Here is a 57,671-nt window from a genome sequence, read left to right as displayed (position 1 = left end):
TGACGTGCCGGCCTACCAGACCTTTTTCTTCGCGGTCTCGGCGGCCATCGCGGGCTTCGCCGGCATGCTCTATGTCATCGTTTCGGAATTCGCATCACCGACCTTCATGGATCTGAGCTTTTCGATCACCATGGTGGTGTGGGCAGCGGTCGGCGGCCGCGCCTCGATCCTCGGCGCCTGCATCGGCGCAATTGCGATCAACATGATTTCGGCAACCGTCAGCGAGACCGAGGGGTTTGCAGAGGCCTGGAAAGCCATCATCGGACTGATCTTCGTGCTGGTCGTGCTCTATCTGCCGCGCGGCATTGCAGGGCTTGCTCACGACCTGATCGATCGCGTGGTCGCGCGCAAGACGCCGCGTGCGTCGCCCGTGCTGCGTGTCCACGATGCCACCTCACAGCTCGCGGAGTAGCCCATGGCGCAGGCAGCATTGACCATCGACGGGCTTGGCGTCGACTTCGAGGGCTTCAAGGCCGTCAACGGCGTGTCGTTGATCATCGAGGAGGGCGAGTTGCGGGTTCTGCTCGGTGCAAACGGCGCCGGCAAGACCACGCTGATGGATCTGATCTCGGGCAAGACCAAGTCGACCGAAGGCCGCGTCTTTCTGCATGATACCAACATCACCAATTGGGAAGAGCATCGGATCGCTCGCGCCGGCATCGGCCGCAAGTTCCAGATTCCGAGCGTGTTCAAGGAGCTCACGGTCCGCCGCAATCTCGAAGTGGCGAGCTGCAAGAATCCCGGCGTATTCGCCAATCTCGGCTTCGGCTTTCCGGCCAAGGCGAAGGTCGACGAGGTGCTGGAACTGATCGGGCTGGCCGACGAAGCCAACCGCGTTGCCGCCTATCTGAGCCACGGCCAGACCCAATGGCTGGAGCTCGGCCTTTTGATCACGCAAGATCCGAAGATCATCCTGCTGGACGAGCCGACCGCCGGCATGACCCAGGCGGAGACGCACAAGACCTCCCTGATCGTCAACAACCTCCGGGGCCGCCACACCATCATCGTGGTCGAGCACGACATGGCCTTTGTGCGCGAGATCGCGGAGCGCATCACCGTGCTGCATCTGGGCCAGGTTCTCGCCGAGGGCAGCGTTACGGACATCGAGACGAATCCGAAAGTGAAGGAAGCCTACCTCGGCTCGAAGGGGATTTCCTGATGCTGGCGTTCTCGCATGTCGATAGTTTCTACGATCGCAGCCACATCCTCCACGACGTCTGCCTGGAGGTGCGTGACGGCGAGGTTACGGCGGTGCTCGGACGTAACGGCACCGGCAAGACCACGCTGCTGAAGACGCTGATGGGCTTGACCGACCGGATAGACGGGCAGATCAGGCTGAACGAGCGCGAGATCGGCAAGGAGCCGACGTTCCAACGGGCGCGGGCCGGCATCGCCTATGTGCCGCAGGGTCGCGAGATCATTCCGGATTTCACGATCCGCGAGAACATCCTGATGGGCTCGTTCGCCCGGCATGACGGCAAGCGCGAGATCCCGGAACTGGTCGCCGAGCTGTTTCCCTATTTGATGAACAATCTGACCCGCAATGGCGGCGTGCTTTCGGGCGGGCAGCAGCAGCAACTCGCGATCGCTCGTGCGCTTGCCGCCGATCCCAAGGTGATCCTGCTCGATGAACCGAACGAAGGCATCCAGCCGTCGATCGTCGAGGAGATCGAGAAGATCATCATCCGCCTCAATCGGGAGGTGGGCCTCACCGTGATCCTGGTCGAGCAGAACGTCTCGTTCGCGCGTCGCGCTGCGCATCGCTTCGCCATGATGGAGAAGGGACGCGTGGTCGTGTCCGGGGCGATTTCCGAGCTGACCGACGAGATGGTTCATCGTCATATGGCGGTGTGAGCTGAGCTGCGAGAACTTCTTAAAGGAGAGCAAGATGCTGCACGGTGATATTACGTCAAGCAACGACACGGTCGGCGTCGCCGTCGTGAACTACAAGATGCCGCGCCTTCATACCAAGGCGGAAGTGCTCGACAACGCCCGCAAGATCGCCGCCATGGTCGTCGGCATGAAGACCGGTCTGCCCGGCATGGATCTTGTGATCTTCCCGGAATACTCCACCCACGGCATCATGTACGATTCCAAGGAGATGTACGAAACCGCCTCGGTGATCCCAGGCGATGAAACCGAGATTTTCGCCGAGGCCTGCCGCAAGGCCAAGGTGTGGGGCGTATTCTCGCTCACCGGCGAACGCCACGAGGAGCATCCGAACAAAGCGCCCTACAACACCCTGATCCTGATGAACGACAAGGGTGAGATCGTGCAAAAATATCGCAAGATCATGCCCTGGGTGCCGATCGAGGGCTGGTATCCCGGCAACTGCACCTATGTCTCCGAGGGCCCCAAGGGGCTGAAGATCTCGTTGATCATTTGCGACGACGGCAACTATCCCGAGATCTGGCGCGATTGCGCGATGAAGGGCGCCGAGCTGATCGTGCGGTGCCAGGGCTATATGTATCCGGCCAAGGACCAGCAGGTCATCATGGCCAAGGCGATGGCCTGGGCGAACAATGTCTATGTCGCGGTCGCCAACGCCACGGGCTTTGACGGCGTCTATTCGTATTTCGGCCATTCCGCGATCATCGGCTTCGATGGCCGGACCCTTGGCGAATGCGGCGAGGAAGAGTACGGCATCAACTACGCCCAGCTGTCGAAGTCGCTGATCCGCGATGCCCGCAAGAACGGCCAGTCGCAGAACCATCTCTTCAAGCTGGTGCATCGCGGTTACACGGGCATGATCAATTCGGGCGAGGGTGATCGCGGCGTTGCGGCCTGCCCATATGATTTCTACGCCAAGTGGATCGCCGATCCGGAAGGCACGCGGGAGATGGTCGAGTCCTTCACGCGCACCACAGTGGGAACCGAGGAATGTCCGATCGAGGGAATCCCGAACAAGAAGGTGGCGCACCGCTAGAACGCATATCGTCGGTGGCGGCGGATTGATATCCGCCGCCCATCCTGCTTGATCATCAAATTCGCGAGGTACCTGCGATGCTGCGCATCGAACGCGTGCTGGGGAGCCGGGTCGAGCCCGCTTTGTCCGAGGCGCTTCACCGTCTAGAGCATGAGGGAGCGGTCGATGTCGCCAATGTGCCGGCGACCGATCTGGCGCGGCGGCGTCTCTTGATCACCACGCGCGGCGGTGAGGAGTTGGCGATCGCCTTGCCTCGTCATGAAAAGCTTTTCGACGGCGCCGTGCTGCTGCTGGAGCCCGACCGTGCGATCGTCGTCCGCGCCGCAACCGAACGCTGGTTGCGATTGGAGCCGCGCTCGATCGCCGACGCGGTGGAGCTCGGCTACCACGTCGGCAATCTACACTGGCGGGTGCGGTTTGGCGGCGAGGTGCTGCTGGTTGCGTTGGAAGGCCGGCCGGAAGACTACACTGCGCGCCTGGAAAACCTGATCAGCGCCCGCAGGGTCGGTGTCACGATACTCGATGAAGATACTGCGGACGCGGTCGAAGCCGTCGAGCCGCCCCGGCCTGGTGGTGCCCGCGGCGGCCATCACCATCATCACGATCATTGAGTCATGCTCCGGGTTTTGCAGGCGATCTGGCAGGCGGACGGCGCGTTTCCGAGCGGGGCCTTCGCGTTTTCCTATGGGATCGAGGGTGCTCTCGCGCTTCGCCGTGACATGACTTTGGGCGACTTCGAGGCATTGGTCGCTGCGATGTTGAAGCGGCGCTGGGCCAGCTACGACAGGGTCGCATTGCTGTGGTCGTATCGTGCGGGGGGCGATCTGGAAGCCATCGCAGCGGTCGATCGCGAGGTCGAGGCCTCCACGCTGATTGAGACGTTGCGCACGGGCTCGCGCCGCAATGGGGGGGCCTATCTTGCTTCGCACGCACGGCTGGGCCAGCCATTGGCAATCGCGCTACGCGATGACGTGCAGGCGGGGAATTGTCTGGGACATATCGCCGTCATGCAGGGCGCCGTGTGGTCCGAACTCGGGCTGGACGAGGCGCTGGCGCAACTCTGTTCCGGCTATACGGCTGCGTCCGGCGTGATCACTGCCGCGATCAGGCTGGGTGCCATGGGCGCGCTGCAAGGGCAGGGCGTGCTGCAGCGATGCCTGCCGCTGATCGAGCAACTCGCTGCTCAGGAGGTACCGGATGACGTCGAACTGTCCAGTTTCGTGCCTTTCCTCGATATTGCCGCGGCACGGCACGCCCAGGCCGATCTGCGGCTGTTCGCCAATTGAGGGTGATTTCGAATGCTGCTGACGCCAACCGAACTGGAGCGCCTGACCATCTTCAATGCTGCCGAGCTGGCGCGCCGCCGCCGCGCCCGCGGACTGAAGCTGAACTATCCGGAAGCCGTCGCGTTCATCACCGACGAGATACTGGAGGGCGCGCGTGACGGCCGCTCCGTCGCCGACTTGATCGGCTATGGCTCGACCGTCCTGTCGTCTGCGGACGTGCTGCCCGGCATCGCCGCGATGATGGACATCATCCAGGTGGAATGTGTCTTCCCCGACGGTACCAAGCTCGTCACGGTGCACGAGCCGATCCGGCCCGCTCCGGGCACGGAAGCCGACAACGAACGTCCGGGTCTGTTGTTGGCGCAGGAGGGCCAGATCGCACTCAATGCCGGGCGACGCGCGCTGACCTTGACGGCAGTCAACACCGGCGATCGCCCGATCCAGATCGGCTCGCATTTTCATTTCTTCGAGGTCAACAAAGCGCTCGAGTTCGATCGCGCCAGCGCCATCAACATGCGGCTCGACATTCCGGCCGGGACGGCGGTGCGGTTCGAGCCGGGGGCCTCGAAGGAGATCAATCTGGTCGAGTTCGGCGGCGACCAGCATTTGACCGGACTTAACAATCTCACCGACGGCGCGGCGTCCGATCCCGCTGTTCAAGCGGCAGCGCTGGCGCGAGCCCGCGCGCGCGGCTTCAAGGGCGCCTGAAACCTGGAAGGAGACTGCTGCGTGGCGATGATCGACCGGCGTGACTACGCCGCCCTTTACGGCCCGACCACGGGCGATGCCGTCAGGCTCGGTGATACCTCGCTGTATGCCGTGGTCGAACACGACCATGCGGTCTACGGCGACGAATGCCTGCATGGCGGCGGCAAGACCCTGCGCGACGGCATAGGCATGGCCGGGATCACCAGCGCCGAGGGCGCGCTCGATTTCCTGCTCTGCAACGTGCTGATGATCGATCCGGTGCTGGGGATCGTCAAGGGCGACCTCGGCATCCGCCATGGCCGCATCGTGGGCTTCGGCAAAGCCGGAAATCCCGCCATCATGGATGGCGTCGATCCGAACCTGATCGTCTCCACCGGCACCACGGTGCGGGATTGCGAGGGGCTGATCGCGACCCCCGGCGCCATCGACGTGCACGTGCATTTCGACAGCGCGGGCCTCGTCGAGCATGCGATCGCGAGCGGCATCACTACCATGATCGGCGGCTCGCTTGGACCGATCACGGTCGGCATCGATTCCGGCGGACCGTTCAACACCGGCAAGATGCTGCAGGCCGCCGAGGCCTGGCCGATGAATTTCGGTTTTCTCGGCCGTGGCAATGCCCATCGCGCGGCGCCGATGATCGAGCAGCTCGAGACCGGGGTGATGGGGCTGAAGCTGCACGAGGATTGGGGTTCGATGCCGGCGGCGATCGACACCTGCCTCGAGGTTGCCGATGACTACGATTTCCAGGTTCAGATCCATACCGATACGCTGAATGAATCCGGCTTCGTCGAAAATACTCTGGAAGCGATCGGTGGCCGCACCATTCACATGTACCACACCGAGGGCGCCGGCGGCGGTCATGCGCCCGACATCATCCGCGTCGCCGGCGAAATGCACTGCCTGCCGTCCTCGACCAATCCGACCAATCCCTACACCGTCAACACCTTCGACGAACATCTCGACATGACGATGGTGTGCCACCACCTCAATCCGGCGATTCCCGAGGATGTCGCCTTTGCGGAAAGCCGCATTCGCGCCCAGACCATCGCGGCCGAGGACGTGCTACACGACATTGGCGCGATCTCGATGCTGGGCTCCGATAGCCAGGGCATGGGCCGTATCCACGAAGTGATCTGCCGGACCTGGCAGCTTGCCTCCAAGATGAAGGACCAGCGCGGTGCGTTGCCGGAGGACCAGCCGGGCTTTGGCGACAATGCGCGTATCAAGCGCTACATCGCCAAATACACCATCAATGCCGCCAGGACGTTCGGCATCGCCGACCAAGTCGGATCGCTGGAGCCGGGCAAGATCGCCGACATCGTGGTGTGGCGGCCGGCCTTCTTCGGCATCAAGCCGGAGCTCGTCATCAAGGGCGGCTTTATCGCCTGGGGCGCGATGGGCGACAGCGCGGCATCGCTGATGACGTGCGAGCCGATACTGATGCGGCCGCAATGGGGCGCGTTCGGCAGGGCCGCGTCGGCGCTGTCGGCCTGCTTCGTCCATCCGCTGGCGCTGGCGCGCGACCTGGGCGCCGAGCTGGGGTTGGCGAAGAAGCTGCTGCCGGTGCAAGGCACCCGCAAGCTGAGCAAGCGAGACATGCTGTGGAACGACACATGTCCGCACATCACCGTCGATCCGGAGACCTTCGATGTGTTTGTCGATGGTGTGCTGGCAACTTGCGAGCCGGCCCGTGAACTGCCGCTGGCCCGCCGCTACATGTTGAGGTGAGCCGTGTTTCATGCCTTGCGCGTATCTGACAACGAGGCCCGCGACGGCGCCAGTGCGGCACGGGTCGGAATTGGCGGCCCGGTCGGCTCGGGCAAGACGGCGCTGATCGAGGCGCTGATCCCGGTGCTTCAGAGGCGCAACATCGACTTTGCCGTCGTCACCAACGATCTCGTCACCAAAGAAGATGCCGAGCGGTTGCGGCGCTCCGGACTGATCGATCCTGCCCGCGTTTCGGCGGTCGAGGCTGGCGCCTGCCCGCACACCGTGATCCGGGAAGATCCCACACTGAACATTGCGGCGGGGGACGAACTCGAGGCCCGCTTCCCGGGATTGGAGTTGATCCTGTTCGAATCCGGCGGCGACAATCTCGCCTCGACCTTCTCGCTCGATCTGGTCGACTGGTGGATCTTCGTGATCGACGTCGCCGGCGGCGACGACATTCCGCGCAAGAGAGGGCCCGGCCTGCTGCGTTGTGACCTGCTTGTCGTCAACAAGGTCGATCTCGCGCCGCATGTCGGCGTCGATCTCGATCGCATGCTGGCGGATGCGCGGCAGGTGCGGGGCACGAAGCCGGTGATACCGACCAATTTGAAGAGCGGCGTCGGCGTGGAGGCGGTCGTCGATGCGATCTCTGCTGCAGTCCTGTTCCGGGTCTGAGACCGGGCGTTCGCTCGATGGCGCGTTGGTCGTCGATCGCGCCGGCGGTCGCAGCGTCTTGCGCCGTCAGCAGATCGGCTATCCCCTGCATATCACCCGCGGGTTCTATCTCGATACAGTCAGGCCCGATCTGCTCACGCTCTATCTGCAATCCGCCTCGGGCGGTTTGTATGCCGGCGACCGCATCAAGCTTGACGTGCGCGTTGGTGACCAAGCGGCGTTCCACATGACGACCCAGGCCGCGACCGTCGTGCATGACGGCCGCGCGAGCGGCGCGATCCAGCGACAAGCCGTGAGGGTGGAAGAGGGCGCGTTCTGCGCCTTGACCAGCGATCCCTACGTGCTGTTTCCTGGTGCCGATCTCACCTTGGAAACGGAAGCCGTGGTTGCCGACGATGCCGTGCTGTGTCTCGCCGATGGCTTCGCGGTCCACGATCCCAAAGCGAAGGCGAGGCCGTTCGCGCGCTTCGAGAGCCGGTTGAACGTATCACGCCCGGGCGGCAGGTTGCTGATGAAGGACATCGGCGCGATCGATGGCGACGAGACGCGCAACGGGGTGCTGGGTTCGATGGCCGCCGTGGCAAACTTCGTGCTGATTGCGCCGCCGGACCGATTGCCGGCGTTGGCCGACATGGAGCAGGCCGCCGGCCGCTGTGGCGCGCTGGCCGGATGTTCGTTGGCGCCGAACGGTGCAGGCCTCGTATCGCGTATTCTTGCCCCGGATGGCGGTGTCTTGGCACGCGCACTCGACGCGTCGTTCCATGTCGCAGCCCATGCGGCACTCGATGCCCCCCTGGCGCGTCGAAGGAAGTGATGCCTGTTCCCACTAGCGGACGGGAGCCATTCTCAACGCCGTGCCAGACGGAAATAGAGCTCCGACAGCCGTGCCGGCAGATTCTCAACCCGGGGCACCAGCATGGTGTTGCTGCGTCCGAAGATACGCGGGGCGGAGGCGATGCCGGCTGTGCCGAGCACGACGCCATAGGCGTCGATGCCGCGACTACGGAGATCGACCGCTGCGCGTCTGGCATCCTCGACGAGATCGAGCGGGTCGGAGACATCGATGTCGGACGGCTCCCCGTCGGTGAGCACGATCAGAAGCTTTCGGCTGGTCGAGGTGGTCGTCGCCATCACGTTGCCGGCATGGCGCAATGCCGTGCCGAGCCGGGTCGACAGGCCGGAGCTGAGCCCCGCCAGCCGCGCCCGGCAAGGCCGGTCGTAAGCCTCATCGAAGCCCTTGATACTGGTCATTCTGATATCCTCGCGGCCGTCGGAGGCGAAGGCGAGCAGGCCGAAGGGGTCGCCGAGCTGATCCATGGCCTCGGAGAGAACCGCAACGGCAAGGCGTTCGATATCGAGAACGGTTGCGCCCGATGGTAGTCGGTCGCATGTCGACTGCGAAATATCGATCAGGAGCAGCGCGGAGAGATCGCGATGCACCGATTTCGATGAGCGGAACACGCGGGGGTCGGGCTCCTGGCCGCTGCGCAACGCGATGCCGGCGTCCAGCATCGCATCGACATCGAGGTCGTGCCCGTCATGCTGCCGCTTCAAGCGTACGATGCGGCCGATACGGAGGCCACGCACCAGGCGCGCGACGCGGTTGCGTACGGCTCCCGCGCCGTCGAGCGCGTCTTCGATCGCATGCGGATCGCCAGACTTGGCTGCGACCTCGCGTACGACGGTCCAGTCGGGCCGTTCGATGCCATGGACTCGGTCCCATTCCGGATAGCGCGCGATGACCGTGCCGCGGTCATCGGGCGCGACGGGGCGACCGCGGCCGATCCCGGCCTCGGCGTTGCCAAGCTCGGCCTGCTGGTTACTGCCGTCAGCACTCTCCTGTGCGTCCACGCGCATGGCATCGATGAACAGGTCCAGCACGTCGTCCGGGGGCTGTGCGCCTTCGTCGAAATCCCACAGTCCCAGTCCATCGTCGCGATACACCGGTTCGACCACATAGGTCCTGGCATTGAACTGCACCCGCATCTGGCCGAGATCGTTGCCGAGCAACGTGCCGATCTCGCGGCTGATCGCGGAATCCTCGATGCGCGGCAGCGCGGCTGCGAACAGGGCGCGGCCCTTGGCGACGAAGCCGTCATCGTCGACATGGGCCGGATCGAACAGCGCACGCGCCAGCCGCGCCAGCAGCACCGGGGCGGTCGCGATGCCGCGGGGCTCGGCGACATGGTAGGGCGCCCACAGCCGGCGCAATCCAGGCAGGGCGCGCATTGCCAGTGTCTCGACACGCGCATCCTCGATCAGGTTGACCAGGGCGACCTGTAGCGGCTTCAGCGTGCCGATCGGAAACCGGGCCCGTCCGAGGACCAGATGCGCCTGCGCATGTGCGGTGGCGGCGCGAAACAGCCCGCGGGCGGCATCGCCCCGCACACCGCGATAGGTTTCCGGCAGCCGGATGATCGGACCGGAAATCGTGCTGCGGCGTTGCGGCTTGTCCATGCTGTCGCCAGCCATGCCGCGCAGCAACGGTAGCTCGCCCCACAATGCGGTGGTGAAGGCCTTCACCTCGGCTTCGACATTGGGGAAGCCGACGCCGCCAGGATCGCGCGCGATCATGCGGCGCGCCAAGTCATCCTGCAGGGAGAAGAAGGCAAGACGCCGGTTGCGATCGCCGGCAGCTGAGCGCAGGCCGGCGGTGATGAAATCCTCGAAAGCCTCGATCGTGCCGGGCAGGAGGATTTGTCCCATGCGGCCGGCGGCCGGTAGCACGGACTCCGGCGCCTGCCGCGCCAGCATCTCCATCGCGCGCCACCATCGCGACAGCGCCGCAGCTCCAAAGCTACGGCGCGCGATCGCCAGCGCGTTCAACGATGCGGTTGCGGCGGGCGCACCGGCATGGCGGCAGATTTCGGCGCAGATTTGCGCCGCGCCCAGTAGCGGTGCAATCTCGCGCGTCGACGCGGCGTCGCGGCTCGCCTCCCAATAGGCGATCAAGCAGGCAGGGCCGGCATTGACGTTGACGAGTTCGAGCACTGCGCCGGCCCAGGTCTCGAGTTCGGCAGCATCGAATTGCCTGGAGAGTGCCTCCCACGTCGCCAGAAAGAGCGGCCGCAAGGCGTCGCGCTGGCGCATGATCAGGTGTAGCCGCCTCGCGTCGCCCTCCGGCTCGAACAACACTTGCAGCGTGGCGGAAGGCCTGGCGCTCACGGAACGCATGCCGCGATGGCGTCGGTCAGCGCCGCGCGGATGTCGGGATTATCCGTGATCGGCAGCACGATGCCGGCTCGTACGGCAGCGGCCAGCGGCAGGCCGGCGCGGACCATGCGTCCCGTATGGATCAGCATCCGGGTCGACGCGCCTTCGTCGAGGCCGTGTCCCTGCAAATTGCGGGAGCGCTCGGCGATCCTGACCAGAAGCGTCGCCAGATCACTGTCCGCGCCGCTTTCGCGGGCAATGATCGTGCTCTCGGTGGAGGGTGGGGGATAGCCGAAATCGATGGCGATGAAGCGCTGCTTGGTGGACTCCTTGAGGTCCTTCACCGCGCTCTGGTAGCCGGGATTGTAGGAGATCGTGAGCTGGAAGTCTGCATGCGCCGGTACGATCTCGTTGTGCTTCTCCAGCGGCAGGATGCGCCGCGCGTCGGTCAGCGGATGGATCACCACTGTGGTGTCCTGCCGCGCTTCGACGATTTCGTCGAGATAGCAGATGCCACCGTGACGGGCGGCCTGCGTCAGGGGGCCATCATGCCAGACAGTGCCCGATGGTTCGAGGAGATACCGGCCGGCGAGGTCAGCAGCGGTCATGTCCTCGTGGGCCGCGACCGTGATCAGCGGCTTACCGAGCCGCCACGCCATGTGTTCGACGAACCTGGTCTTGCCGCAGCCGGTCGGTCCCTTCAGCATCACCGGCAGGCGTTCGCTGTAGGCGGCCGTGAAGATGTCGATCTCGGTATCCTGAGGCTCGTAGTAGGGCTCGGTGTTGATCCGATAAGCATCGAGCGGCATGAGGTGCTCCGTTGGGTGAAGGAGCGACGCCTTGAAACGCAAGGCGTTGTCGCCCTTCAAGCATAGGGGATGGCAACCTTTGCCTGGGAGCACGCTGCGGCCCTGGAGCGTGCAAGATGGCGCGCAATAGGCGCTTCAATCGCGATTAGAGCCGAAATGCGCGATCAAGACAAGCAGGTCCTGCGATTGTTCTGCCACCAAGTTCACCATGCGCGGGCATGCGGCTCCGTCGAAAGCTTCTCTCCATATGGGCATCCGAGATCTCGTCCTTGGGATGACTGGCAGTCCCGCACTCGCAGATCGTGTGCACTAATTCATCCACCGTCGCGTGCTGCGCGTCGGCGCAGCAGCTTGTCGAGCGCCTCCGCCGGCGAGAGCACGGGCCGCTGATAGATACAGTAATGGCGGCGGAATTCCGGAGCGCGCAGCTTGATGAAACGCGCACATGGTGCAGCGGCTCACGAAATTGGAGGTGCTCTAAGATATCGATGTTGCGCCACTAATCTCCTGAACGTATGACATGGCTGTCCGCGCCGGTGTGTGGATGCTGTGTGTTTCGGATTCAGATGTCCGATCTAGTGGTTGCCCCTATCGCGGCGCTGATCGAAGCGTATTACGGAGAATTGCGGTCCTACGCCTCCCGCAAGCTCCGCAATCCCGTTGCTGCCGAAGATGTCGTGCAGGAAGCCTGGTTGCGATTTGCCAGCTCGGGCAATGACAAGATCGCCAATCCGCGTGCGTATCTCTACCGGCTCGTCGGCAACCTCGTCATCGATCAGCAGCGCCGCGAGCAGACCCGCCTTGGCGCGGCCGCTCAGTCTTCCGATCATCTCGATGTGGTTGACGAGACGGCCGACACCGAGCGGCAGCTCATGGCGAGGCAGCGGCTGGCGCTTCTGACCAAGGCAGTTTTCGAGTTGCCGCCCCGGTGTCGCGATTGCTTCATCCTTCGACGCTTCGACGACCTCGAGCCGGACGAGATCGCCAAGCGTATGGGAATCAGCCGGAATATGGTTGAAAAGCACCTCCGGCACGCGCTCGTTCACTGTGCCAGGCGTCTGAGCGAAGGCGATTGATTTTTTCTCCCAGCTGACCTCCTCTGTTTTAGAATTGCTCCGTCTTAAAGAGTGAGATGGCGGGCGATCGCCGCTCTTGCGGCGCTGTTTTCATGCTGGAACGACGAATCATCCATGAATGACGGGGAGAAGCCGACGGCCCTGGACGAGGCGGCAGAATGGTATGTGCGCCAAGACACCGGGGTGCTGGATGCCGGCGAGCAGGCGCGCTTCCGGGCATGGCTGATGCAGCCGGCCAATCGTGCGGCTTACGAGGAAGTCGCCGGCGCCTGGGACGATCTCGGCCGCATCCCGCGTCCAGGACTGAGCACGGGATTGCCGCGACAGCGTGATGTCCGCGCGGTCCCGCTTCGGCGGCACCCGTCTCGCACATCCAGGCCCCGCCGCTGGGCGCTCGCGGCCGCGGCGGTCGTGGTGGCCGTCACCGCCGGCTATGCGCTCGACCTTCCCATGCGGCTCGAGGCAGATGCCATGACGGCGACCGGCGAGGTCCGGACCGTGACGCTGGATGATGGCAGCAGCGTCGCCTTGAACACTGCCAGCGCCATCGCCGTCGACTATTCGCGCGAGCGGCGGCGCATTCGCCTCTTGCGCGGCGAGGCCGTGTTTACCGTCGCCAGGGACGCCGCGCGGCCGTTCGTCGTCGCAACCGCGTCCGGCGAAGCGGTCGCGCGCGGCACGGTGTTCGCCGTCCGCAAGGACGACGAGGCCGCGACGGTCACCGTGCTGGAAAGCCATGTGGGCGTGTCCTATCCGGCGGCTGGCCGGACGGCGGTCGAGCTTTCTCCGGGCGAGGCGCTCGATTATTCGCGCCGCGGGCTCGGCGCCGTGCGGGCCGTCGATGCCGATGCGGCGACCGCCTGGCGACGCGGCAAGCTGATCTTCGTCGATCGTCCTCTCGGTGAGGTGATCGCGGAGCTCAATCGCTATCATTCTGGACGGATTCAAATCATCGACGGCTCGATCAGCAGCCATCCGGTCAGTGGTGTCTTCGATACCGGGAATCCTCTGCAAGCACTGGAGGTTATCGAGCAAACTCTCGGTCTGCACTCGACGCGGCTGAGCAGCCTTCTGATCCTGCTGCATCACTGATCAAGAAAAACTTCGCTTCGTCGACCTCCTCTTTTCCAAAGCTCCTGCGTCTCACTCTCGGAAGGCGACTGCACCGGCCCGCGGCCGGTGCGAGTTGCGACGGTGAAGTGACGGGGGCGTGGCGTTGGGGACGAGTACGAGGAAACGGATCGAGGTAGCTTTCCTGGCGACGACGGCGATGTTTGCGACAAGCATGATGTCGTCGGCAGCCATGGCGCAGACTGCGCAGAATCCGAGCAGTGCCGCCGTCCGAACCTATGCGATTCCGGCCGGACCTCTCGCCACCGCGCTCAATCGCTTCGCCGACGCCTCGCAGCTTCAACTGGTCTATAGCGGCGTCATCGCGCGCGGCCGTCAAACCGGCGGTCTCAATGGCGCGTTCACGCCGCAGCAGGCGATAGCGCAGCTTCTGACGGGATCAGGCCTGTCCTATCGCTTCACCAGCGGCAACGCCGTCACGATCTTCGATCCGGCAAACAAGGAGGCCGGCGCGCCGCCTCCCTCCGACGGTTCGCTTCTCCTCGATACGATCGACGTCACGGCCAATCGGCCCGACGGCTTCACGCCCGATACGCCCTATGAGACGCCCGGCTCCGTCTCGCATGTCTCGCGCGAGCAGATCGACCGCGTGCCGCCCACGTCCGCCGGCGACGTGTTCGTCAACGCGCCCGGCGTGATCTCGGCGGGCAGCCATGTCGGCACCTCGATCAATCCCAACATCCGCGGTCTTCAGGGCATGGGACGCGTCGCGACCATGATCGACGGCGCGCGACAGACCACGAGTTCCTACCGCGGCTATATCGGAAATCGCGACGAGACCTATGTCGATCCCGACCTGATCGGCGGCATCGACATCTCCAAGGGGCCGAGCACCGGCGTCGGGGTCGGCGGTATCGCCGGCACGATCAATCTGCGCACCCTCGATGCGGGCGACATCGTCAAGGACGGCCAGTCCTACGGTGTTCGTCTCAAGGGCACGGTCGGCACCAATGCGGTGACGGAACGCGCGCCGAGCTTCCTGTCCAGCACCACGATCAACCCAGTCAGCGAGGGCCGTCCATCGTTCTTCAACGGCGGCTCCCAGTCGGGCAGTGCGGCCGTTGCAGCGATCAAGGAGAATTACGAATTCGTGGTTGCCTATTCGAAGCACGTCCAGGGCAACTATTTCGCCGGGACGGACGTGCCTGCCGGCATCACGTTCAAGCCAGCGGCGAACGCCAATGCGCTCATCGGCCCCGGCCAGGAAGTGTTCAACACGTCGGAGAATACCGACTCGTTCCTGGCCAAGGGAAAGCTGAAATGGGACGACGGCCAATCTCTCGAGCTCGGCTACCTCTCGTATAATTCGCGCTATGGCGAGATCGACGAGCTCAGCTATCAGTTCGCGCTGAACTCGGGGATCCTGCAATATGGCCAGTTTCCGCTCTCGGAAACGCATGTCGATACCTACACGGCCAAGTACAAGTTTCAACCGTCGGACACTCCCCACGTCAACTTCCGGGCCAATCTCTGGCTGAGCGACTCGGCATCGGAGCGTCATGGCCTGCTGCCGGGGCCCTCGGGGGTGACGACCCTTGGCGGCGATACCGGCAACACGTCGGTGTTCGCCACGCCGCTCGGCCAGCTCACCTGGGACAATGGCGTGGAGTTCACGCGCGAGCACGCGACGGCGGAGCAGTTCGCGAGTTCGATTACCGGATCGGAAGGCTGGGAGACCAACGGCCCCTCTGGCGTGCGGCTGATGACCGGAACGTTCAGCAACGCAAGCCTGAAGCCGATCAGCTGGCTGACGCTTTCCGCTGGACTGCGCTACGACCACTACAATTCCGAGGGGGAGGGGTATCTCACCAAGTTTCCGGATCGCTCCGGCGGACGCGCAAGCCCCAATGCCGGCATCACCATTTCGCCGGTTGAAGGCATTCAGTTCTACGGTCAGTACAAGGAAGGCTTCCGTCCGCCGAGCCTTCGCGAATCCCATTGGCACTATCAGGGGCTGCTCTGGAACAACCCGAACCTGCAGCCCGAGATCTCCAAGAACTACGAAGGCGGCGTGAACATCCTGCGCAATGACGTCGTCCGCGCCGGTGACAAGCTTCGCGTCAAGCTGTCCTATTTCGACAATCACTACGACGATTACATCGTCCGCTTCCAGACGGGGGACGAAGGCGTCACGGGTAATCACAAATACCAATGGTACAACATCCACGGCGCAAACTTCCGCGGCTTCGAGATCTCCGGCGGATACGACGCAGGCTCGCTCTTCCTCGAAGGCAATTTCACGAAGTATACGAAGATAGAATATTGCGAGACCGCCTCCACCTGCGCGCCGCCGCTCTCTACGGCGGTTGCCAGCGCGACGGGTGCACTCAAGAACGACTACGCCGCGAACTATGTCCCGCCGGAATATTCCGGAAGCGTCACGGCGGGCATCCGGCTATTCGACCAGAGACTGACATTGGGTGCGCGGACGCAATTCTCCTCGGCGCGCTCGGGCAGCGTCTGGCCGCCATCCGGCTCGGCGACGTTCAGCTGGCCGTCCTACCGCGTGTACGACCTCTTCGGCAGTTACAAGATCGACGCCAATTCGATCGTGAACTTCAGCATCGAGAACATCACCGATCAATACTATTTCGGCGCGCTCACCTCGATCGGCGTCCCGTCTCCAGGCCGTACGGCCCGTGTCAGCTACACGACGACGCTGGACGACACCAGTCCGCTGGTCCGCAAGCTCCCACAAGTCAAATTGGGCAATGCCTCGCGCGGCGCGCCGGGAAGCGACTGGACCGGCTTGTATGTTGGCGGGCATCTCGGCTACGGCCTCGGCAAGAGCCGGGGAGTGACCAAGACCGGCAACGGAACGCCTGGCGCTGTCGCCGCGACGGAGTCGGCCAACGTCGACGTCTCCGATCTCACGAGGGGATTCCAGGGCGGATTCAACTATCAGTTCGCCAACCGCGTGGTGATCGGTGCCGAGGGCGAATTCTCCTGGACCAAGCTGAGGGCGACGCAGGACGCGATCGCAACCGAGTCGGCGCAGCTGGCGGCGGGCAGCTTCCTCCAGGCCAAGACCGACTACAGGTTCGACTGGACGGCATCCCTGCGCGCGCGGCTCGGCTACGCCTTCGATCGCACCTTGCTCTATGCGGTAGGCGGCATCGCGTTCCTGAACGAGACCGAAACGCGCACGCAATATCTGGCACAGACCGGAGCGGTGGCCGGCACGCAGGTGAGGTTCATGGAACAAGCCTCGGCGATACGCCGCGGTTGGACCTTGGGCGCGGGCTTCGAGTATGCGCTCACCAATCATTGGACGCTGAAGGGCGAGTATTCCTATGACCATTTCGGCAATCAGGAATTTCTCTTCCCGGGTGCCACCGCCGGAGCCATGGGTCCATCGACCGTGAGGGTCTGCGTTGTGTTTCTGCCGAACGGCACATGCCGTGTCTACACCAACCGGACAGTGCCGGGCTCCTCCCAAACCACCAACGGACGCAAGGCGGAGAACGACCTCGACCTGCATGCAATCAAGTTCGGCGTGAACTATCGCTTCTGATCGTTCCGATGATGAGGACAGCAATCCGAATCAGCTTCGACATGACGAACGAGCAGGCACCACCTTCGGATCAGATCAATCGCGCCTTCAGGGAGAACCAGCGCATGAGCACCGCCGACATCGAAACGCCTCTCGAAACCAGCCGGTCCAGACGCCTCAAAGCCGAGACGGAGGGGCAGCACAACAGTCTCGATGAATCGATCATGGCGCAAAACCCCTTCGCCAGCCGTGAGAGGTATGGCCGCTTCGTCAACGTGCAGCATGAATTCCATCGGACGATCGATCCGCTCTATTCCAGTCCGAGGCTCGGTCAATTGCTGCCCGACCTCGCAAGCCGGCGGCGGTTTGGATTGATCGGACAGGATCTGAGCGATCTGGGCGTCGCGCCGATCGTCGTCCGCGACGAAGCCGAATTCAGCCATGCGGACGCCGGGATCGACCTGCCGACGGCGCTCGGCTGGCTCTACGTCGCGGAGGGCTCGAATCTCGGCGCGGCGTTTTTGCTCAAGGCCGCTGGAAAACTCGGCTTGTCGGAGTCCTTCGGCGCCCGCCATCTGGCGGCAGCACCGGAGGGGCGCGCCGCGCATTGGAAGGCGTTCACGGCGGCGCTCGATGCCGTGAACCTCTCCGGCCCCGAGGAGGAACGTGCCGTCGCCGGAGCGCGAGCTGCTTTTTCCCGCGTGCAGGAGCTGGTGTCCCGTCTGCTGCATCCAGCGGCGGGGAAATGACGGCGAGCGAATAGCCACCGGCAAGAGGCCATGATGAGCGCTGAATTGGTGTTTGCTGCATCGTTTTTTATCTTCTTGAACACTTGCACGGTCTTCACTTGCCTGCCCGAAGGAAAGCGCCTTTGGGTCATGCAAGCGATCGTAGCGTTCGTCGTCGGCGTCTTCGTCAAGGGCTTTCCTTCGCGTGAGGATGGGCAAACCGCAAGCCAGCGAAAACTGATCGTTTCAGAAGCTAGCCAGCCAGCGGTGCGCATCATTTGCCGAACGGTCGGTGACGCGGAGGATGCGCGGACGCCGAACGCCTCCGTGAATGTGAACTGGAAAAGACGATGGGAAGGACGTGACATGACACGCTCGGAGAAGCGGCGTTGGACGATGACGACGATCGTGCTGATCGTCACCTTGGCGTCGGGATTATCCTGCGCGATGGCAGAGCAGCCGGACACGCCGCCTGCCGCGAGCCTCACTGCTCCGGCCAGCCAGCCGGTTTCGGCAGAGGTTGCAGAGGCGGTCAAGCCGGCCTTGGCCGGGACCGTCCCGGCCGTTCGTTCCGAGGGTTCGTCGCGGAGCCCGGACCCGCGCGCCGGCATGCCGCATGACCTGTCACCGCTGGGAATGTTTGCTGCGGCCGACTGGGTGGTCAAGGCCGTGATGCTCGGCCTTGCATTTGCGTCGCTCGTGACCTGGATGGTGCTGTTCGTGAAGGCTGTCGAGATTGCCTGCGCGCGGGCGCGGGCCCAACGCGCGTTCGACGTCATCACGGCTTCGGACAGCCTCGCCGCAGCCGAAGACGCACTGATCGAGCGCGGCGGGCCTGCCGCCTTCATGGTGCGATCGGCCAGCGAGGAAATGGCGCGTTCGGCGGCGGCGCTGAACTTTGCCGGCAATGTCGGTCTCAAGGAGCGTGTCGTTTCGTGGCTTGTCCGTATCGAGGCCCAGGCCGGCCGGCGCCTGACCCGGGGTACCGGGCTCTTGGCGACGATCGGTTCGACCGCTCCCTTTGTCGGCCTGTTCGGGACGGTGTGGGGCATCATGAACGCCTTCATCGGTATCTCGCAGGCACAGACGACCAATCTCGCCGTGGTCGCGCCCGGCATCGCCGAGGCCCTGCTCGCCACTGCGATGGGTCTCGTCGCGGCGATTCCGGCGGTGGTCCTCTACAATGTGTTCGCCCGCACCATCACCGGCTATCGCCAATTGCTCGCCGACGTGGCGGCCGGGGTCGAGCGCCTCGTCAGCCGCGATCTCGATTTCCGCAAGGTTCCGGACGCCGTGGAGCGGGCGGCGCTTCCGCTGGCAGCCGAGTAGACGTCATGGCCGGTGGAATACGCGATCGCGTCGATGACGGACTCGAAGAGAACCACGACATCAATGTCACGCCGTTCATCGACGTGATGCTGGTGCTGCTCATCATCTTCATGGTGGCGGCTCCGCTCGCGACAGTGGATATCCATGTCGACTTGCCGGCGTCGACCGCCCAGCCTGTACCCCGTCCCGACAGGCCGCTCTATCTGTCCCTGAAGGAAGATCTGACAGTCGCTCTCGGCAACGACCCGGTGGCGCGCGAGAGCCTTCAGGCCGCACTGGACGGCGCTACGCAAGGCAACAAGGACACGCGCATCTTCGTGCGAGCCGACAGGACGGTCGACTACCAGCATCTCATGGAGGTGATGAACTTGCTGCGGGGGGCCGGCTATCTGAAGGTCGCGCTGGTCGGCCTTGAGCTCGCACCCGCACCGGCGACGGTCGATACCGGCGTTCCCGGAAAAGATCCGACGTCGCCGCCGGCGACAGGTGCACCGTGAATCGTTCCGGCGGATTCGTCACGCGCGAGGTCAGGCTTGCGGAGGCGGCGCTCTGGGCCGCCGGGGCGGTCTTCACGGTTGCGTTCCATGCGGGGATCGCAGCCTGGCTGCTGCGATCCGACCTCGTGGTTGCCGCGGCCGACGCACCGCCTACCGCCGTCATGATCGAATTGGCCGAGGTGCCGCAGGCGGCGATGACGGAAATGAACGAGCTCACGCCGGCGTTGAGATCCGTCGAGGAAAACGTCGCCCAGCTCGAGCAGAAGCAGGAGGAGGCGCCCAAGGACCCGCCGCCCGAACCGACGGTCGAACCCGAGCCTGTCGAGCAGGTGGTCAGGGAGAAACCGCCACACCTGGAGAAGGTCGAGGTTTCGCTACCAGCGGCTGCACCCAAAATGGAAAAGCCAACGCAGAAGCCAAAACCGCGCAAGAAGCACGCCGCAACGGAAGCCCAAGCCGCGATCCGCGCCCAGGCACAAGCCCAACAATCGAGCCGCACCGCCGCCGCGCAGACGGCGTCTGGGGCCTCCTCGCTGTCACCTGCCAGCTGGCAATCGCTCCTGATGGGACATCTGGAACGGCACAAGCGCTATCCGTCAGGTGCCCAGTCGAGGGGCGAGGGCGGCGTTGCCTATGTGCGCTTCTCCATTGATGAGAGAGGGAATGTGCTCTCCGCAAGCCTCGCCCGTTCGGCAGGCTCAGCTGAACTCGACCGAGAGGTGATCGCGCTGGTACACCGTGCCTCGCCGGTACCAGCACCCCCGGCAGGCGCCAGGCGATCCATCACGGCGCCTGTACGCTTCAGCACGCGATGACACATCATGGTTCTGCTGCAAGATGGTCTGTGTGACTGCGGTCTCCGGGGCGTCAGGTGCCATCTGTTCTTTCGATGCGTGCGTGATTGCCGTGCCGAGTTCCGCGGTGGCACTATTCTTCACTGTAGCGCGCTACGCCGGTCATGTACTCGAGCTACGCGCGTGTCGCATCGTATCGACATTGAAAGGCACTTGCTTCGCATCAACGAACGGGCTGGCGCGACCACCTATACTACAAGATGGCTGTCTCAGCGTGGCTTTCATCTCGACGAACCGGCGTCGTCGCTAGCGACTAGCGCAGCACGACTTTTTGATCTGTCCAACGAAGATAATGCCGCGGTGCAGCGCCAAGCTCGCGCTTGAACATGGCGGCGAATGCGCTCGGGCTATCATAGCCCACGTCCAGCGCTACGCATGTGACGGGTTCGCCTGCGCCCAGGCGTGCCAAAGCTTCCAACAGCCGCACGCGTTGTCGCCACACTGAAAAGCTCTGACCGGTCTCGCGGCGGAACAGCCTCGTCAGCGTTCGCCGGCTGAGGCTGCATTTGTCTGCCCAGTCGTCGAGCGTGAGGTCCGAGGAGGGGTCGCCAAGCACTGCCTTGCAGATCGCCGCAAGGCGGGGGTCCGGTGGCACCTGCACGTGAAGCGTCACCTCCGGCATGTGTAAGATCTCGGCGAGCAGGAGTTCGAGAAGCTTGCCGTCGCGTCCGTCCTGGTCGTAGGTCTGCGGCATCCGCACCGCCTCGTCCATCAGGGCTTCGACGAGCGAGGATGCACGAATCAGGCGGCACGTCTCCGACGTTTCTCGCCGGCGATCAGGCGTGACATAGATCGTCTGGGCCTCGACTTCACCCCAGGCGCGCGACTGATGTACAACGCCAGCCGGAATCCATAAACCATGCCCGGGTGGAACCACGAAATGACCGCGCTCGGTCATCATCGCCGTGACGCCGGTGATCTGCAGGATGAACTGGTCGCGCCGATGTGCGTGCCGCGTGCTGGTGCTCTCGTTCGGATAAGTTGCGGTCATCGCGGCGACTGGCCGCGCGATCGTCTGAAGTTGTCCCGCATAGTTGGCGGCCGCTGCGGGGCCCTCCTGTTTGCTGCAAATGCGCAATTCGCTGGTCACATCTCGCCGCGTTACGACTTTCACGTGTCGTGAACTCCCGATCCAAGTCCTTTTCTGCAAGGCTCTTATGCATCTTCCGGGCCAGATATGGCCCGATCGCGATGGTTCTTGTCCCCGGTCAGGTAGCGCGGGACAGGGCGTTTGGCAACAATGCTCGCGCCGGCCATGTTCGTCGAACCCGAATACGGCGTCTGGCAAAGTCCTTCTCACGCCGATATGCGGACACGGAGAGCTCGATGAACAGACGCGAATTCACCCAGGCCATGCTGGCCGCCGGCGCCGCTATTCCCTTCAGCATCACGCGCGCGGTCGGCCAGACCCGCGGTGGAACGCTCAACACCATCATCCAGCCCGAGCCGCCGCTGCTGGTCACCGCCTTCAACCAGCAGCAGCCGACGCTGACGCTCGGCGGCAAGATCTACGAGAGCCTTCTCAAATATGGCGCTGACCTCAAGCCGATGCCGGGGATGGCGCAGTCCTGGGAGATTTCGCCGGACGGGCTGACCTATACGTTCAAGCTGTTTCCCAACATCACCTTCCACGACGGCAAGCCGATGACGTCCGAGGACGTCGTGTTCAGCTGCATGAAGGTGTTGACCGAGACGCATCCGCGCGCGCGGCAGAATTTTGCGCGCGTCGCTTCGGCCGAGGCGCCCGATCCGCTCACCGTCGTGTTCAAGCTGAAGCAGCCCTTTGCGCCGTTCCTCGGCTGTTTTGACTGCACTTCGGCACCGATCGTGCCAAAGCACATCTATGAAGGCACCGACTACCGCAAGAACCCGCTGAACGACAAGGCGATCGGCACCGGCCCATTCAAGCTGAAGGAATGGGTGCGCGGCTCGCATGTCCATCTGGTGCGCCATGACGGATACTATCTGAAGGACCAGCCGTACCTGGATGAGATCATCTACCGCATCATCCCGGATTCGGCATCGCGCGCGCTGGCGCTGGAGAACGGCACGGTGCAACTCGCGCAATGGACCGACGTCGAGTTCTTCGACGTGCAGCGCTTCAAGGCGCAGAAGAACCTCGAAGTCACCACCAAGGGCTATGAGTATTTCGCGCCGCACCAGTGGCTCGAGATGAACAACCGCATCGCGCCGATGAACGACAAGCGCTTCCGGCAGGCGGTGATGCATCTGATCGACCGCGATGCGCTCGCCAAGCGGGTCTATTTCGGCAGCGCCAAGGTCGCGACCGGCCCGATCTCGTCCAAGACGAAATTCTACGACGGCAAGGTCAAGCGCTACGACTATTCGATCGACAAGGCCAAGGCGCTGCTTGACGAGATGGGGCTGAAGCCCGACGCCAACGGCAAGCGCGCAGAGATCAAATACATCGTGCCGCCTTACGGCGAATCCTATCAGCGCGCCGGCGAGTTCTTCCGCCAGAGCTTTGCCCGCGTCGGCATCGATCTCGTCCTCGTCGGCACCGACATGGCCGGCTGGGCCGAGAAGGTCGGCAACTGGGACTATGAGATGACCCAGAACCTGCTCTACCAGCTCGGCGATCCCGCGCTCGGCGTCTCCCGCACTTACGTGTCGTCGAACATCAAGAAAGGCATCCTGTTCTCGAACACCGAAGGCTATTCCAACCCTGAGGTCGACAGGCTGTTCGACGAGGCCGCCGTCACGCTCGACGAGGCAAAGCGACTGGAGCTTTATTCCAAGGTGCAGCAGATCCTGGTCGAGGACGTGCCGGTCGCCTGGACGCTGGAGCTCGAATACCCCATCATCTACGACAAGGCGTTCAAGAACATCGTGTCGACCGGCATCGGCTCGCACGAAACCTTCGGGTCGGTCTACAAATCGTGATCCGTCTCGGCAGCGCGGCGACGATCGGGCTGATGGCACTGAGCCGGATTGCCCAGCTCGTCGCCGTCATCCTCGTCATCGCCACTTTCAACTTCGTGCTGGTGCAGGCCGCCCCTGGCGATCCCGCCCAGGTCATGGCCGGCCAATCCGGCGCGTCCGATCCGAAGCTGCTGGAAGATCTGCGCAGGGAATATGGGCTCGACAAGCCCTACGCCGTGCAGCTCGCAAGCTATCTCGGCCGCGTCGTCAGGCTCGACCTCGGCTATTCCTACCGCCAGCGCCGCCCGGTGGTCGATCTCATCCTGGAACGGCTGCCGGCGACGCTGCTGTTGACGGTGACGGCCTTCTGCCTCGCGCTGCTGATCGGCACGACCCTCGGCGCGCTCGCTGGGCTGGCGGCGGGCAGCGTGCTCGATACGGTCTTCACGGTGCTGTCGCTGGTGCTTTATGCGACGCCGGTGTTCTGGCTGGGGCTGATGCTGGTGCTGGTCTTCTCCGTGACACTCGGCTGGCTACCGCCGTTCGGTTACGAGACCATCAACGTCAAGCTCGCGCCGCTGGAGCATGCGCTCGACATCGCCAAGCACATGATCATGCCGGTGACCTCGCTGGCGGCGATCTATCTCGCGATCTATGCCCGGCTGATGCGGTCCTCGATCATCGAGGTCGCGCAGCAGGACTTCATCAAGACCGCGCGCGCCAAGGGCCTGTCGGGTCCGAGCATCGTGGTCGGCCACATGCTGCGCAACGCGCTGGTGCCCGTCGTCACCGTGGCCGGCATGCAGGCCGGCGCGCTGGTCGGCGGCGCCGTGGTCATCGAGACGGTGTTCGCCTGGCCGGGCCTCGGCCGGCTGACCTTCGATGCGCTGCTCCAGCGTGATTATCCCGTGCTGCTCGGCATCTTTCTCATCCTGTCGATCGTGGTCATCGTGCTCAATCTGCTGACCGATCTGATCTACAGGCTGATCGATCCCCGCATGACGACGGGAGCGGCGTGATGGATGCGACCCGCGCCTTCCTGCGTCATCCCTCAGGGATGGTCGGACTCGTCGTGCTGCTCGTCGTGGTCGTCATCGCGCTCATCGCGCCCATCGTCTTTCCGGTCTCGCCCTGGGAAATGGTCAGCGCGCCGTTCACGCCGCCCGGCGAGGACGGCCTGCTGCTCGGCGGCGACACGCTCGGCCGCGACGTTGCGGCCGGCGTTGCCTATGGTGCCCGCGTCTCGCTCGTCATCGGCATCGCCTCGGCCATGGCGGCGATGGTGATCGGCGTCACGATCGGCGCGATATCAGGCTATTTCGGCGGCAAGGTCGATCTCGTGCTGATGCGGATGACGGAGCTGTTCCAGACCATCCCGGCCTTCGTGCTCGCGATCCTGCTGGTTGCGACCTTCAACCCGTCGCTGCTCACGATCATCCTGACCATCGGCGCGGTGAGCTGGCCGCCGCTGGCGCGGCTCACCCGCGCCGAGTTCCTGCGCCTGCGCAACCGGGAGTTCGTCGAAGCCGCGCTGTGCCAGGGCGAGGGCACCTTGCGGATCGTGCTCGGCCACATCCTGCCCAACGCGATCTCGCCGATCCTGGTCGTGACCTCGCTGACCGTCGCGACCGCGATCCTGCTCGAGAGCGCGCTGTCCTTCATGGGCCTCGGCGATCCCAATCTGATGTCCTGGGGTTTCATGATCGGCGCCGGCCGCACCGTGATCCGCAATGCCTGGTGGATGAGCGTGTTCCCGGGTCTCGCGATCCTCATCACCGTGCTCGCGATCAATCTGTTCGGCGAGGGGCTGTCAGACGTCCTCAATCCGCGTGTGTCGAGGCGCCGGTCATGAGCGATACCGTGCAAGCCAAGGCACCCGTTCTGTCGGTCGAGGGGCTCTCGATCGCGCTGCCCGAAGGGGGCGATCGCCCGTTCGCGGTCGAGAACGTCTCCTTCGAGGTCAAGCCCAACGAAGTCGTCTGCCTCGTCGGCGAGTCCGGCTCGGGCAAGTCGATGATCGCCCATGCGGTGCTGTCGCTGCTGCCGAAGAGCGTCAATATTGCCGCGGGCGCCGTGACTGTCGCGGGGCAAAATCCGGCAAAGCTCGACCGGCAGGCGCTGCGCCGCCTGCGCGGCGGCGAAGCCGCGATGATCTTTCAGGAGCCGTTGTCCTCGCTGAACCCGCTCAAGCGGGTCGGCAGGCAGATCGAGGAGATGATCCTCACCCATCAGAAGCCGATGCCGTCGGCAATTGAGGTGCACGAACGCGTGCAGCAGCTCCTGACGCAGGTCGGCCTGCCAAATCCAAAGCTGCTTGAGAAGAGCTATCCGTTCGAGCTGTCCGGCGGCCAGCGCCAGCGCGTCATGATCGCGATGGCGATGGCCAATCGCCCGGCGCTCCTGATCGCTGACGAGCCGACCACAGCGCTCGACGTCACCACCCAACGTCAGATCCTGCGCCTGATCGACGATCTCCGACGCGACCGCGGCATGGGCGTGCTGTTGATCACCCATGATTTTGGCGTCGTTGCCGATGTCGCCGACCGCGTCGTGGTGCTTCGTCACGGCAAGGTGGTGGAGCAGGGGACGGTCGAGGAGGTCCTGCGCAATCCTAAGGCGGAGTACACCCGCGAGTTGATCGATGCGGTGCCGAAGGCGCGGCTCGATGAGATCCGCCGCACCGCGGTCCATCCTACACCGCTGCTCGAAGTCATCGGTCTTGAGAAGACATTCCGGGTCAAGCGCGGCCTGTTGCAGCCGCCGCGCGAGGTCGTCGCGGCCGACGGCATCTCGCTGACGCTGCATGAGGGCGAGACGCTCGCCGTCGTCGGCGAATCCGGGTCCGGCAAGTCGACGCTCGGGCGCATGATCATGCGTCTGACCGAGCCGGATGGCGGTGCCATCCGCTTCAACGGCCAGGATCTCCGCCGGCTCCGCGGCGAGGCGCTCCGCCAGGCGCGAAAACAGCTCCAGATCGTGTTCCAGGATCCGTTTGCGAGCCTCGATCCGCGCCAGAAGGTCGGCGATGCCATTGCGCGCGGACCAATGGCCTTTGGCACGTCGCGCACGGAAGCGATGGAGCTGGCGAGGAAGCTGCTGGTGCGAGTTGGTCTCAATGCCGTCGCCGCCGATCGTTACCCCCACGAATTCTCCGGCGGCCAGCGCCAGCGCATCTGTATTGCGCGCGCACTGGCACTCAAGCCGCGCGTGCTGATCGCCGACGAAGCCGTGTCGGCGCTCGACGTTTCCGTCCAGGCTCAGGTGCTGGCGCTGCTTGCCGAACTCCGTCAGGAGATGAAGCTCGCCATGATCTTCATCACCCACGACCTGCGGATCGCCGCCGAGATCGCCGACCGCGTCATCGTGCTCCAGAAGGGGCGCATCGTGGAGGAAGGCGCGACCGCGGACGTTTTCACGGCCCCTCAAGCCGCCTACACGCGCGATCTGCTCGATGCGATCCCGGGCCGCGATTTCTTCGACCAGCCGGGCTTTGCCAGCGTGACCGGCGCACTACCGACAGCAAGGATGAGTTCATGACCGACAACCTTCCCCTTCCAGCCGGCGCGCGCGAGCGCATCGAGGCCGCTGTGGATGCCGCCTTCGACAAGCAGATCGACACCACGATCGCGTTCACGGCGATCCCGAGCACGCGCGCGGCGGAGGCGCCCTGTCAGGACATGTTCGCAAAGCTGTTGCGCGATCGCGGCTACGAGGTCGATGACTGGGTCATCAACCAGGACGATCTCAAGACCCTGCCGGGCTATGGTCCGGTCGAGACCGATTTCTCGCGCGCCCGCTCCGTCGTCGGCACCTACCGTCCGGCGAAGGAAGAGGGCCGCTCGCTGATCCTCCAGGGTCATTGCGACGTCGTGCCGGCAGGCCCGCTCGACATGTGGGAGCGGCCGCCGTTTCAGCCAGTGGTCGAGAACGGCTGGCTCTATGGTCGCGGCGCCGGCGACATGAAGTCCGGTACCATCTCGGCGCTCTACGCGCTCGATGCGATCAAGGCCGCGGGCTACAGGCCCAAGGGCCGCATCCACCTGCAATCGGTGATCGAGGAGGAGAGCACCGGTCTCGGCGCGCTCTCCACACTTCAGCGCGGCTATCGTGCCGATGCCTGCATCCTGCCCGAGCCGACCGACGAGAAGTTGATGCGTGCCCAGGTCGGCGTGATCTGGTTCCGCCTCAAGGTGCGCGGGATTCCGGTTCACGTCGCGCGCGCCGGAACCGGCTCGAATGCGATCAAGGCTGCAATCCACCTGATTCAGAAGCTCGAAGGTCTCGAAGCCGAATGGAACGAGCGCGCCAAGACGCACCCCTCGTTCAAATCGGTCGAGCATCCGCTCAACTTCAATCCTGGAATCATCAAGGGCGGTGACTGGGCCTCCAGCGTGCCCGCCTGGTGCGATGTCGATTGCCGCATCGGTGTGCTGCCCGGCTGGAAGATCGCCGATGCCCAGGCCGAGATCGTGGATTTCGTCGCCAAGGCGGCGCGCTCGCATCCGTTCCTCGCCAACAATCCGCCGGAGATCGTCTGGTCCGGCTTCCTGTCGCCGGGCTATGAGGCGACCGAGATTCAGGAAAGTGAAGCGGTTCTGGCTCCGGTCTACGAGCATGTGTTCGGCCGCAAGCTGACCAGCTTCTCGTCTACCGCGCTGACCGATGCGCGCTTCTATGGTCTCGACTTCGGCGTGCCCGCCTTCTGCTTCGGTGCCACGATGGAAGGTGCCCACGGCTTCAACGAGCGCGTTGACCTTGCCTCGGTGAAGCGGGTCACCAAGGCGCTCGCGCTGTTCACCGCGAGCTGGTGCGGCATCGAGGCCAACTAGCCGCGAGAAGGAAACTCACCGCAAAAAGGGAGGTTCGCGAATGGACAGCCAGGGTGCAGGCGGCAAGCCGCCGGTCAAGACGCAACAGGATCTCCGTGCGCATTTCGGGCAGCTCAGCCCGCTTGCCGAAAAGAAGGTTCTCAACCATCTCGACCAGTTCTGCCGCGACTTCATCGCGCTCTCCCCGTTCCTCGTCCTCGCCACCAGCGACGGCAACGGCCATGCCGATGCAAGCCCGCGCGGCGACGCGCCGGGCTTCGTCGCCGTGCTCGACGACAAGACGCTGTTGATCCCCGATCGGCGCGGCAACAACCGCGTCGACACCTTTGGCAACATCATCGCTTCGCCCGGCATCGGCTTGATCTTCCTGGTGCCCGGAATCAACGAGACCCTGCGCGTCAACGGCCGCGCCGAGATCTCGCAGGACGCCGAGCTGCTGACGCCGCTCGCGGTGCAGAACGTCGTCCCGATCATCGGACTCAAGATCCACGTCGAGGAGACCTATTTCCACTGCGGCAAGGCGCTGATGCGCTCGAAGCTCTGGAATCCGGCTGCTCAGGTCGAGCGCAACAGTTTCCCGACGCTCGGCCGGATCATCGCCGAGCAGACTGCGACCATCGCAGTCGAAGAGGCCGAGAAGACGATGGAAGAAGGATACCGTACGAGGCTCTACTGAGAATGACCGGTCTGATCTCGTGGCGACAACGGGTGCGCCGTCGCGGTCGCCAGCCCTGGCGAACTCCATCTGCGCCCGTTTGCCCGTGGGGTCGGTGAAACGGAAGGCCCACACCCGATCACCGCTCCCGCGCACGACCAGATAGAGGCCCCCTGTCTGCATGAACGCCAGCTTGCGGGGATTTAACTTGGTTCGAATTGAGCGCCACTTTAACGTGCCCCTTTCGCTGACCACTTACCGGCACGGATGCTTTGCCCGTCACGGTCAGCGAATCCACGGGAACCGGTGCGGATGTGTGACCGTCGCGGATACTTTCAAACGGACCCATGCGCCGCCTTACCATTTTTTTACCTTGGCCGGCTGGCGTTTTAGCGATTTCAGGCGAAGACAGACGGTAGCTTATAGACCTAAGGTACTGTAGATAAAACAGAATATGAAGAGTGACGATGCTCGGTGATAGCAGACGCGGCGCTGAAATTGGATACATGATCCGTGACGGCATTCGGTAAACTCGTCCGCACCACGGCGTTCCGGCTGACGCTGGTCTATCTGCTGCTGTTCGCGATGTTCGCGGCCTCGCTGCTGGCCTATTTCGCTTGGAACACGCGGCGTCTGATCACCGAGGAGATTACGCAGACCGTCAACTCCGAGACCTCGGAGATGAACGAGATCTATGACCGCGGCGGCATGTTTCGCCTGGTGCGCACGATCGAGTATCGGGCACTGCGGCCGGGCGCCAACCTCTATCTCGTGACCACGCCGACGGGCCAGGCGATTGCCGGCAATGTCGGCTCGCTGGCGCCGGGCGTGATGGCGACGCGCGGCTGGTCGGAGACGGCCTACCGGCGGATCGAGGATACAGATGATCGCGACCATCGCGCGCTGGTGCGCGTCACCGAATTGGAAAACGGCTTCCGGCTTCTGATCGGCCGCGACCTCGCCGAGCGGCGGCGCCTGTTCGGTATCGTCGCCAAGGCGGCGCAATGGTCGGTCCTCATCGTGGTCGTGCTTGGCCTCGCCGGCGGCATTTTCGTCGCGCGGAGGGTGCTGAGGCGCATCGACGCCATGACCGGCACGGCGCAGCGGATCATGACCGGAGATCTCAGCGAGCGCCTGCCCGTGGGGCGCAGCGGCGACGAGATCGATCGCCTCGCCGAGAACCTCAACGCCATGCTCGAGCGGATCGAGGCGCTGATGGCGGGCCTGAAGGAGGTTTCCGACAACATCGCTCACGACCTCAAGACGCCGTTGACGCGGCTGCGCAATCGCGCCGAGGAGGCGCTGGCGAGATCAGGCTGCGAGGCCGATTACCGCGCCGCGCTGGAGCGGACCATCGAGGAATCCGACGGGCTGATTCGTACTTTCAACGCGCTTCTGATGATCGCGCGTGCCGAGTCCGGACAGGCGCGCGGCAACATGGATGATTTCGACGCCGCCGAGGTCGCCAATGGCATCCACGAGCTCTACGAGCCCCTGGCGGAGGACGACGGCATGACCTTGAAGGTGAAGGCCGATCCGACGCCGGTTCATGCCAACCGCGAGTTGATCAGCCAGGCGCTCGCCAATCTGGTCGAGAATGCGATCAAATACGGCAAGCCCGCTTCGCAGCCCGCGGGAACCGTGGTCAGCATGGATAGCCGGCAGATCACGATCGAGGCCCGGCGCGAGGGTGATCAGGTGCTGCTCAGCGTCACCGATCGCGGCCCCGGTATCCCCGAAAGCGACCGCAAGCATGTCGTCGAGCGATTCGTCCGGCTGGAGGCGAGCCGCACGCTGCCGGGCTCCGGCCTCGGCCTCAGCCTCGCATCGGCTGTTGCCACGCTGCATGGCGGAGAATTGCGGCTGGGCGATGCCCATCCCGGTCTTGTCGCCACGCTGGTGCTGCCGGCGCGCGCGGGCGACAGGGTTGCTCCGCCAATGCCGGATGTGCCACAGAAGGTGGCATGAACCACTCCGCGCCGGGAAACGCGGACAAGCATGGTGAGAGGCTGGCCGCGCGCTTCGCGGAGGCTCCCCATATTGCCGCTTCCACAACCGACGAACGACGTTTGGAAAGCTGGCTGGCCGAGCTTGAGCCGGCCCAATCGGCGCGTCTGGAAGCGCTCCTGGGCCACCCCTTCGCCCGCGACATCCTGGCCGGGATCGCGGAATTCTCGCCCTATCTGTTCGATCTGGTGCGCACCGATGCCCCGCGCCTGATCCGGCTGCTCGAATGCGATCCGGACCCGCATCTCGCTGCACTGATCGCTGAGGCAAGGGGCGCGGTGCTCGCGGCACCTGACGAGGCCGAGGTGATGCGGCTGCTTCGCTGGATGAAGGCGGAGGCCGCGCTGCTGATCGCGCTGTGCGACATTGGCGGTGTCTGGCCGGTGATGCGGGTGACGGCGGCGCTCACCGATGTTGCCGTGTCCTCCGTGCAGGCGGCGCTGCAATATCTGCTGCGGCAGGAAGCCGCACGCGGCAAGCTCTCGCCGCCCAATCCGGAGGCACCCGAAGAGGGCTGCGGGCTGATCGTGCTCGCGATGGGCAAGATGGGCGCGGGCGAGCTGAACTATTCCAGCGACATCGATCTGATCGTGTTCTTCGATCCCGATGCAACGACGCTGGCGGCGGACATCGAGCCGCAGCCGTTCTTCGTACGTGTCACACAGGGGATGGCGCGCATCCTCCAGCAGCGCACCTATGACGGTTACGTCTTCCGCGTCGATCTGCGCCTGCGGCCCGATCCGTCCTCGACACAGGTGGCGATCTCGCGGGACGCCGCGCTGCATTACTACGAGCGGGAAGGCCGCACCTGGGAGCGCGCTGCGATGATCAAGGCGCGGGCCTGCGCCGGCGATCCCAGGGCGGGTGAAGCGCTTCTGGCGGAGATCGCGCCCTTCGTCTGGCGCAAGCATCTCGACTTCGCCGCGCTCGCCGACGTCCACGACATGAAGCGGCAGATGCAAACCTATCGTGGCCAGAGCGAGATCGCGGTCGAGGGACATAACGTCAAGGTCGGGCGCGGCGGCATCCGCGAGATCGAGTTTTTCGCCCAGACTCAGCAGCTGATTGCGGGCGGCCGCCATCCGGAATTGCGGGTGCGGCCGACGCTGAGGGCGCTCGATGTACTCGCCTCCAGCAAGTGGATCACCTCTGCGGCGCGCGACGAGCTGACGACGGCCTATGAATTCCTGCGGCGGGTCGAGCATCGCCTCCAGATGATCGCCGACGAGCAGACCCATACGCTGCCTGAGGACAGGCAAGCGGTCGAGCGCTTCGCGTGGTTCTTCGGCTATCAGGATCGCGAAGCCTTTGCGCGCGACCTGTTGCACCAGCTCCAGATCGTCCAGGGTCACTACGAAAAACTGTTCGAGGGCGACGACCCGATCGGGACGGCCAGGCTGCCGGCGCTCGACTATGGTGCAGGTCCCGACGATCCGCGCCTGCTCCAGCACCTGGCGACGCTGGGCTTCAAGAAGCCGGCCGCCGTCGCACAGACCGTGCGCGACTGGATCACCGGCGACTACCGCGTATTCCGCAATGAGGCGACGCGAAGCGCCTTCGTCGAATTCGTGCCGGCCCTGATCGACGGTCTCGCCCATGCCGAGGAGCCGGATCGCGCCGTCGTGGCGTTCGATCATTTCCTCGGAGCACTGCAGCGTGGCGGCCGGCTGATCACGCTGCTCGGCCAGAACCGCGATCTCGTCGCGCTGGTGGCGCTGGTGCTGGGGGCGGCGCCGCGGCTTGGCGAGATGCTGGCGCGGCAGCCGCAGCTCATGGATGGTCTGATCGATCCGCGCTTCTTCGGCGCCATGCCCGACAGGCAGGAATTGTCGGGCCGGCTCGCGACCACCGTGCGAGACGCGGACTCCTACGAGGAATTTCTCGATCGCCTGCGCCTGTTCGGGCAGGAGAGCCTGTTCCTGATCGGCACGCGCATCCTTTCCGGCACGGTTTCGGCGCAGCAGGCGAGCACCGCCTTTGCCGACGTCGCCGAAGGAATCGTGCACACCGTGCATGGCCTCGTCGCCGATCGCTTTGCCGCCCAGCACGGCCGGATCAAGGGGCAGCAGACCGCGATCATCGCGATGGGCCGGCTCGGCAGCCGCGAGATGACGGCCTCGTCCGATCTCGACCTGATCCTGCTCTACGATTTCGACAGCGACAATCCGGACTCCGATGGACCGAAATCGCTTCACGGCGCGCATTATTTCGCGCGCTTCACCCAGCGCCTGATCAGCGCCTTCACGACGCGCACCAATTACGGCGTGCTCTATGAGATCGACATGCGGCTGCGGCCGTCGGGGCGCGCCGGCCCGGTGGCCTCGAGTCTCGTTTCATTCGCGGACTACCAGGCCACCGAGGCCTGGACCTGGGAGCACATGGCGTTGACGCGCGCCCGCGTGGTGTCGGCGTCGCCCGAGTTCCGGGAACGGATCGAGCGTGTCATCCGCGATGTCCTGACCCGCCGACGCGATCCCGCAATCACGGCCAACGACGTCGCCGACATGCGGCGCGCGATCGCGCAGGAAAAGGGCGAGGCCGATTGCTGGGATATCAAGCATGCGGCCGGCGGCATGGTCGACATCGACTTCATCGCGCAATATCTCCAGCTCGTGCATGCCCACGAGAAGCCGGACATTCTCGACGTCAGCACCATGCAGGTGCTGGAAAATGCATGCAGGCTCGGTGTGCTCTCACAGTCGGAGACCGAGATTCTGCGTGCCGCAGCGCGGCTTTATCACGACCTGACGCAGATCCTGCGGCTTTGCGTAAGCGAGCGCTTCAAGCCAGAGACCGCCGGCACCGACCTCCTGCGCGTGATGGCGCGCGCGGGCGACGCGCCGGACTTCTCGTCGCTGGAGGCGCGGGTGAAGGAGACCCAGACCGAGGTGCGGCGCGTGTTCAGGGCGCTGCTGGAAGGGACGTCGCCTGCTTCAGCGAGGTGATCGCCTCGCGCACATCAGGCTCGAGGCCGGCGCCGCCGGCATCGAGATGGGCGAAGATCGCGCGCTTCATGCGGGGATCCCAGAACTTCTTGATGTGCTCGGCAATCCCAGGCACGGCCTTGTCATGGCCCTGGCTCCGGAAGAATGTGCCGATCTGGTTGGCCATGTAGATCAGGCGGTCAGGCGACATCGGCAACCTCCGTGGCATGGCGCGCGACGATCCGGCTGCCATGCGAGAATATCTCGAACCCGTCCTGCCGCGCGATCGCGATCAGCGTGATGCCGGCGGCTTCCGCCGTGCGTACCGCGAGGGCGGTCGGCGCCGACACGGCGACCATCACCGGCGCACCGATCGCGGCCGTCTTCTGCACCATCTCCACCGAGACCCGGCTCGTCAGCAGCACCATGCCGCCGCGTGCATCCGCGCGGCTGCGCGCCAGGGCGCCGGCGAGCTTGTCGAGCGCGTTGTGACGGCCGACATCCTCGCGCAGCGCGACGATGCCGCCTGCAGGGGACCAGAACGCGGCGGCGTGAACGGCGCGGGTTTGCATGTTGATCGATTGCAGGGGCGCGATCGCCTGCATCGCCGCCATAATCTTCTCCGGCGTGAAGGTCTGCCCCTGCGGCACCACGGCCGCGGGCCGCACCGCCTCGGCAATGGATTCGATGCCGCAGATGCCGCAGCCCGTGGGTCCCGCGACGTGGCGACGGCGCTCGTTGATGCGGGCTGCACCCTCCGATGCCAGCCACATCCGCAGCTCGATACCGTCGTCGAGACGGACCACGTCGAGAGAGCGAATGTCGTCGACCGACCCGACGATGCCTTCGTTCACGCTGAAGCCGACCGCAAAATCCTCGAGGTTCTGCGGTGTCCCCATCATGACGGCGTAGGTGCCGCCATTATAGGTCAGCGCCAGCGGCGTCTCCTCCGGGATCAGCCGTGTCCCCTCTGATGCGATGCCATCGCGCCAGATCTCGCGGTCGGTGGCCTGGACCGGAACGTGCATGCGGTTACTCCGCGGCCTCGGCCGGTGCGATGCGGCGGGAATGCCGCGCCTGCGCGTCATAGGCCTTCTGCCAGTCGGACGGGCCGTTCGAGGGCGAGACCTGCACCGCCGTGACCTTGTATTCGGGGCAATTGGTGGCCCAGTCCGAATAGTCGGTCGTGATGACGTTGGCCTGCGTGTCCGGGTGGTGGAAGGTGGTGTAGACGACGCCGGGCGCGACGCGGTCGGTGATCTCCGCGCGCAACGTGGTCTCGCCGGCGCGGCTCTTCAGCCGTACCCAGTCGCCGTCGCGCACGCCGCGCTGCTCGGCATCGTGCGGATGGATCTCGAGGCGGTCCTCGGAATGCCAGACCACGTTCTCGGTGCGCCTTGTCTGCGCGCCGACATTGTACTGGCTGAGGATGCGGCCCGTGGTGAGCAGCAGGGGATAGCGCGGGCCGGTGCGCTCGTCGGTCGCGACATATTCGGTCACGACGAACTTGCCCTTGCCGCGGACGAAGCCGTCGATGTGCATCACCGGCGTGCCCTCGGGCGCCTTGTCGTTGCAGGGCCACTGCACCGAGCCGAGCTCATCTAACTTGGCGTAGGAGACGCCGGCGAAGGTCGGGGTCAGCGCCGCGATCTCGTCCATGATCTCGGACGGATGGCTGTACTTCATCTCGAAGCCCATGGCCTTGGCGAGGCCGATGGTGACCTCCCAGTCCGCCATGCCGTTCTTCGGCGTCATCACCTTGCGCACGCGCTGGATGCGGCGCTCGGCGTTGGTGAAGGTGCCGTCCTTCTCGAGGAAGCTCGAGCCGGGCAGGAAGACGTGGGCGTAGTTCGCGGTCTCGTTCAGGAAGAGATCGTGAACGATGACGCATTCCATCGCCGACAGCGCCGCGACCACGTGGCTGGTGTTGGGATCGGACTGGAGGATGTCCTCGCCCTGCACGTAGATGCCCATGAAGGTGCCTTCGACCGCGGCGTCGAACATGTTGGGAATGCGCAGGCCCGGCTCGGGGTTGAGCTTGACGTTCCACAGCGCCTCGAACTGGTCGCGCACCGCGTCGCCCGAGATGTGGCGGTAGCCGGGCAGTTCGTGCGGGAACGAGCCCATGTCGCAGGAGCCTTGAACGTTGTTCTGGCCGCGCAGCGGATTCACGCCGACGCCGGGACGGCCGATATTACCCGTTGCCATCGCGAGATTGGCGATCGCGATCACGGTGGTCGAGCCCTGGCTGTGCTCGGTGACGCCGAGGCCGTAATAGATCGCGCCGTTGCCGCCGGTCGCGTAGGTGCGGGCTGCCTCGCGCAGGTCGTTCGGATCGACGCCGGTGAGGATGGCGGTGGCTTCCGGGCTGTTCTGCGGTTGGGCGACGAAGGCGGCCCATTCCTCGAACTCGCTCCAGTCGCAGCGCTCGCGCACGAAGGCTCCGTCGACGAGGCCCTCGGTGACGATGACATGCGCCAGCGCCGTCATGACCGCGACATTGGTGCCGGGCATCAGCGGCAAGTGCAGAGCCTTCACATGCGGGGACTCCACCATCTCGGTGCGGCGCGGATCGATCACGATCAGCTTGGCGCCCTGGCGCAGCCGCTTCTTCAGGCGCGAGGCGAACACCGGGTGAGCGGAGGCCGGGTTGGCGCCGATGACGACGACGACATCGGTGTCCTCGACCGAATCGAAATCCTGCGTGCCTGCCGAAGTGCCGAAGGTGGTGGCCAGACCATATCCGGTCGGCGAGTGGCAGACGCGGGCGCAGGTGTCGACATTGTTGTTGCCGAAGCCGGCGCGGATCAGCTTCTGCACCAGATAGGTCTCTTCATTGGTGCAGCGGGACGAGGTGATGCCGCCGATGGCGTCGCGGCCGTATTTCTTCTGGATGCCGCGCATCCTGGCGGCGGCGAACGAGAACGCCTCGTCCCAGGACACTTCGCGCCAGGGATCCTCGATGCGCTCGCGGATCATGGGTTTAAGAATGCGTTCCTTGTGGTTGGTGTAGCCCCAGGCGAAGCGGCCCTTGACGCAGGAATGGCCACGATTGGCCTTGCCGTCCTTGTACGGCACCATGCGCACCACTTCCTCGCCGCGCATCTCGGCCTTGAAGGCGCAGCCGACGCCGCAATAGGCGCAGGTGGTGACGACGGAGTGCTCGGGCTGACCGATCTCGATCACGGACTTTTCCGTCAGCGTCGCGGTCGGGCAGGCCTGCACGCAGGCGCCGCAGGAGACGCATTCGGAGCCGAGGAAGCCTTCGCTCATGCCGGGCGAGACGCGGCTGTCGAAGCCGCGGCCGGAGATGGTCAGCGCGAAAGTGCCCTGCACCTCCTCGCAGGCGCGGACGCAGCGCGAGCAGACGATGCACTTGGAGGGATCGTAGGTGAAGTACGGGTTGGACTCGTCCTTCGGCATCCAGTGGTCGTTGCTGCAGCCGTCAGTCTTGGCGAAAACGTGGTTCTCGCCCTCGTAGCCGTAGCGCACGTCGCGCAGGCCGACGGCGCCGGCCATGTCCTGCAGCTCGCAATCGCCATTGGCGCCGCAGGTGAGGCAGTCGAGCGGATGGTCGGAGATAAAGAGCTCCATCACACCCTTGCGCAGCCGCTTCAGCCGCTCGGTCTGGGTGTGTACGACGAGCCCGGGCATCACAGGCGTGGTGCAGGAGGCCGGCGTGCCGGCGCGGCCCTCGACCTCGACGAGACAGAGGCGGCAGGAACCGAACGCGTCGACCATGTCGGTTGCGCAGAGCTTTGGGATCTGGTGGCCTGCATCCATCGCGGCGCGCATGATGGAGGTGCCCTCGGGCACCGTAACCTCCTTGCCGTCGATGGTCAGCGTCACCATCGTTTCCGATTTGGAAGCCGGCGTGCCGAAGTCGATGTCTTCGATCAGAGACATTGTCGTTCTCCTATTCCGCGGCCTGAAGCGTCGTCGGGACGGGTGCGAAATCCTCCCGGAAGTGCTCCAATGCGCTGAGCACGGGGTAGGGCGTGAAGCCGCCGAGCGCGCAGAGCGAGCCGAATTTCATGGTGTTGCAGAGGTCCTCGACGAGCGCGAGATTCTCGCTCACACGCTCGCCCTTGATGATCTTCTCGATGGTCTCGACCCCGCGGGTCGAGCCGATCCGGCACGGCGTGCACTTGCCGCAGGATTCGATGGCGCAGAACTCCATGGCGAAGCGCGCCTGCCTACGCATATCGACGCTGTCGTCGAACACGACGATGCCGCCATGGCCGATCAGGCCGTCGCGCGCGGCGAAGGCCTCGTAATCGAACGGCGTGTCGAACAGCGCGCGGGGGAAGTAGGCCCCCAAGGGACCGCCGACCTGAACGGCGCGGACCGGACGTCCCGTGAACGTGCCGCCGCCGATGTCGTCGACGAGCTCTCCGAGCGTTACGCCGAAGGCCGTCTCGAACAGTCCGCCGTAGCGGATGTTGCCGGCGAGCTGGATCGGCATCGTGCCGCGGGAGCGGCCCATGCCGAAATCGGCATACGCCTTGGCGCCTTCGGCGAGAATGAAGGGGATGGCCGCGAACGACAGCACGTTGTTGATGACGGTCGGCTTGCCGAACAGGCCGTGATGGGCCGGCAGCGGCGGCTTGGCGCGCACGATGCCGCGGCGGCCCTCGAGGCTTTCCAGCAGCGAGGTCTCCTCGCCGCAGACGTAAGCGCCGGCGCCGACGCGCACTTCGAGATCGAAGCTGTAAGCCGAGCCGCCGATCTTGTCGCCGAGATAACCGCCGCGCTTTGCAGCCTGGATCGCGGCATTCATTGCCTCGACCGCGTGCGGATATTCACTGCGGATGTAGATGTAGCCCTTGGTCGCGCCGACGGTGAGGCCGGCGATGGTCATGCCCTCGATCACCAGGAAGGGATCGCCTTCCATGATCATGCGGTCGGCGAAAGTGCCGCTGTCGCCCTCGTCGGCGTTGCAGACGATGAACTTGCGCTCGGCCTTCGCCTGCGCAACCGTCTTCCACTTGATCCCGGTCGGGAAGCCTGCGCCGCCGCGGCCGCGCAAGCCCGACGCGGTGACCTCGCTGAGGATTGCATCCGAGCCAAGCGAGAGAGCGCGCTCCAGGCCCTTGTAGCCGCCATGGGCGCGGTAATCGTCGAGCGAGCGCGGGTCGATCACGCCGCAGCGGGCGAAGGTGAGGCGGGTCTGGCGCTTCAGCCAGGGGATCTCGTCGGTCGCGCCCAGCCGCAGCAGATGCGGCGTATTGTTGGCGAGCGCATCGAGCAGGGAGGGCACGTCGGTCTCGGTAACGGGACCGAAGGCGATCCGGCCCTGGGGCGTCGCCACCTCGACCAGCGGCTCCAGCCAGTAGAGGCCGCGCGAGCCGGTCCTGACGATCTCCACTGCAACGCCGAGCTTGGCGGCGGCCTGCTCCAGCGCAAGGGCAACCTCGTCGGCGCCGACGGAAACCGCACCGGCATCGCGCGAGACGTAGAGGCGGATGCTCATCGCCGCGCCTCCGCAATCAGCGCATCGAGGCGCTTCTGATCGAGCCGGCCGATGAGGCGGCCATCGAGCATCGCGGACGGCGCAGTCGCGCACAGGCCAAGGCAGTAGATCGGCTCCAGCGTGACGCGATCGTCAGCCGTGGTGTTGCCGAGCGAGACGCCGAGCCTTGCCTCGGCGCGCGCAGCCAGCGCATCGCCGCCCGCAGCCTGACAGGCTTCCGCACGACACAGCTTCAGCACATGGCGGCCGGCCGGCTTGTGGCGGAAATCATGGTAGAACGTGAAGACGCCATGGACTTCGGCGCGCGACAGATTGAGTGCCTTCGCCACCATGGGAATTGCCGCCTGCGGCACATGGCCGAACGCCTCCTGAAGCGCGTGCAGGATGACGAGCGTCGCGCCTTCCTGCCCGGCATGTTCGGCGATGATCTCGGCGCCGCGCGTCTCGTCCCAATCATAAACCGCTGTCATTCTTCATTCTCAACCAGAGCGTTTCCTGCTGCCAAACTATTTGGAATCATTCGAAGATCAATAAAGCTGTCCCGTGCTGCGATTGCGAATTCCGATCGATTGGCAAGTGCGATCACTCGATTTCAAATCGCAATGAAGACCGTTCCCGCAGGCGGTTTTTGCGTGTTGCGGAGGGGTGGGCGTGCTAGCTTGCATGCCACCACAGAATTCGAAGGGATAACCGGTTGATCGACAAGCTTGAACTGCTGCTGGCGCTGGCGAAGGAGCGGCATTTCGGACGCGCGGCGGAAGCCTGTGGCGTGACGCAACCGACGATGTCGACCGGGCTGAAGCAGCTCGAGGAGATTCTCGGCGTGATGCTGGTCCAGCGCGGGTCTCGCTTCCAGGGATTTACCCCGGAAGGCGAGCGAGCGCTCGACTGGGCGCGGCGGATCGTGGGTGATGCCCGCGCGATGCGCGACGAGATCAACGGGCTGAAGCATCAGCTCTCCGGCGAGATCCGCATCGCCGCGATCCCGACCGTGCTCGGCATGGTCGCCTCGCTGACGACGCCGTTTCGCGCCAAGCATCCCGAGGTGCGCTTCCGCATCCAGTCCACCACCTCGTCCGAGGTGCTGGGGCTGCTCGAAAATCTCGAGGTCGATGCGGGGCTCACCTACATCGAGAACGAGCCGATCGGCAAGGTGCGCACCATTCCGCTCTACAACGAGAGCTATCGCCTGCTGACCGCGCCGGATGCGATGTTCGGCGACCGCGAGACGGTGACCTGGAAGGAGGTCGGCCAGGTGCCGCTGTGCCTGCTGACGCCCGACATGCAGAACCGCCGCATCATCGACCGCGCATTGCGCTCGGTCGGCGCGGAGGCGACGCCGACGCTGACCTCGAACTCGCTGCTGGTGCTGTTCACGCATGTGAAGACGGGGCGTTGGGCGAGCGTGATGCCGGCCAAGCTCGCCGAGACGCTCGGCCTGTCCGATACGGTGCGCTCGATCCCGATCGTCGACCCCGAGGTCAATTACAGCATCGGCATGGTGATCCCGCAGCGCGACCCGATGACGCCGCTGATCGCTGCGCTGGTCAATGTGGCGCGGGAAGTGGCGCCGACGCTGCAGTTGTAGATCGAGCAAGCGCCTCGTCCTTCGAGACGCCCGCTTCGCGGGCTCCTCAGGATGGGGCTCCGTTGTATCGGTGTTCGCTGAAGCTGCTGCCGCACACGCAGACCTCGTCCTGAGGGCCCGCCGCAGGCGGGCGTCTCGAAGGATGGCCTCAGGCGAACGTCCCGCCGTGCGCTAAGCCGCGGCCGATATCCCGGACGCCGCCTTGATCGCGTCGCGCGGCAGGGTCACGCGGACGACGGTACCGACATCGATCTTCGAACGCAGCCGCATCGAGCCGCCGTGGAGCTGCGCCAGCGAGCGGGCGATCGCGAGGCCAAGGCCCGAGCCGTGATAGGTCTTGGTGAGCTGGCTCTCGACCTGCTCGAACGGGCGGCCGAGCCGCGCCAGCGAATGTGGCGCGATCCCGATGCCGGTATCGGCGATCATCAGCACGATCCTGTCCTCGAGCTGCCGGCTGCGCACCACGATGCGCCCGCCCTCGGGCGTGAACTTCACGGCGTTGGAGAGCAGGTTGACGATGATCTGCTTGGTCGCGCGGCGGTCGGCGACGACGGAGATGGGTTTGGCGATGTCGGCGTCGAGCATCAGGCGCTTGTCCTGCGCGCGGCCGGTGACGACCCGCAGGGATTCTGCCAGCGTCCGCGACAGGTCGAGCTCTTCCATGTCGAGCTTCATGCGACCGGCTTCGATCTTGGACATGTCGAGGATGTCGTTGATGACCTCGAGCAGATAGTGGCCGCTGGTCAGGATGTCCTGGCAGTATTCCTGGTATCTCTCGCTTCCGAGCTCGCCGAACATGCCCGAGCCCATGATCTCGGAGAAGCCGATGATGGCATTGAGCGGCGTCCGCAGCTCGTGGCTCATATTGGCCAGGAATTTCGACTTGGTCTGGTTGGCTTCCTCGGCGCGGGTCTTCTCGCGCTGGTACTTCTCGGCGAGGTCGGCGAGCTCGATCGCCTGGCGCTCCAGCGCGGCCTGCGAGCGCTTCAGGTCGATGACGGTGGCACGCAGGCGCAGGTCGTTGTCGACCAGCTTCTGCTCGTGCTCCTTGATGCGGGTGATGTCGGTGCCGACCGAGACGTAGCCGCCGTCCTTGGTGCGGCGTTCGCTGATGTGCAGCCAGCTGCCGTCGTCGAGCTGCGCCTCGAAGGTGCGCGCCCCCGGGCCTTGGGCGGCGGTCTCGTTGTGGCGGGTGCGCACCTCCGGCATGCGGCCGACCTCGAGCACGGTCTCGTAGGAGGTGCCGGGAATGACGGCCGTATCGGGCAGCCTGTGCAGGCGCTGGAAGTGCGAGTTGCAGAGCACGAGGCGATCGCTCGCATCCCACAGCACGAAGGCCTCCGGAATGGTCTCGATCGCGTCGCGCAGGCGGAGGTCGGCTTCCACGGTCCTTTCCGCGAGGCTCTTCTGTTCGGTGATGTCGACGGCGATCCCGATCAGGTGCACGCTGTCATCGGTTGCCCCGCGCGTCTTCTCGCAGCGCACGCGGAGCCAGATCCAGTGGCCGTCGACATGCTGCATGCGGAAGGTCTGGTCGATGTGGTCGATCTCGCCGGAGATGAGCTGGTCGGCGATCGCGAACAGGTCGATGTCGTCGGACTTCACCAGCGCGTTGACCTCGCCGAAGGTGAGGAGCTCGTGGCGGCCGTCGAGGCCGAGCATCGAGAACATCGACTGCGACCAGAAGATCCGGCCGCGCGACAGATCCCAGTCCCACAGCCCGCAGCGGCCGCGGTTGAGCGCGGTGTCGATGCGGCCGCGCACGGCGTCGTTGATGATGTCGCCCTCGCGGGCGCGGGTCGACTGCCAGTGGAAGGCGAAGCCGAGGATCAGGACGACGAAGCCGGTGGTCGCCGACAGCGTGACCGAAAGCGCGGCGTCCGAGCCCCAGATCGGCTCGTTGCGCTCCTGGATCACGGTGACGAAGCCCGGCAGCGACTTGATCTGCCGCGAGGTCGCCATCGCTGCGTTGCCGCTCGGCAGCGTCAAGTCGGAGACGTTGCCGTCGCGTGGCGGCGCCGTCATCAATTGCGCGGCCGTGATCGCGTCGAGCAGGCGGTCGTTGCCGACGGAGTCGTTGTCTGCAGGGATGCGGGCGAGGATACGGCGGTCGACGCCGGCCGAGGTGACGATGACATGGCGGCCCGAGGCCGTGCCCCAGGACGGGATCAGATCCGGCAACAGCGCCTGCAGGCTCTCGATGTTCTTCAGCCGTTCCTGCCGCACCGTGGTGAGGCGGTCGATGCGCTCGGCGAGCAGGTCGGCGAGGGCCGAAATGTCGTGGCTGATCACCAGCCGCTTCTGGCGCGTCTGGTCGACCACCTGCACGAACGCGCCGAGGCAGATCGTGATCAGGAATGCGATGATGAGTGTCGGCACGGCGCGGCGCAGCGCCGGCTCCGCGATCAGGAGCCGATGATAGGCAGGTTTCGCGATCGATTGCGCCAATCCCTTGATCGAATCGGATTGGACGCATGCGTTCGCGGCGTCTGCACGCGACATGCCTTCGGCCCCCTGAAAACCTGCTTGCAACTGAAGCTCGGAAGCAGCCCCACGTCGCTTCCGAATCACACTGATTTGAATCCAGTTTTCGCGGGCTGTCGAGAGTCAACGAATCGTTAACGCGAAATTATTCTTATCCAACATGCAGTTTGTGCATCGGGTGGCGGCAAACTCGCGTGCGCGAGGAGTCCGAAACGAGAACGTGTGACTCCCGCTGCGTTCTGCGTCACGCACGCGGCGGTTCGGCGTGACTGATCACGCGCTTCACGCTCGGGAACGCACGCCGCAACGCGCGCTCGATCGCGTCGACATGCTCGTGCACCTTGATCACGCTCATCGACGGTGCCGCGCGGCAGTGGAAATTGACGATCTCGCCGGCGTCGGTGTTGCGGACACGCACATTATGGATGTCGTGGATCTCGCCTTCGCCGGCGAATTCGGCCAGCGCGGCGGCGATGGTCTGCACCCGTTCCGGTGCGGCATCGACGCCGAACGGCAGTTCCGGTTCCAATGGCTCGATGTGAACGTCGACCTCGACGTCCTCGCCGAACTCCTCCTGGATGTTGCGCTCCAGCGTGTTGGCGACGTCATGGGCGGCCTCGAGCTGCATGTCGGCATCGACCTCGAGGTCGATGCCGACGATCAGCTTGGCGCCGAGATCGTGCACCGTGACGTGGTGGACGGCGAGGGCGGAATTGCGCGCGATCACCATGATGCGGTCGCGCACGGTCTCGTTGTCGCGCGCGACGGGCACGGCGGCGAAGGTAAGGTCGGCATCGCCGAAAGCCTTGGCGACGGCAGCCTGCGCGTTGCGCTTGATGTCCTCGACCCGGTCGATCGGATAGGTCCGCGGCACCTTCGCGATGGTATCGATGAATGTGGTCGCTCCGACCATGCGCACGCGCAGCCGGTCGACGTCGATCACGCCCGGTACGCCGCGGATCGCGGCGGTGGCCTTCTCCTGCGCGCCTTCCGGGGCGCGGTCGACCAGCGTCTGCACGGTGGAGCCGGCCATGCGCAGCCCGAGCAGGGCGATCATCACGGCAACCGCTGCGGCCGCCGCCGCGTCGCCCCACCAGAAGCCGAGGCCGGCGAGGATCAGGCCCACGATCACGGCGAACGAGCCCATCACGTCGGAGGCGAAATGCAGCGCATCCGCCGCCAGCGCCTGGCTCCTGGTCTCCCGCGCCGCGCGCTGCAGGGCGCGGGCGCGCCAGAGATTGACGGCAATGTCGAGCACCAGCACGACGAACGGCACGGCCGAAATGGTCGGCGGTGGGGTTCCCTCGCTCAGCCGGCTATAGGCCTCGACCAGGATGCCGCCGGCAAGCACGTAGAGCAGGGCGGTGACGCCGAGCGCGGAGACGCTTTCCAGCTTGCCGTGGCCGTAATGGTGCTCGTCGTCCGCGGGCTTGTCGGACACCCGCACCACCGCCCAGGTGATGATGGTCGCGACCAGGTCGATCGAGGAATGCAGGGCCTCGGAGATCAGCGCCAGCGAGCCGATCGCGATCCCGACCGCGAACTTGGCCACCGCCATGCCGCCACTGGCGAAGATCGAGATCGCGGCGACCGAGGTCTTGTTGTGCTGAGAGGCCATGGCGGGGATTTAGCAGGGCGTGGGTGAACATCAAGCGACGATCCACAGCCGTAGTCGCGAGTGACTTGCAGGAGCGTATCCCCCGACGCCGTCATGCCCGGGCTTGGCCCGGGCATCCACGTTCTTCTGCGTAAGGGGTAAAGACGTGGATGGCCGGGTCAAGCCCGGCCATGACGAGAGGAGAGAGCGTCGCTCCGCTCTTGTCTCACTGCCACAACCCTCACAGCGTCACCACGATCTTCCCCAGATGCCTGTTCGCCTCCATGTGCTCGAACGCCTGATCGATATCGTCGAACGCGAACGCCTTGTCGATCGGCAGCTGCAGCTTGCGCGATTCCACCGCGCCCCAGACGTCCTTGCGAACCTCCTCGAAGATCTCCCGGACCTCCTCGATGGTGCGGGTGCGGAAGGTGACGCCGACATAGTCGATGCGGCGGGCCGCATGCAGGTCGAAATTGAAGTCGGCGTGGGTGCCGCCGAGCCGGCCGACATTGACGATGCGGCCCTTGATCTTCGTCGCGGCGAGGTTCTGGCTCGCGACCTTGCCCGAGACCTGGTCGACGATGAGATCGACGCCTTCCCCGTTCGTCGCCTTCAGCACCTCGTCGACCCATTGGGGATCGGAGCTGTCGATGGCGAGATCGGCGCCGTCCCGGCCGCGGCGAGAGGCATCGGTCGACGAGCCGATCACGAGCTTTGCGCCCTTGAGCCTGGCGATCTGCATCGCCATCAGGCCGACCCCGGAGCTCGCGCCCTGGATCAGCACGCTCTGGCCTGGCTGCACACCGCCGACGGTGACGACGGCGTTGTGCATGGTCGTGAGCGCGACGGGCAGGGTGGCCGCCTCTTCGAAATTCATGTTCGAGGGGGCGTGGAATAGCCGGCCGTGATCGGCCAGCGTATATTCGGCAAAGGCCGCGCCGCCCGAGCCCATGATGCGGTCGCCGACCTTGACGCCCTTGGCATTCGGCCCAAGCTCGGCGACCTCGCCGGCCCATTCCATGCCGAGCACGGTGCCGACGCCGCCGGCCGCCCCATGGGCGTGCCCCTTGCGCATGCCGGTGTCGGCCCGGTTCAGGGCGCAGGCGCGAACGCGGACCAGCACCTGCGAGCCCTTGGGCTGTGGTTGAGTGACATCGGAAATCGTAGCGCCGCCAGGGCCGTAGACGTAAGCCTTCATGAATTGCTCTCGCTTCTTGCGGTGATTATTCCGCGGCTTCACGTTGCGGATGAACGATCATTTCCTCCAGCCTGCCGCGGATGATCGCTTCCGCCTCGCGCACGATGCGGGAGACCAGTTCGGCGCAACTCGGGATGTCCTGGATCAGGCCCTGCACCTGGCCGGCCGACCAGATGCCTTCGTCGGAATCGCCGGTGGCATAGACCATCTTGCCGCGGGCGCCGGCGACGAGCTCGCGGATGTCCTCGAACTTCGCGCCCTCCTTCTCCATGGCGACGACCTTGCTCGAGATCGCGTTCTTCGCCACACGCGAGGTGTTGCGCATGGTGCGGAAGATCAGCTCGGTCTCGCGCTCGTCATTGGCGACGATCTTCTCCTTGATGAGCTGGTGGATCGGGCTTTCCTTGGTGGCCATGAAGCGCGTGCCCATGTTGATGCCGTCGGCACCCAGGGCCAGCGCCGCGACGAGGCCGCGGGCATCGGCAAAGCCGCCCGAGGCGATCATCGGGATCCTGATCTTGTTGGCGGCGGCCGGGATCAGGATCAGGCCGGGGGTGTCGTCCTCGCCGGGGTGGCCGGCGCATTCGAATCCATCGATCGAGATGGCATCGACGCCCATCCGTTCGGCCGAGAGCGCGTGGCGCACGCTGGTGCATTTGTGCACGACCTTGACGCCGTGCTTTTTGAACTCGTCGACATGCTCCTGGGGCTTGTTGCCGGCGGTCTCGACCACCTTGATGCCGCTCTCGATGATGGCGGCGCGGTACTCGGCATAGGGCGGCGGCTTGATCGCGGGCAGGATAGTGAGGTTGACGCCGAACGGCTTGTCGGTGAGGTCGCGGCAGCGCGCGATCTCCCTGGTCAGGTCCTCCGGCGTCGGCTGGGTCAGCGCGGTGATGAAGCCGAGCGCGCCGGCATTGGCGACCGCGGCGACCAGCTCGGCCCGTCCAACCCACTGCATGCCGCCCTGGACGATCGGGTGCTCGACGCCGACGAGTTTGGTGAACCGTGTCTGCAACATGATGTGTTTCCCCCTGCCGGCATGGCGCGCTGTTATCGGTTGATGGCCGGAGGATGCCGCCCGGGGTGGCAAAAGTCTATGAGCGGGGGTGTGCAGTAGGGGCGGGGCGTCATGCGGGCGGCGGGGCAGATTCCGCGAGGCGGATAATTCGGATGGCCTCGTGTCCCGGACGCGCTGCAACGCCCAAAGCGCGTCGAAGACGCGCGTGGACGCGCTTATGGCGTTGCGGCGCAGAGCCGGGACCCACATTTCGCGAATGCTTTGAAAGATGGCCCCGGCTCTGCAGCGGATCGTCGAAGGGACGCTGCGCTGCGTCCGGGGCACGGATAACTGAGACTTCGGCTACTCCGCCGACAGCCGCACCATCTGACGGCCGCCGTTCATTTCCTTGAGGTGGTTGACGAAGTTTTCCGGGCGTTGCCAGCGGTTGGGGACCTCGAGGCCCATGAACTCGGCGATGTCGCCGATGAAGCCGGTGCAGTTCATGGTCTCGGCATTCCACACCGGTGAGTTCGCCTGCAATTTCTTGATGTAGGCGAACACGCGCTTGGCGTCCGCTTCGTTCAGGTAGACGCGATAGCTCGCGGTCAGATATTCCGGATCGAGATCGCCGTAGCTCGCGCCGGTCTCGGACGGCACAAAGGTGATGTGACCGAGCACGTAAGCGAGCGTGTCGCCGGCCGGCGTGAGCCCTGCGACCTCCACGGCGCGCTCGCTGGTCTTGCCGTACCAGACGAAGGCATGGCCCCAGCTCGCGGCGGTACGCGCGCGGAAGTCGACGTAGTAGGGGCCTTTCTCCGCGCGCGCGACGGAGCGCCGCGTCGATTGCGGCTGAGGTCGCGAGGCGGTGTCGGCCGTGGCAAGCGCGTTCGCATCGGCAGCGCCCTTGTTTGCCTGGTGGGCCGAGGCCGAGGGCGTCGTGCACGAGAGCATGGCCGCAAGAGCGAAGCCCGCGAGGATGCAGGATCCGGATCGATCAGCTTTGTTCGTCACGCGATATCCCTCGACTGTCGGCTGCTACGCAGATCTGCGCGTATTCCGCTGCGCGTCAGTAGCGCGCTGCGACCGGGCCGGGCGCCTTGCCGATCGGGGCTTTTCCAACCGGGCTCTTTCCAATCGGCATCTTTCCAATCGGCGCCTGTTCGGCCGGATAGGCCGGCACGGGCTGCCGGCGCGGCAGATCCGCAGCGTTCGCAGCCGTCGCCAGAGCAAGCGTAGCACCGAGAGCAAATACAATCTTCTTCACAGTCATATACCCCTGAAGGTTTGGTCCAAACACGGCACCGCCGTGCCCCCAGACACGGCTCACAAAAGGGCGGCCGAATGCGTCCAAGTTGCGGCAGGCACGCGACATGTTGGCGGCATATGTCGAGCGCGCGCAGATGTGATGTGTCCGAATGCTTCGGAGATGTAGACGCGCCTCAGGCTATCGTTTCCGGGAGATGTTCGAGCGCATCTTGTCGGCGAACCAAACCACGAAGATCGCAACGAACGAGAGAGCGAAGTAAAGGGCCGTCCACAAAAGCGCATTGCCGGCATTCGTCATGGCGTCCTCCCTTGCATCAGAGGAAAGGATACCGGTGGCCGCGACGGCCGATTTGCGCGGGATCAATTTTGTTGCGCTGCGGGGCGGTTACAGCCGAAACTCGTTGGTCAGCTCGCCGATGCCGTCGATCGAGACGGTGACCGTGTTCACCGGCTCCTTCATCACGCCGACGCCGACGGAAGTGCCGACGGCGATGAGGTCGCCGGGCAGCAGGGTCATGTCATGGGAGATCCTGCTGACCAGCTCCTGAGCGCTGAAGATCATGTCCGAGATCGGATAGTTCTGCCGCTCCGCGCCATTGAGGATGGTACGGACCACGAGCCCGGCCGGATCGATGCCGGTCGCGATGACGGGTCCGAACGGGCCGTAATCGTCGATACCCTTTGCGCGGGCCCATTGCGGGAAGGTGGGGTCGCGCGTCAGGATGTCGTTGGCGGTGATGTCGTTGACGCAGGTGTAGCCGAAGATGAAGCTATCCGCTTCTGCCGGCGACACGCGCGCGCAGGCCTTGCCGATGACGATGCCGAGCTCGCCCTCATAGGTCGTCTTGCCGTCGTAGGAGGACGGGCGGCGGATCACCGCACCGGGGGCGGCGATGCTGGTGGTGGCCTTCAGCAGATAGAGCGGCTCCGGCGGCTCGGGTTGGTTGAGCTTTGCCGCCAGCGCGTGGAAATTGTTCCAGAGCGCGACGATCTTGCTGGGCGCGCAGGGCGCGAGCAGCTCGACCTCCGACAGCGACAGCATCTTGCCGGTAGCGGTGCTGCGGCCGAACATCTCGCCTTCATGCACGCTGATGCCTGATGGGCTCAGCGTGCCGAAGCCGGTCGCGCCATTGCTCCGGAAGCGGAGCCACTTGTTGATCTCGCTCGCCATCATGCCACCGCCAGTGCGCGCGGATCTGATGGCGTCGAGACGCCGTCATAAAGGCCGGCGATGCGGGCGCGCTGGGTCACCATGGCCAGCACTGAATCGAGCGCAGGCGTGGCGATCCCGGTAAGGCGGCCCATCTCCTGCACCACCGTGACGAGCGGATCGATCTCCATCGGGCGGCCGCGCTCGAGATCCTGGAGCATCGAGGTCTTGTGCGCGCCGACCTTGCGGGCGCCCTCGATGCGGCGCTCGACGTCAACGCGGAACTTGACCCCGAACGTCTCGGCGATGGCTTGCGTCTCCACCATGATCGCGCGGGACAGTGCGCGCGTCGCCGGATCGGTGCAGATCACGTCGAGCGTGGCGTGGGTCAGCGCGCTGATCGGATTGAAGCACACGTTACCCCACAGCTTGAGCCAGATTTCGTCCCGGATGCGGTCGAGCACCGGCGCCTTCAGCCCGGCGGCGACGAACAGGTCGGCGAGACGCTGCACGTCATCAGTGATCTCGCCGGACGGCTCGCCGAGCGGAAAGTTGTTGCCGTAGACGTGACGGATCACGCCGGGCGCCTCGATCTCGGTGGCGGGATAGACGATGCAGCCGATGGCGCGCTCGGCGCCGATTTCGCGCCACTGCCGCCCGCCGGGGTCGATGCTCTCCAGCGTCGAGTTCTCGTATTGCCCGCCGTGCTTGTAGAAGTACCAATAGGGAATGCCGTTGACGGCCGTGACGATGCGGGTGTGAGGCCCGAGCAGCGGCCGCATCTTCTCGATCACGCCGGTGATCGAATGCGCCTTCAGCGTAATGATGATGAAATCCTGCACGCCAAGCTCGGCGGGATCGTCGGTGCAGCGCGGATGTACGGTGTGCTGCTCCTCGCCCGCGAGCAGCGTCAGGCCGCGCTCGCGCATCGCGGCAAGGTGCGGGCCGCGTGCGACCAGGCTGACATCGGCGCCCGCACGCGCGAGCTGTACCCCGAGATATCCGCCGATTGCGCCGGCGCCGTAGATGCAGATCTTCATGAAATCCTCGCGGAACCAAGATTGGGGAAATGGCTCGATCGGTCGTGACACAGGTTCGCGGCACCTCTCCCGCTTGCGGGAGAGCAAAGGCCGCCTTCGGCGGCCGTTCTTGAGAACGCCGAAGCCGAGCTTCGGCCTTGGCGCCCCGGGCGATGCGAAGCATCGTCCCGAGCGCGGCGGGTGAGGGTCTCTCCTCTTGAGGAGTCTCGCTTGGCGGAGACAGCCCTCTCCCCAACCCTCTCCCGCAAGCGGGAGAGGGCGCGCAGCTGTTCCGTGACTGAACGTAAGGCGAGCTCTTTTAGGCTGCCGCTTGCGGCGTGCCGTTGAGGGCCTCGTCGACGGCCGCGGCGATGTCGCGCATGCTGATGACGGAGATGAGGCTGTAATCGTCGATCACGGGCAGATGGCGGATGTGATGACGGTTCATCAGATGGCGGACGTGCTCGATCGGATCCGAGGAGGTGCAGGATACGAGCTGCTGCACCGAGACCAGTTGCGAGACTTTGACATTGACGGCGTTGGTGCCGTGCTCGGCGACGGCGCGCACCACGTCGCGCTCGGTGAACATGCCGACCGCGGTGTTGCCCTCGGAGCGGACCACGTCCTTCACCACCAGAGCACTGATGTTGTTGGCGCGCATCAGCTTGGCCGCGATACCCACCGTTTCGTTCATACGCACCGTGACAACGCGCGGCGTCTTCTTGCGCAGAATGTCTCCGACCAGCATTGCAACCTCCCTGGGTGAGTGACGGGAGAAGTGTGGTATACATAATGCCAATCGTCAAGCGCTGGATTTGGCTGATCCGAAAAATCTTGCGACAGTCATACTGACGTTTGTCGTGGGCCAAAAAGAAAAGGGACGCATCGCTGCGCCCCTTCTCAAGCATGCAATCTGTGTGATGCTTACGCCGTCTCGGTTTTGGCAGTGCCGGTGGCGGCGCCGGTGCTCTCGGCTTCCTTGCCGAGGATGAAGGAGCGGCGCAGCGGCTTGATCACGAGCAGCGCCGTCAGCGCCGCCGTTGCGTTCAGCGCCACCGCGACCACGAACACGGCCTTCCAGCCATAGGCGGTGGAGATCACGCTTGCGAGCGGGACGAGCAGCGAGGCCGTGCCCTTGGCGGTGTAGAGCATGCCGTTGTTGGTGGTCGCGAACTTCGCACCGAAGGTGTCGCCGCAGGTCGCGGGAAACAGCGAGTAGATCTCGCCGAACACGCCGAAATAAACTGCGGTTGCGAGCACGAAGATGGTCGGCACGTGGCCATAGGCCGACAGCGTCAGCAACATCAAGGCAGCGGTGCCGAAGGCGATGAACATGGTGGGCTCGCGGCCGATCGTGTCGGAGACCCAGCCGAAGAACGGACGCCCGAAACCGTCGAAGATGCGGTCGAGCGAGATCGCGAACGTCAAGGCCGCCATCTGGAAGCCGGCGAGCGTTACCGGACTATTCGCGATCCTGTAGTCGTGCGCGATCGGGGCGATCTGCGCCGCGGTCATCAGGCCGCCCGAGGCAACCATCACGAAAACGAGATACATCACCCAGAAAACAGGGGTACGCAGCACCTGCGGCGGCGTGAAGTCGATCTTGGTCTGCGGCAGATTGAGCTGCTTCTTCTTCGGCGGAATCGAGATCTGCGGCGGCTGGATGAAGAAGGCGAGCACGAACACGACGACGCCCTGGGCGATGCCGAAGGTGAGGAACGCGTGCTGGTAGCCGCTCGAGGCGATCATGCTCGCGATCGGCACGATCGTGAGTGCGGCACCCGCGCCGAAGCCGGCGGCGGTTGCACCTGCCGCGAGACCGCGACGGTCGGGAAACCATTTCAGCGCGTTGCCGACGCAGGTGCCGTACACCGCGCCCGCGCCGAGGCCGCCGATGATCGCGGCTGCGTAGAGCAGGGTGAGGCTATCGGCGTAGGAGTTGAGGATCCAGGACAGCGCGATCATCGCGCCGCCGAACATGACGACGATGCGCGGGCCGTATTTGTCGACGAACCAGGCCTCGACTGGCACCAGCCAGGTCTCGGTGACCACGAAGATGGTGAAAGCGAGCTGGATCGCGGCGCGTCCCCAATGATGGGCGGCGTCGATCGGATCGACGAACAGCGTCCAGCCATATTGCAGATTGGCGATCATCGCCATGCAGACGATGCCCATGCCGAGCTGGAGCCAGCGGAAGCCGGTGCGAAGCGGCGCGGCGGTGACGGCGCCATCCGGGCTGGAAATCATCAGAACCTCCCAACGCGCCCGTCTGTCGTACATCAGATTGCCAAGATGACCTGATGTCGCAAATGTTGTGTCTTATCGTCGCAGGCGTCGTTCGGAGATTGGTATACGATATTCCAGATTGCAAGTCCTATCTTGGCTCGGCGTTCACAAAATGCGGCGGGGTGGCCGCATCCAATCGCGGCGGTCTCCTGCCAAACGAAAACGCCCGGCCGTGAGGGCCGGGCGTCGGTCTCGCGTGAACTGCGGTGGAGCGGTCAGATGGTCGATTTCGCGACCACGACCTTGCGCCAGGGCTTGAGCACCGCGATCGCCAGCAGCGAAGCCAGGATGTTGGCGCCGGCCGCGATGATGAACACGGCGTCCCAGGTCCCCGACGATTGCTGCATGTAGTTGGCGATCGGCACCAGCAGCGCGGCGGTGCCCTTCGCGGTGTAGAGCAGGCCGGCATTGGTGGTCGCGAACTTGGCGCCGAACGTGTCGGTGCAGGTCGAGGGGAACAGCGAGTAGATCTCACCCCAGGCGAAGAACACGAAGCCCGAGAGCAGCACGAACCAGATCGGATCGTGGCCCCAGAGGTAGAGCATCCAGATGCCGAATCCTTCCATGCCGAAGGCGATGAACATCGTGTTCTCTCGGCCGATCATGTCGGAGATCCAGCCGAAGAACGGACGCGTCAGGCCGTTGAGCACGCGATCGATCGTGGCCGCGAAGGTCACCGCCGTCATCGTCACGGCCATCAGCGTCACCGGCACGCTGTCGACCTTCCAGTCAACCGCAATCGGCTTCAGGTTCGCCGTAACCATCAGTCCACCGGCGCCGACGATCACGAACATGAAGTACATCAACCAGAAGATCGGCTGGCGCAGCACTTCGGTCGGCTGATAGTTGCGCCGGGTCTGGATGATATTGGCGTTCGCCACCACGTTCGGCACCTGGCCCGCTTTCGGCGCGAGCAGGAAGAAGGCGAGGATGCAGATGATGATGCCTTGTCCGAGGCCGAAATAGAGGAAGGTGGTCTGGAAGCCGCTGTCCTTGATCATGGCCTGGATCGGCGCGACGGTCAGCGCAGAGCCTGCACCGAAGCCCGCGGCGGTGATGCCGGCGGCAAGACCGCGTTTGTCCGGAAACCACTTCAGCGCATTGCCGACGCAGGTGCCATAGACGCCGCCGGCGCCGATGCCTGCGATGATCATGCCGAGATAGTAGCCGTTGAGCGAGGTCGCCTGCGCGTTGATCGCCCAGCCGATGGCGCAGAGCACGCCGCCGACCAGCACGACGATGCGCGGGCCGTATTTGTCGACGAACCATCCTTCGACCGGTACCAGCCAGGTCTCGAACAACACGAAAAGGGTGAAGGCCCACTGGATCGACGCGCGATCCCAGCCGAACGTCTTCTGGATGTCGGGGACGAAGAACGTCCAGCCATATTGGTAATTGGCGATCATCACCATCGCCATCACGCCGATCGCCAACTGCGCCCAGCGATACGCATCGCTTACGCGTGCGGCACTGGGGGCCGCTGCCGACTGCACCATGTCCGTCATTAAAAACCCTCCCGAATGCGCCGATCATTTTTATGCATGCGCTGCTCGCATCCTGGTATTCATTATGCCAAGATTCAAGCGAAGGACGGGAGGTGCGGCGAAATAACGCGGGCCTGTTCAGATGCGCCATGAGGGCTGGATTGTAAAGCCCCAATCGCTGCCGGTCTGCCCGCGGAAGCGGCGGTCGATCCTGTTCAAGTGATTGATTTAGCCTTTACTTTCGCATCGTCCCGACGCCGCAAGACCGCTGTTGAAAGCCCGCGCGTTGGGCGATTCTCCACGCGCGCGCTGCCGACGTGCGGTCCGTCGCTGACCACGCGATTTCTGGAATTCTATATTCCAGAAGTCCGACCTGCGGCAATTTGGCGATGGTGCTGATGGCGCGGTCGCGCCTCACGCCATCGACGTGCGCAACCGGCTATAGCCTTCCTGGATCGCGGACCAGAACAAGGCGACCAGACCGAGCGCCATGATCGTGCTGACGAGGCCGTTGGAGAAGAACACCCCGAGCGATCCCTGCGAGCCCAGCAGCGATTGGCGGAAGGCTTCCTCGGCCTTGTCGCCGAGCACGATGGCGAGCACCAGCGGGGCGAGCGGGTAGTTGCACTTTTTCAGGAGATAGCCGAGCACGCCGAACACCAGCATCAGCATCACGTCGAAGGTGCTGTTGTGCACCGAATAGGCGCCGATCGCACAGAGCACCAGGATGAGCGGCGCGATGATGCCGAAGGGCACGCGGAGGATCGCGGCGAAGATCGGTACACAGGTGAGCACGACGATGAGGCCGGCCAGGTTGCCGAGATACATCGACGCGATCAGGCCCCAGACGAACTCCTTCTGCTCGACGAACAGCATCGGGCCGGGCTGCAGGCCCCAGATCAACAATCCGCCGAGCAGGACGGCGGCGGTGGGCGAGCCCGGCACGCCGAGCGAGAGCATCGGCAGCAGCGCGGCGGTGCCCGCGGCATGCGCGGCCGTCTCCGGCGCGATCACGCCTTCGATCTCGCCCTTGCCGAAATTGTTGCCGCGTCGCGCCAGGCGCTTGGCAATGCCGTAGCTCATGAAGGAGGCCGGCGTTGCGCCCGCGGGCGTGACGCCCATCCAGCAGCCGATCAGGCAGGAGCGCAGCGAGGTCATCCAATAGGCGGGCAGCTCGCGCCAGGTGTGAAGCACGACCCGCAGGTTGATCTTCGCATTGCCGCCGCGGAACGCCAGCCCTTCCTCCATGGTCAGCAGGATCTCGCCGATGCCGAACAGGCCGATCACGGCGATCAGGAAGTCGAATCCGTTGAGCAGCTCCGTGATGCCGAAGGTCAGCCGCAACTGTCCGGTGATCGAATCGAGGCCGACCGCCGCGAGCGCAAAGCCCATCATCATCGCCGCGATGGTCTTGAACGGTGGCTCCTTGCTGAGGCCGACGAAGCTGCAGAACGCGAGGAAGTACACCGCGAACTTCTCCGCCGGACCAAATCGCAGTGCGAAGCCCGCAACGAGGGGCGCGACGAGCGTGATCATGATGACGGCAAACAGCGCGCCCACGAAGGAGGAGGTGAAGGCGGCGGTCAGGGCTTCGCCGGGTCTGCCCTGTTGCGCCATCGGATAGCCGTCGAAGGTGGTCGCCACCGACCATGGCTCGCCGGGGATGTTGAAGAGGATCGAGGTGATGGCGCCGCCGAACAATGCGCCCCAATAGATGCAGGACAACATGATGATCGCCGATGTCGGCGGCATGCTGAAGGTCAGGGGAAGCAGGATCGCGACGCCGTTGGCGCCCCCCAGCCCCGGCAGCACGCCGATGATGACGCCGAGCGTGATGCCGATGATCATCAGCATGATGTTGTAGGGCTGCAGGGCGACCGCGAAGCCGTGAAACAGATTGGCCAACTCTTCCATGTCAAAACGTCCTGCAGCAGCAATTGAATGAATGCGTGGCTCTCACAGGCCGAGCCATTCCTCGAGCGGCCCCTTGGGCAGCGGGACGAGGAACCAGCGCTCGAAAACGAGATAGGTCAGGACCGGCATGCCGACCGCCACCGCGACGACGGTCAGCCAGCGATAGCCGCCGAGCCAGCGCATGAACCAGGCGATGAAAACCATCGAGGCGACGTAGAGGCCGATGAACGGCATCGAGCCGACATAGATCGCGGTCGGCACGACGACGCTCATGACTTGGCGCAGCTGCCCCCATTCTGCGAACAGCCGGCCATCGTCGTCGCGTTGCGCATGCCAGAGGTTGATGGCGCTCGCCACGACGATGGCGGCGCCGATATAGAAGGGGAAGAAGCCGGCACGCGGGCCCTCCGCGCCCCAGTTGATGCCGGCCTTCAGGCTGCCGAAGATGACGACGAGGCCGAAGACGCCGATCAGCAGCGCCATCCCGATTTCCAGCGTCTTGTGTGCCGGGCCGCGTTCAGATCGTTCAGTCATGGGACCTCCAGGGCGGAAACGCAGTCCTTCGCGGTGGGCGCGAGGACGAGCAGCGTCCTCAGCCATCGTCGAAGTCGCGGCTCAATTCGCCGATGCGAGGAAGCCGGCTTCCTTCATCAAGCCTTCGTGGCGCTTCTCCTCGGCCTCAATCCACTTGGCGTAGTCGGGGCCGGCCAGGAAGGTCGTGTTGAAGGCGCCGCTCTTCATGAAGTCCTGCCATTCCGGCGTGGCGCGCACCTTCTTGAACAGCTCGACATAGTATTCGATCTGGTCCTTCGTCGCCTTGGGCGACATGAAGATGCCGCGCAGCATGAGATACTCCATCGCAAGACCCTGCGACTTGCAGGTCGGAATATCCTTCCAGGCCTTGCCGTCGGCGATCGGTTCGTCATAGGCCATCGGCTGGGCGTCGAAGACGCAGAGCGGACGAAGCTTGCCGCCGCGCCATTGCGCGACCGCTTCGATCGGATTGTTGACGGTTGAATCGACGTGATTGCCGACGAGCTGGACGGCGACTTCGCCGCCGCCCTTGTAGGGAATGTAGGTGAACTTGGCGTCGATCGCCTTCTCGATGCCGACCGTGATGATCTGGTCTTCCTGCTTGGAGCCGGTGCCGCCCATCTTGAACGAGCCGCTTGGTGCCTTCTTCGCGGCGTCGACGTAATCCTTGACGCTGTTGTACGGCTTCTCGGCATTCACCCAGAGCACGAATTCGTCGAGCGCCAGCATCGCCACCGGCGTCAAATCCTTCCAGTTGAACGGAATGCCGGTGGCCAGCGGCGTCGTGAACAGGTTCGACAGCGTGATGATGATCTTGTGCGGATTGCCCGACGACGTCTTCACATCGAGGAAGCCTTCACCGCCCGCGCCGCCCGCCTTGTTGATGACGACCATCGGCTGCTTCATCAGGTTGTGCTTGGTGACGATGCCCTGAATGGTGCGTGCCATCTGATCGGCGCCGCCGCCGGTGCCCGCGGGCACGATGAACTCGACCGG

General features: G+C 64.7%; 48 protein-coding genes (2 of these 48 only partly in view). 26 read left to right on the top strand and 22 right to left on the bottom strand.

What is annotated here, in order from left to right; all coding sequences use genetic code 11:
• From urtC to H1B27_RS05010, 10 genes are all read left to right on the top strand, one after another.
• Positions 1 to 412, top strand: partial view of an urea ABC transporter permease subunit UrtC gene (gene urtC / locus H1B27_RS05055; RefSeq protein WP_197965229.1) — the end only. It extends 737 nt beyond the left edge of the window; the window shows 412 of its 1,149 coding nt (coding positions 738-1,149); its start codon lies beyond the left edge, outside the window; the stop codon is at positions 410 to 412.
• Between the two features lie 3 nt (positions 413 to 415).
• Complete coding sequence (gene urtD, locus H1B27_RS05050; protein WP_197965228.1) at positions 416 to 1,159, top strand: urea ABC transporter ATP-binding protein UrtD; 744 nt, start codon at positions 416 to 418, stop codon at positions 1,157 to 1,159.
• A complete protein-coding gene (urtE, locus tag H1B27_RS05045) occupies positions 1,159 to 1,854 on the top strand; it encodes an urea ABC transporter ATP-binding subunit UrtE (RefSeq protein ID WP_197965227.1) in 696 nt (231 codons plus the stop codon). Before urtD ends, urtE begins: the two co-directional genes overlap by 1 nt.
• A gap of 34 nt (positions 1,855 to 1,888) precedes the next feature.
• Positions 1,889 to 2,926 carry an aliphatic amidase gene (locus H1B27_RS05040; RefSeq protein WP_197965226.1) on the top strand — a complete coding sequence of 346 codons (1,038 nt, stop codon included), beginning with the start codon at positions 1,889 to 1,891 and terminating at the stop codon, positions 2,924 to 2,926.
• Positions 2,927 to 3,003: 77 nt separating this feature from the next.
• Entirely contained in the window at positions 3,004 to 3,537 is a 534-nt protein-coding gene (gene ureE / locus H1B27_RS05035) for an urease accessory protein UreE (protein ID WP_197965225.1), read from the top strand.
• Positions 3,538 to 3,540: 3 nt separating this feature from the next.
• Positions 3,541 to 4,212 carry an urease accessory protein UreF gene (locus H1B27_RS05030; protein WP_197965224.1) on the top strand — a complete coding sequence of 224 codons (672 nt, stop codon included), beginning with the start codon at positions 3,541 to 3,543 and terminating at the stop codon, positions 4,210 to 4,212.
• A gap of 12 nt (positions 4,213 to 4,224) precedes the next feature.
• Positions 4,225 to 4,920 (top strand): urease subunit gamma, encoded by a 696-nt coding sequence (locus H1B27_RS05025; protein WP_197965223.1) that lies wholly within the window; start codon positions 4,225 to 4,227, stop codon positions 4,918 to 4,920.
• Positions 4,921 to 4,941: 21 nt separating this feature from the next.
• Positions 4,942 to 6,651 carry an urease subunit alpha gene (gene ureC / locus H1B27_RS05020; RefSeq protein ID WP_197965222.1) on the top strand — a complete coding sequence of 570 codons (1,710 nt, stop codon included), beginning with the start codon at positions 4,942 to 4,944 and terminating at the stop codon, positions 6,649 to 6,651.
• Positions 6,652 to 6,666: 15 nt separating this feature from the next.
• On the top strand, positions 6,667 to 7,308 hold the full coding sequence (gene ureG, locus H1B27_RS05015; RefSeq protein ID WP_210343221.1) for an urease accessory protein UreG: 642 nt from the start codon (positions 6,667 to 6,669) through the stop codon (positions 7,306 to 7,308).
• Positions 7,274 to 8,122 (top strand): urease accessory protein UreD, encoded by an 849-nt coding sequence (locus tag H1B27_RS05010; protein ID WP_197965220.1) that lies wholly within the window; start codon positions 7,274 to 7,276, stop codon positions 8,120 to 8,122. Before ureG ends, H1B27_RS05010 begins: the two co-directional genes overlap by 35 nt.
• Positions 8,123 to 8,154: 32 nt before the next feature.
• Here H1B27_RS05010 and H1B27_RS05005 read toward each other — a convergent pair whose 3' ends face one another.
• Positions 8,155 to 10,482 (bottom strand): nitric oxide reductase activation protein NorD, encoded by a 2,328-nt coding sequence (locus H1B27_RS05005; protein WP_197965219.1) that lies wholly within the window; start codon positions 10,480 to 10,482, stop codon positions 8,155 to 8,157.
• Entirely contained in the window at positions 10,470 to 11,270 is an 801-nt protein-coding gene (locus H1B27_RS05000; protein WP_197965218.1) for a CbbQ/NirQ/NorQ/GpvN family protein, read from the bottom strand. The genes H1B27_RS05005 and H1B27_RS05000 overlap by 13 nt, the downstream gene beginning before the upstream one ends.
• A gap of 566 nt (positions 11,271 to 11,836) precedes the next feature.
• Here H1B27_RS05000 and H1B27_RS04995 point away from each other — a divergent pair.
• The 7 genes from H1B27_RS04995 (at position 11,837) to H1B27_RS40960 (ending at position 20,339) form a co-directional block, all read left to right on the top strand.
• On the top strand, positions 11,837 to 12,346 hold the full coding sequence (locus H1B27_RS04995) for a sigma-70 family RNA polymerase sigma factor (protein ID WP_197965217.1): 510 nt from the start codon (positions 11,837 to 11,839) through the stop codon (positions 12,344 to 12,346).
• 114 nt (positions 12,347 to 12,460) lie between these two features.
• The gene (locus H1B27_RS04990) at positions 12,461 to 13,438 is read left to right on the top strand and encodes a FecR family protein (RefSeq protein WP_197965216.1); all 978 of its coding nucleotides are present in this window, start codon (positions 12,461 to 12,463) and stop codon (positions 13,436 to 13,438) included.
• A gap of 178 nt (positions 13,439 to 13,616) precedes the next feature.
• A complete protein-coding gene (locus H1B27_RS04985) occupies positions 13,617 to 16,991 on the top strand; it encodes a TonB-dependent receptor domain-containing protein (protein WP_197965215.1) in 3,375 nt (1,124 codons plus the stop codon).
• Positions 16,992 to 17,095: 104 nt separating this feature from the next.
• Positions 17,096 to 17,719: a biliverdin-producing heme oxygenase gene (locus H1B27_RS04980; protein WP_197965214.1), complete on the top strand. Its 624-nt coding sequence runs from the start codon at positions 17,096 to 17,098 to the stop codon at positions 17,717 to 17,719.
• Positions 17,720 to 18,064: 345 nt separating this feature from the next.
• Entirely contained in the window at positions 18,065 to 19,027 is a 963-nt protein-coding gene (gene exbB, locus H1B27_RS04975; RefSeq protein WP_246515185.1) for a tonB-system energizer ExbB, read from the top strand.
• 5 nt (positions 19,028 to 19,032) lie between these two features.
• Positions 19,033 to 19,524: a TonB system transport protein ExbD gene (exbD, locus tag H1B27_RS04970; RefSeq protein ID WP_197965213.1), complete on the top strand. Its 492-nt coding sequence runs from the start codon at positions 19,033 to 19,035 to the stop codon at positions 19,522 to 19,524.
• Positions 19,521 to 20,339 carry an energy transducer TonB family protein gene (locus tag H1B27_RS40960; RefSeq protein WP_197965212.1) on the top strand — a complete coding sequence of 273 codons (819 nt, stop codon included), beginning with the start codon at positions 19,521 to 19,523 and terminating at the stop codon, positions 20,337 to 20,339. The genes exbD and H1B27_RS40960 overlap by 4 nt, the downstream gene beginning before the upstream one ends.
• Positions 20,340 to 20,631: 292 nt before the next feature.
• Here the strand turns inward: H1B27_RS40960 and H1B27_RS04960 are convergent, their stop codons facing one another.
• Complete coding sequence (locus H1B27_RS04960) at positions 20,632 to 21,492, bottom strand: AraC family transcriptional regulator (RefSeq protein WP_197965211.1); 861 nt, start codon at positions 21,490 to 21,492, stop codon at positions 20,632 to 20,634.
• A gap of 212 nt (positions 21,493 to 21,704) precedes the next feature.
• Between H1B27_RS04960 and H1B27_RS04955 the strand changes: the two genes are divergently transcribed.
• From H1B27_RS04955 to H1B27_RS04920, 8 genes are all read left to right on the top strand, one after another.
• Entirely contained in the window at positions 21,705 to 23,282 is a 1,578-nt protein-coding gene (locus H1B27_RS04955; protein ID WP_197965210.1) for an ABC transporter substrate-binding protein, read from the top strand.
• A complete protein-coding gene (locus tag H1B27_RS04950) occupies positions 23,279 to 24,280 on the top strand; it encodes an ABC transporter permease (RefSeq protein ID WP_197965209.1) in 1,002 nt (333 codons plus the stop codon). Before H1B27_RS04955 ends, H1B27_RS04950 begins: the two co-directional genes overlap by 4 nt.
• The gene (locus tag H1B27_RS04945; protein ID WP_197965208.1) at positions 24,280 to 25,113 is read left to right on the top strand and encodes an ABC transporter permease; all 834 of its coding nucleotides are present in this window, start codon (positions 24,280 to 24,282) and stop codon (positions 25,111 to 25,113) included. The genes H1B27_RS04950 and H1B27_RS04945 overlap by 1 nt, the downstream gene beginning before the upstream one ends.
• Positions 25,110 to 26,798, top strand: coding sequence for a dipeptide ABC transporter ATP-binding protein (locus tag H1B27_RS04940; protein WP_197965207.1), 1,689 nt, complete (start codon positions 25,110 to 25,112; stop codon positions 26,796 to 26,798). The genes H1B27_RS04945 and H1B27_RS04940 overlap by 4 nt, the downstream gene beginning before the upstream one ends.
• Positions 26,795 to 28,090, top strand: a complete 1,296-nt coding sequence (locus tag H1B27_RS04935) for an ArgE/DapE family deacylase (RefSeq protein WP_197965206.1) — start codon at positions 26,795 to 26,797, stop codon at positions 28,088 to 28,090. The genes H1B27_RS04940 and H1B27_RS04935 overlap by 4 nt, the downstream gene beginning before the upstream one ends.
• A 40-nt stretch (positions 28,091 to 28,130) precedes the next feature.
• Positions 28,131 to 28,766 (top strand): pyridoxamine 5'-phosphate oxidase family protein, encoded by a 636-nt coding sequence (locus H1B27_RS04930; RefSeq protein WP_197965205.1) that lies wholly within the window; start codon positions 28,131 to 28,133, stop codon positions 28,764 to 28,766.
• 492 nt (positions 28,767 to 29,258) lie between these two features.
• A complete protein-coding gene (locus H1B27_RS04925) occupies positions 29,259 to 30,713 on the top strand; it encodes a sensor histidine kinase (RefSeq protein ID WP_197965204.1) in 1,455 nt (484 codons plus the stop codon).
• Entirely contained in the window at positions 30,710 to 33,697 is a 2,988-nt protein-coding gene (locus H1B27_RS04920; protein ID WP_197965203.1) for a bifunctional [glutamine synthetase] adenylyltransferase/[glutamine synthetase]-adenylyl-L-tyrosine phosphorylase, read from the top strand. Before H1B27_RS04925 ends, H1B27_RS04920 begins: the two co-directional genes overlap by 4 nt.
• Here H1B27_RS04920 and H1B27_RS04915 read toward each other — a convergent pair.
• Genes H1B27_RS04915 through H1B27_RS04895 form a run of 5 tightly spaced genes read right to left on the bottom strand, consistent with a single transcriptional unit; the run spans position 33,654 to position 39,619 of the window.
• The gene (locus tag H1B27_RS04915) at positions 33,654 to 33,887 is read right to left on the bottom strand and encodes a formate dehydrogenase subunit delta (RefSeq protein WP_197965202.1); all 234 of its coding nucleotides are present in this window, start codon (positions 33,885 to 33,887) and stop codon (positions 33,654 to 33,656) included. The two genes, H1B27_RS04920 and H1B27_RS04915, sit on opposite strands and share 44 nt — an antisense overlap.
• Positions 33,877 to 34,704 carry a formate dehydrogenase accessory sulfurtransferase FdhD gene (fdhD, locus tag H1B27_RS04910; RefSeq protein ID WP_197965201.1) on the bottom strand — a complete coding sequence of 276 codons (828 nt, stop codon included), beginning with the start codon at positions 34,702 to 34,704 and terminating at the stop codon, positions 33,877 to 33,879. Before fdhD ends, H1B27_RS04915 begins: the two co-directional genes overlap by 11 nt.
• 4 nt (positions 34,705 to 34,708) lie before the next feature.
• Entirely contained in the window at positions 34,709 to 37,582 is a 2,874-nt protein-coding gene (gene fdhF / locus H1B27_RS04905; protein ID WP_197965200.1) for a formate dehydrogenase subunit alpha, read from the bottom strand.
• Positions 37,583 to 37,592: 10 nt separating this feature from the next.
• Positions 37,593 to 39,149, bottom strand: a complete 1,557-nt coding sequence (locus H1B27_RS04900; protein WP_197965199.1) for a formate dehydrogenase beta subunit — start codon at positions 39,147 to 39,149, stop codon at positions 37,593 to 37,595.
• Positions 39,146 to 39,619: a formate dehydrogenase subunit gamma gene (locus tag H1B27_RS04895; protein ID WP_197965198.1), complete on the bottom strand. Its 474-nt coding sequence runs from the start codon at positions 39,617 to 39,619 to the stop codon at positions 39,146 to 39,148. Before H1B27_RS04895 ends, H1B27_RS04900 begins: the two co-directional genes overlap by 4 nt.
• Positions 39,620 to 39,843: 224 nt before the next feature.
• Here H1B27_RS04895 and H1B27_RS04890 point away from each other — a divergent pair, with 224 nt between their 5' ends.
• The gene (locus H1B27_RS04890; RefSeq protein WP_028181570.1) at positions 39,844 to 40,737 is read left to right on the top strand and encodes a LysR family transcriptional regulator; all 894 of its coding nucleotides are present in this window, start codon (positions 39,844 to 39,846) and stop codon (positions 40,735 to 40,737) included.
• Positions 40,738 to 40,908: 171 nt separating this feature from the next.
• On the opposite strand, the gene H1B27_RS04885 is transcribed toward H1B27_RS04890, so the two are convergent.
• The 14 genes from H1B27_RS04885 to H1B27_RS04825 form a co-directional block, all read right to left on the bottom strand.
• A complete protein-coding gene (locus tag H1B27_RS04885; protein ID WP_197965197.1) occupies positions 40,909 to 43,239 on the bottom strand; it encodes a PAS domain-containing sensor histidine kinase in 2,331 nt (776 codons plus the stop codon).
• A 226-nt stretch (positions 43,240 to 43,465) separates the two neighbouring features.
• On the bottom strand, positions 43,466 to 44,839 hold the full coding sequence (locus H1B27_RS04880) for a cation-efflux pump (protein WP_197965196.1): 1,374 nt from the start codon (positions 44,837 to 44,839) through the stop codon (positions 43,466 to 43,468).
• A 220-nt stretch (positions 44,840 to 45,059) separates the two neighbouring features.
• Positions 45,060 to 46,019, bottom strand: coding sequence for a zinc-binding dehydrogenase (locus H1B27_RS04875; protein ID WP_197965195.1), 960 nt, complete (start codon positions 46,017 to 46,019; stop codon positions 45,060 to 45,062).
• Between the two features lie 25 nt (positions 46,020 to 46,044).
• Entirely contained in the window at positions 46,045 to 47,040 is a 996-nt protein-coding gene (locus H1B27_RS04870; protein WP_197965194.1) for an NAD(P)H-dependent flavin oxidoreductase, read from the bottom strand.
• 342 nt (positions 47,041 to 47,382) lie between these two features.
• Positions 47,383 to 48,033 carry a hypothetical protein gene (locus H1B27_RS04865; protein ID WP_197965193.1) on the bottom strand — a complete coding sequence of 217 codons (651 nt, stop codon included), beginning with the start codon at positions 48,031 to 48,033 and terminating at the stop codon, positions 47,383 to 47,385.
• Positions 48,034 to 48,088: 55 nt separating this feature from the next.
• Positions 48,089 to 48,292, bottom strand: coding sequence for a hypothetical protein (locus tag H1B27_RS39795; RefSeq protein WP_035718272.1), 204 nt, complete (start codon positions 48,290 to 48,292; stop codon positions 48,089 to 48,091).
• Between the two features lie 381 nt (positions 48,293 to 48,673).
• The gene (locus H1B27_RS04860; protein ID WP_197965192.1) at positions 48,674 to 49,462 is read right to left on the bottom strand and encodes a fumarylacetoacetate hydrolase family protein; all 789 of its coding nucleotides are present in this window, start codon (positions 49,460 to 49,462) and stop codon (positions 48,674 to 48,676) included.
• Positions 49,459 to 50,478, bottom strand: a complete 1,020-nt coding sequence (locus H1B27_RS04855) for a 2-dehydropantoate 2-reductase (RefSeq protein WP_197965191.1) — start codon at positions 50,476 to 50,478, stop codon at positions 49,459 to 49,461. Before H1B27_RS04855 ends, H1B27_RS04860 begins: the two co-directional genes overlap by 4 nt.
• A gap of 298 nt (positions 50,479 to 50,776) precedes the next feature.
• Entirely contained in the window at positions 50,777 to 51,205 is a 429-nt protein-coding gene (locus H1B27_RS04850; protein ID WP_061883316.1) for a CBS domain-containing protein, read from the bottom strand.
• A 176-nt stretch (positions 51,206 to 51,381) separates the two neighbouring features.
• Positions 51,382 to 52,704 (bottom strand): oxalate/formate MFS antiporter, encoded by a 1,323-nt coding sequence (gene oxlT, locus H1B27_RS04845; RefSeq protein ID WP_197965190.1) that lies wholly within the window; start codon positions 52,702 to 52,704, stop codon positions 51,382 to 51,384.
• 254 nt (positions 52,705 to 52,958) lie between these two features.
• Positions 52,959 to 54,248 carry an oxalate/formate MFS antiporter gene (oxlT, locus tag H1B27_RS04840; RefSeq protein ID WP_061883315.1) on the bottom strand — a complete coding sequence of 430 codons (1,290 nt, stop codon included), beginning with the start codon at positions 54,246 to 54,248 and terminating at the stop codon, positions 52,959 to 52,961.
• A gap of 393 nt (positions 54,249 to 54,641) precedes the next feature.
• Complete coding sequence (locus H1B27_RS04835; RefSeq protein WP_131870172.1) at positions 54,642 to 56,141, bottom strand: tripartite tricarboxylate transporter permease; 1,500 nt, start codon at positions 56,139 to 56,141, stop codon at positions 54,642 to 54,644.
• A 42-nt stretch (positions 56,142 to 56,183) separates the two neighbouring features.
• Complete coding sequence (locus tag H1B27_RS04830; protein ID WP_061883313.1) at positions 56,184 to 56,675, bottom strand: tripartite tricarboxylate transporter TctB family protein; 492 nt, start codon at positions 56,673 to 56,675, stop codon at positions 56,184 to 56,186.
• Positions 56,676 to 56,756: 81 nt separating this feature from the next.
• A protein-coding gene (locus H1B27_RS04825) for a Bug family tripartite tricarboxylate transporter substrate binding protein (protein WP_061883312.1) crosses the window boundary here: on the bottom strand, positions 56,757 to 57,671 show its 3' portion. It continues 93 nt past the right edge of the window; only the last 915 of its 1,008 coding nucleotides appear in the window; the start codon falls outside the window, past its right edge; the stop codon is at positions 56,757 to 56,759.

This window comes from Bradyrhizobium diversitatis, from assembly GCF_016031635.1.
Taxonomy (GTDB): Bacteria; Pseudomonadota; Alphaproteobacteria; order Rhizobiales; family Xanthobacteraceae; genus Bradyrhizobium; species Bradyrhizobium diversitatis.
Note: the sequence above shows the minus strand (reverse complement) of the source record. Positions and strands in the feature narration are given on the sequence as shown.

Excerpts from the sequence above, each read along its gene's own strand:
- urtD (WP_197965228.1), top strand. The coding sequence starts at position 416 with ATGGCGCAGGCAGCATTGACCATCGACGGGCTTGGCGTCGACTTCGAG.
- urtE (WP_197965227.1), top strand. The coding sequence starts at position 1,159 with ATGCTGGCGTTCTCGCATGTCGATAGTTTCTACGATCGCAGCCACATC.
- H1B27_RS05040 (WP_197965226.1), top strand. The coding sequence starts at position 1,889 with ATGCTGCACGGTGATATTACGTCAAGCAACGACACGGTCGGCGTCGCC.
- ureE (WP_197965225.1), top strand. The coding sequence starts at position 3,004 with ATGCTGCGCATCGAACGCGTGCTGGGGAGCCGGGTCGAGCCCGCTTTG.
- H1B27_RS05030 (WP_197965224.1), top strand. The coding sequence starts at position 3,541 with ATGCTCCGGGTTTTGCAGGCGATCTGGCAGGCGGACGGCGCGTTTCCG.
- H1B27_RS05025 (WP_197965223.1), top strand. The coding sequence starts at position 4,225 with ATGCTGCTGACGCCAACCGAACTGGAGCGCCTGACCATCTTCAATGCT.
- H1B27_RS05010 (WP_197965220.1), top strand. The coding sequence starts at position 7,274 with ATGCGATCTCTGCTGCAGTCCTGTTCCGGGTCTGAGACCGGGCGTTCG.
- H1B27_RS05005 (WP_197965219.1), bottom strand. The coding sequence starts at position 10,482 with ATGCGTTCCGTGAGCGCCAGGCCTTCCGCCACGCTGCAAGTGTTGTTC.
- H1B27_RS05000 (WP_197965218.1), bottom strand. The coding sequence starts at position 11,270 with ATGCCGCTCGATGCTTATCGGATCAACACCGAGCCCTACTACGAGCCT.
- H1B27_RS04995 (WP_197965217.1), top strand. The coding sequence starts at position 11,837 with ATGTCCGATCTAGTGGTTGCCCCTATCGCGGCGCTGATCGAAGCGTAT.
- H1B27_RS04990 (WP_197965216.1), top strand. The coding sequence starts at position 12,461 with ATGAATGACGGGGAGAAGCCGACGGCCCTGGACGAGGCGGCAGAATGG.
- H1B27_RS04985 (WP_197965215.1), top strand. The coding sequence starts at position 13,617 with ATGTTTGCGACAAGCATGATGTCGTCGGCAGCCATGGCGCAGACTGCG.
- H1B27_RS04980 (WP_197965214.1), top strand. The coding sequence starts at position 17,096 with ATGAGCACCGCCGACATCGAAACGCCTCTCGAAACCAGCCGGTCCAGA.
- exbB (WP_246515185.1), top strand. The coding sequence starts at position 18,065 with ATGACACGCTCGGAGAAGCGGCGTTGGACGATGACGACGATCGTGCTG.
- exbD (WP_197965213.1), top strand. The coding sequence starts at position 19,033 with ATGGCCGGTGGAATACGCGATCGCGTCGATGACGGACTCGAAGAGAAC.
- H1B27_RS04955 (WP_197965210.1), top strand. The coding sequence starts at position 21,705 with ATGAACAGACGCGAATTCACCCAGGCCATGCTGGCCGCCGGCGCCGCT.
- H1B27_RS04945 (WP_197965208.1), top strand. The coding sequence starts at position 24,280 with ATGGATGCGACCCGCGCCTTCCTGCGTCATCCCTCAGGGATGGTCGGA.
- H1B27_RS04940 (WP_197965207.1), top strand. The coding sequence starts at position 25,110 with ATGAGCGATACCGTGCAAGCCAAGGCACCCGTTCTGTCGGTCGAGGGG.
- H1B27_RS04935 (WP_197965206.1), top strand. The coding sequence starts at position 26,795 with ATGACCGACAACCTTCCCCTTCCAGCCGGCGCGCGCGAGCGCATCGAG.
- H1B27_RS04930 (WP_197965205.1), top strand. The coding sequence starts at position 28,131 with ATGGACAGCCAGGGTGCAGGCGGCAAGCCGCCGGTCAAGACGCAACAG.
- H1B27_RS04920 (WP_197965203.1), top strand. The coding sequence starts at position 30,710 with ATGAACCACTCCGCGCCGGGAAACGCGGACAAGCATGGTGAGAGGCTG.
- H1B27_RS04915 (WP_197965202.1), bottom strand. The coding sequence starts at position 33,887 with ATGTCGCCTGACCGCCTGATCTACATGGCCAACCAGATCGGCACATTC.
- fdhD (WP_197965201.1), bottom strand. The coding sequence starts at position 34,704 with ATGCACGTTCCGGTCCAGGCCACCGACCGCGAGATCTGGCGCGATGGC.
- fdhF (WP_197965200.1), bottom strand. The coding sequence starts at position 37,582 with ATGTCTCTGATCGAAGACATCGACTTCGGCACGCCGGCTTCCAAATCG.
- H1B27_RS04900 (WP_197965199.1), bottom strand. The coding sequence starts at position 39,149 with ATGAGCATCCGCCTCTACGTCTCGCGCGATGCCGGTGCGGTTTCCGTC.
- H1B27_RS04895 (WP_197965198.1), bottom strand. The coding sequence starts at position 39,619 with ATGACAGCGGTTTATGATTGGGACGAGACGCGCGGCGCCGAGATCATC.
- H1B27_RS04885 (WP_197965197.1), bottom strand. The coding sequence starts at position 43,239 with ATGTCGCGTGCAGACGCCGCGAACGCATGCGTCCAATCCGATTCGATC.
- H1B27_RS04880 (WP_197965196.1), bottom strand. The coding sequence starts at position 44,839 with ATGGCCTCTCAGCACAACAAGACCTCGGTCGCCGCGATCTCGATCTTC.
- H1B27_RS04875 (WP_197965195.1), bottom strand. The coding sequence starts at position 46,019 with ATGAAGGCTTACGTCTACGGCCCTGGCGGCGCTACGATTTCCGATGTC.
- H1B27_RS04870 (WP_197965194.1), bottom strand. The coding sequence starts at position 47,040 with ATGTTGCAGACACGGTTCACCAAACTCGTCGGCGTCGAGCACCCGATC.
- H1B27_RS39795 (WP_035718272.1), bottom strand. The coding sequence starts at position 48,292 with ATGACTGTGAAGAAGATTGTATTTGCTCTCGGTGCTACGCTTGCTCTG.
- H1B27_RS04860 (WP_197965192.1), bottom strand. The coding sequence starts at position 49,462 with ATGATGGCGAGCGAGATCAACAAGTGGCTCCGCTTCCGGAGCAATGGC.
- H1B27_RS04855 (WP_197965191.1), bottom strand. The coding sequence starts at position 50,478 with ATGAAGATCTGCATCTACGGCGCCGGCGCAATCGGCGGATATCTCGGG.
- H1B27_RS04850 (WP_061883316.1), bottom strand. The coding sequence starts at position 51,205 with ATGCTGGTCGGAGACATTCTGCGCAAGAAGACGCCGCGCGTTGTCACG.
- oxlT (WP_197965190.1), bottom strand. The coding sequence starts at position 52,704 with ATGATTTCCAGCCCGGATGGCGCCGTCACCGCCGCGCCGCTTCGCACC.
- oxlT (WP_061883315.1), bottom strand. The coding sequence starts at position 54,248 with ATGACGGACATGGTGCAGTCGGCAGCGGCCCCCAGTGCCGCACGCGTA.
- H1B27_RS04835 (WP_131870172.1), bottom strand. The coding sequence starts at position 56,141 with ATGGAAGAGTTGGCCAATCTGTTTCACGGCTTCGCGGTCGCCCTGCAG.
- H1B27_RS04830 (WP_061883313.1), bottom strand. The coding sequence starts at position 56,675 with ATGACTGAACGATCTGAACGCGGCCCGGCACACAAGACGCTGGAAATC.